Source organism: Pseudoalteromonas sp. SCSIO 43210, from assembly GCF_054133285.1.
Window position 1 is genome coordinate 2,595,218 of record NZ_CP087225.1, and the last position, 57,671, is coordinate 2,652,888.

57 protein-coding genes and 1 pseudogene (1 of these 58 cut by a window edge) are annotated in these 57,671 nt (G+C 38.8%); 37 read left to right on the plus strand and 21 right to left on the minus strand.

Annotated features, from left to right (window positions below; translation table 11 throughout):
- Positions 1–311: 311 nt before the first annotated feature.
- From rnm to LOS73_RS11155, 5 genes are all read left to right on the plus strand, one after another.
- Positions 312–1,166: an RNase RNM gene (rnm, locus tag LOS73_RS11135; protein WP_007375433.1), complete on the plus strand. Its 855-nt coding sequence runs from the start codon at positions 312–314 to the stop codon at positions 1,164–1,166.
- Entirely contained in the window at positions 1,163–1,783 is a 621-nt protein-coding gene (locus tag LOS73_RS11140) for an L-threonylcarbamoyladenylate synthase (protein ID WP_007375432.1), read from the plus strand. The genes rnm and LOS73_RS11140 overlap by 4 nt, the downstream gene beginning before the upstream one ends.
- A 6-nt stretch (positions 1,784–1,789) precedes the next feature.
- Positions 1,790–2,626 (plus strand): segregation and condensation protein A, encoded by an 837-nt coding sequence (locus LOS73_RS11145; protein WP_008138354.1) that lies wholly within the window; start codon positions 1,790–1,792, stop codon positions 2,624–2,626.
- Positions 2,627–2,771: 145 nt separating this feature from the next.
- Positions 2,772–3,323, plus strand: coding sequence for a cytochrome b (locus LOS73_RS11150; protein ID WP_002961572.1), 552 nt, complete (start codon positions 2,772–2,774; stop codon positions 3,321–3,323).
- A 1-nt stretch (position 3,324) separates the two neighbouring features.
- A complete protein-coding gene (locus LOS73_RS11155) occupies positions 3,325–3,900 on the plus strand; it encodes a YceI family protein (RefSeq protein ID WP_008138356.1) in 576 nt (191 codons plus the stop codon).
- 67 nt (positions 3,901–3,967) lie between these two features.
- Here the strand turns inward: LOS73_RS11155 and LOS73_RS11160 are convergent, their stop codons facing one another.
- Together LOS73_RS11160 and LOS73_RS11165 are read right to left on the minus strand one after the other, a co-directional pair.
- Positions 3,968–4,777 (minus strand): hypothetical protein, encoded by an 810-nt coding sequence (locus tag LOS73_RS11160; RefSeq protein ID WP_457933640.1) that lies wholly within the window; start codon positions 4,775–4,777, stop codon positions 3,968–3,970.
- Positions 4,778–4,937: 160 nt separating this feature from the next.
- The gene (locus LOS73_RS11165) at positions 4,938–5,105 is read right to left on the minus strand and encodes a hypothetical protein (protein WP_007375427.1); all 168 of its coding nucleotides are present in this window, start codon (positions 5,103–5,105) and stop codon (positions 4,938–4,940) included.
- Positions 5,106–5,471: 366 nt separating this feature from the next.
- Between LOS73_RS11165 and LOS73_RS11170 the strand changes: the two genes are divergently transcribed.
- Positions 5,472–6,020 (plus strand): hypothetical protein, encoded by a 549-nt coding sequence (locus tag LOS73_RS11170; protein WP_007375426.1) that lies wholly within the window; start codon positions 5,472–5,474, stop codon positions 6,018–6,020.
- Here the strand turns inward: LOS73_RS11170 and LOS73_RS11175 are convergent.
- Positions 6,015–6,818, minus strand: a complete 804-nt coding sequence (locus tag LOS73_RS11175) for a M61 family metallopeptidase (RefSeq protein WP_008138360.1) — start codon at positions 6,816–6,818, stop codon at positions 6,015–6,017. The two genes, LOS73_RS11170 and LOS73_RS11175, sit on opposite strands and share 6 nt — an antisense overlap.
- 187 nt (positions 6,819–7,005) lie before the next feature.
- Here LOS73_RS11175 and icd point away from each other — a divergent pair, with 187 nt between their 5' ends.
- Entirely contained in the window at positions 7,006–8,274 is a 1,269-nt protein-coding gene (gene icd, locus LOS73_RS11180) for an NADP-dependent isocitrate dehydrogenase (protein ID WP_457933641.1), read from the plus strand.
- A 12-nt stretch (positions 8,275–8,286) separates the two neighbouring features.
- On the opposite strand, the gene LOS73_RS11185 is transcribed toward icd, so the two are convergent.
- From LOS73_RS11185 to LOS73_RS11200, 4 genes are all read right to left on the minus strand, one after another.
- Positions 8,287–8,718, minus strand: coding sequence for a hypothetical protein (locus LOS73_RS11185; RefSeq protein WP_457933642.1), 432 nt, complete (start codon positions 8,716–8,718; stop codon positions 8,287–8,289).
- Positions 8,719–9,128: 410 nt separating this feature from the next.
- Positions 9,129–9,335: a hypothetical protein gene (locus LOS73_RS11190; RefSeq protein ID WP_007375422.1), complete on the minus strand. Its 207-nt coding sequence runs from the start codon at positions 9,333–9,335 to the stop codon at positions 9,129–9,131.
- A 29-nt stretch (positions 9,336–9,364) separates the two neighbouring features.
- Positions 9,365–9,814 carry a GNAT family N-acetyltransferase gene (locus LOS73_RS11195; RefSeq protein ID WP_457933643.1) on the minus strand — a complete coding sequence of 150 codons (450 nt, stop codon included), beginning with the start codon at positions 9,812–9,814 and terminating at the stop codon, positions 9,365–9,367.
- Positions 9,815–9,896: 82 nt separating this feature from the next.
- Positions 9,897–10,844 (minus strand): LysR family transcriptional regulator, encoded by a 948-nt coding sequence (locus LOS73_RS11200; RefSeq protein WP_008138369.1) that lies wholly within the window; start codon positions 10,842–10,844, stop codon positions 9,897–9,899.
- Positions 10,845–11,271: 427 nt separating this feature from the next.
- On the opposite strand from LOS73_RS11200, the gene aceK reads away from it, so the two are divergent.
- From aceK to lepB, 4 genes are all read left to right on the plus strand, one after another.
- Positions 11,272–13,044, plus strand: coding sequence for a bifunctional isocitrate dehydrogenase kinase/phosphatase (gene aceK / locus LOS73_RS11205; protein ID WP_457933644.1), 1,773 nt, complete (start codon positions 11,272–11,274; stop codon positions 13,042–13,044).
- A gap of 64 nt (positions 13,045–13,108) precedes the next feature.
- Positions 13,109–14,071, plus strand: coding sequence for a zinc-binding dehydrogenase (locus tag LOS73_RS11210; RefSeq protein ID WP_024595341.1), 963 nt, complete (start codon positions 13,109–13,111; stop codon positions 14,069–14,071).
- Between the two features lie 62 nt (positions 14,072–14,133).
- On the plus strand, positions 14,134–14,388 hold the full coding sequence (locus tag LOS73_RS11215) for a DUF2999 family protein (protein WP_002963210.1): 255 nt from the start codon (positions 14,134–14,136) through the stop codon (positions 14,386–14,388).
- Between the two features lie 152 nt (positions 14,389–14,540).
- Positions 14,541–15,191, plus strand: coding sequence for a signal peptidase I (gene lepB, locus LOS73_RS11220; RefSeq protein ID WP_007375417.1), 651 nt, complete (start codon positions 14,541–14,543; stop codon positions 15,189–15,191).
- 183 nt (positions 15,192–15,374) lie between these two features.
- Here the strand turns inward: lepB and metG are convergent, their stop codons facing one another.
- Positions 15,375–17,396 (minus strand): methionine--tRNA ligase, encoded by a 2,022-nt coding sequence (gene metG / locus LOS73_RS11225; protein WP_033028411.1) that lies wholly within the window; start codon positions 17,394–17,396, stop codon positions 15,375–15,377.
- Between the two features lie 187 nt (positions 17,397–17,583).
- On the opposite strand from metG, the gene apbC reads away from it, so the two are divergent.
- Together apbC and dcd are read left to right on the plus strand one after the other, a co-directional pair.
- Entirely contained in the window at positions 17,584–18,660 is a 1,077-nt protein-coding gene (gene apbC, locus LOS73_RS11230; RefSeq protein ID WP_457933645.1) for an iron-sulfur cluster carrier protein ApbC, read from the plus strand.
- 6 nt (positions 18,661–18,666) lie between these two features.
- The gene (dcd, locus tag LOS73_RS11235; RefSeq protein ID WP_007375413.1) at positions 18,667–19,251 is read left to right on the plus strand and encodes a dCTP deaminase; all 585 of its coding nucleotides are present in this window, start codon (positions 18,667–18,669) and stop codon (positions 19,249–19,251) included.
- A 16-nt stretch (positions 19,252–19,267) separates the two neighbouring features.
- Here dcd and LOS73_RS11240 read toward each other — a convergent pair whose 3' ends face one another.
- Entirely contained in the window at positions 19,268–20,053 is a 786-nt protein-coding gene (locus LOS73_RS11240) for a CLCA_X family protein (protein ID WP_033028409.1), read from the minus strand.
- Positions 20,054–20,073: 20 nt separating this feature from the next.
- Entirely contained in the window at positions 20,074–20,670 is a 597-nt protein-coding gene (locus LOS73_RS11245) for a tRNA-uridine aminocarboxypropyltransferase (RefSeq protein WP_008138384.1), read from the minus strand.
- A 137-nt stretch (positions 20,671–20,807) separates the two neighbouring features.
- On the opposite strand from LOS73_RS11245, the gene LOS73_RS11250 reads away from it, so the two are divergent.
- Both LOS73_RS11250 and LOS73_RS11255 read left to right on the plus strand, forming a co-directional pair.
- The gene (locus LOS73_RS11250) at positions 20,808–21,152 is read left to right on the plus strand and encodes an Hpt domain-containing protein (RefSeq protein ID WP_033028408.1); all 345 of its coding nucleotides are present in this window, start codon (positions 20,808–20,810) and stop codon (positions 21,150–21,152) included.
- Between the two features lie 367 nt (positions 21,153–21,519).
- Positions 21,520–22,737, plus strand: a complete 1,218-nt coding sequence (locus LOS73_RS11255) for a pyridoxal phosphate-dependent aminotransferase (RefSeq protein WP_033028407.1) — start codon at positions 21,520–21,522, stop codon at positions 22,735–22,737.
- A gap of 243 nt (positions 22,738–22,980) precedes the next feature.
- Here LOS73_RS11255 and LOS73_RS11260 read toward each other — a convergent pair.
- Positions 22,981–23,355 (minus strand): annotated as a pseudogene (locus tag LOS73_RS11260) (IS4 family transposase); the annotation flags it as partial.
- A gap of 63 nt (positions 23,356–23,418) precedes the next feature.
- Here LOS73_RS11260 and LOS73_RS11265 point away from each other — a divergent pair.
- A protein-coding gene (locus LOS73_RS11265; protein ID WP_457933646.1) for an IS3 family transposase occupies positions 23,419–24,587 on the plus strand; the annotation gives its coding sequence in 2 pieces (ribosomal slippage) (positions 23,419–23,665 and positions 23,665–24,587; 1,170 coding nt in all).
- A 90-nt stretch (positions 24,588–24,677) separates the two neighbouring features.
- On the opposite strand, the gene LOS73_RS11270 is transcribed toward LOS73_RS11265, so the two are convergent.
- Together LOS73_RS11270 and LOS73_RS11275 are read right to left on the minus strand one after the other, a co-directional pair.
- Complete coding sequence (locus LOS73_RS11270; protein WP_033032172.1) at positions 24,678–25,718, minus strand: IS481 family transposase; 1,041 nt, start codon at positions 25,716–25,718, stop codon at positions 24,678–24,680.
- A gap of 84 nt (positions 25,719–25,802) precedes the next feature.
- Positions 25,803–26,732: an IS4 family transposase gene (locus LOS73_RS11275; RefSeq protein ID WP_457933647.1), complete on the minus strand. Its 930-nt coding sequence runs from the start codon at positions 26,730–26,732 to the stop codon at positions 25,803–25,805.
- Positions 26,733–26,959: 227 nt separating this feature from the next.
- On the opposite strand from LOS73_RS11275, the gene LOS73_RS11280 reads away from it, so the two are divergent.
- From LOS73_RS11280 to LOS73_RS11310, 7 genes are all read left to right on the plus strand, one after another.
- The gene (locus LOS73_RS11280) at positions 26,960–28,138 is read left to right on the plus strand and encodes an IS4 family transposase (RefSeq protein ID WP_457933648.1); all 1,179 of its coding nucleotides are present in this window, start codon (positions 26,960–26,962) and stop codon (positions 28,136–28,138) included.
- A 416-nt stretch (positions 28,139–28,554) separates the two neighbouring features.
- Complete coding sequence (locus tag LOS73_RS11285) at positions 28,555–28,953, plus strand: type IV pilin protein (protein ID WP_007375195.1); 399 nt, start codon at positions 28,555–28,557, stop codon at positions 28,951–28,953.
- Positions 28,954–28,960: 7 nt separating this feature from the next.
- On the plus strand, positions 28,961–29,395 hold the full coding sequence (locus LOS73_RS11290; protein WP_457934960.1) for a GspH/FimT family pseudopilin: 435 nt from the start codon (positions 28,961–28,963) through the stop codon (positions 29,393–29,395).
- The gene (locus LOS73_RS11295; RefSeq protein ID WP_457933649.1) at positions 29,389–29,799 is read left to right on the plus strand and encodes a type IV pilus modification PilV family protein; all 411 of its coding nucleotides are present in this window, start codon (positions 29,389–29,391) and stop codon (positions 29,797–29,799) included. Before LOS73_RS11290 ends, LOS73_RS11295 begins: the two co-directional genes overlap by 7 nt.
- On the plus strand, positions 29,796–30,308 hold the full coding sequence (locus LOS73_RS11300) for a PilW family protein (protein WP_007375192.1): 513 nt from the start codon (positions 29,796–29,798) through the stop codon (positions 30,306–30,308). The genes LOS73_RS11295 and LOS73_RS11300 overlap by 4 nt, the downstream gene beginning before the upstream one ends.
- The gene (locus LOS73_RS11305; protein WP_457933650.1) at positions 30,309–31,046 is read left to right on the plus strand and encodes a PilX N-terminal domain-containing pilus assembly protein; all 738 of its coding nucleotides are present in this window, start codon (positions 30,309–30,311) and stop codon (positions 31,044–31,046) included.
- A 239-nt stretch (positions 31,047–31,285) separates the two neighbouring features.
- Positions 31,286–32,227, plus strand: coding sequence for a DUF7305 domain-containing protein (locus LOS73_RS11310; RefSeq protein ID WP_457933651.1), 942 nt, complete (start codon positions 31,286–31,288; stop codon positions 32,225–32,227).
- A gap of 90 nt (positions 32,228–32,317) precedes the next feature.
- Here the strand turns inward: LOS73_RS11310 and LOS73_RS11315 are convergent, their stop codons facing one another.
- Positions 32,318–33,046 (minus strand): NUDIX hydrolase, encoded by a 729-nt coding sequence (locus LOS73_RS11315; protein WP_457933652.1) that lies wholly within the window; start codon positions 33,044–33,046, stop codon positions 32,318–32,320.
- 364 nt (positions 33,047–33,410) lie between these two features.
- Between LOS73_RS11315 and LOS73_RS11320 the strand changes: the two genes are divergently transcribed.
- From LOS73_RS11320 to LOS73_RS11360, 9 genes are all read left to right on the plus strand, one after another.
- Entirely contained in the window at positions 33,411–34,766 is a 1,356-nt protein-coding gene (locus tag LOS73_RS11320; protein WP_457933653.1) for an MFS transporter, read from the plus strand.
- 63 nt (positions 34,767–34,829) lie between these two features.
- On the plus strand, positions 34,830–35,897 hold the full coding sequence (locus LOS73_RS11325; RefSeq protein WP_457933654.1) for a glycoside hydrolase family 43 protein: 1,068 nt from the start codon (positions 34,830–34,832) through the stop codon (positions 35,895–35,897).
- A gap of 386 nt (positions 35,898–36,283) precedes the next feature.
- Positions 36,284–39,313, plus strand: coding sequence for a TonB-dependent receptor (locus LOS73_RS11330; RefSeq protein ID WP_457934961.1), 3,030 nt, complete (start codon positions 36,284–36,286; stop codon positions 39,311–39,313).
- 177 nt (positions 39,314–39,490) lie between these two features.
- Positions 39,491–40,234, plus strand: coding sequence for a SapC family protein (locus tag LOS73_RS11335; RefSeq protein WP_457933655.1), 744 nt, complete (start codon positions 39,491–39,493; stop codon positions 40,232–40,234).
- Between the two features lie 10 nt (positions 40,235–40,244).
- A complete protein-coding gene (locus LOS73_RS11340; protein ID WP_457933656.1) occupies positions 40,245–41,255 on the plus strand; it encodes a cupin-like domain-containing protein in 1,011 nt (336 codons plus the stop codon).
- A gap of 21 nt (positions 41,256–41,276) precedes the next feature.
- Positions 41,277–42,761 carry a tryptophan halogenase family protein gene (locus tag LOS73_RS11345; RefSeq protein WP_457933657.1) on the plus strand — a complete coding sequence of 495 codons (1,485 nt, stop codon included), beginning with the start codon at positions 41,277–41,279 and terminating at the stop codon, positions 42,759–42,761.
- Between the two features lie 5 nt (positions 42,762–42,766).
- The gene (locus tag LOS73_RS11350; protein ID WP_033028791.1) at positions 42,767–43,489 is read left to right on the plus strand and encodes a DUF6445 family protein; all 723 of its coding nucleotides are present in this window, start codon (positions 42,767–42,769) and stop codon (positions 43,487–43,489) included.
- A 7-nt stretch (positions 43,490–43,496) separates the two neighbouring features.
- Complete coding sequence (locus LOS73_RS11355) at positions 43,497–44,339, plus strand: ThuA domain-containing protein (protein WP_457933658.1); 843 nt, start codon at positions 43,497–43,499, stop codon at positions 44,337–44,339.
- 199 nt (positions 44,340–44,538) lie between these two features.
- The gene (locus tag LOS73_RS11360) at positions 44,539–45,819 is read left to right on the plus strand and encodes a glycosyl hydrolase family 8 (protein WP_457933659.1); all 1,281 of its coding nucleotides are present in this window, start codon (positions 44,539–44,541) and stop codon (positions 45,817–45,819) included.
- A gap of 153 nt (positions 45,820–45,972) precedes the next feature.
- Here the strand turns inward: LOS73_RS11360 and LOS73_RS11365 are convergent, their stop codons facing one another.
- A complete protein-coding gene (locus LOS73_RS11365) occupies positions 45,973–46,947 on the minus strand; it encodes an SMP-30/gluconolactonase/LRE family protein (protein ID WP_457933660.1) in 975 nt (324 codons plus the stop codon).
- A 115-nt stretch (positions 46,948–47,062) separates the two neighbouring features.
- On the opposite strand from LOS73_RS11365, the gene LOS73_RS11370 reads away from it, so the two are divergent.
- The 3 genes from LOS73_RS11370 to LOS73_RS11380 all read left to right on the plus strand — a co-directional run bounded on the left by LOS73_RS11370 (position 47,063) and on the right by LOS73_RS11380 (position 50,991).
- A complete protein-coding gene (locus LOS73_RS11370; RefSeq protein WP_457933661.1) occupies positions 47,063–48,196 on the plus strand; it encodes an endo-1,4-beta-xylanase in 1,134 nt (377 codons plus the stop codon).
- 656 nt (positions 48,197–48,852) lie between these two features.
- Entirely contained in the window at positions 48,853–49,314 is a 462-nt protein-coding gene (locus tag LOS73_RS11375; protein WP_457933662.1) for a carbohydrate binding domain-containing protein, read from the plus strand.
- Positions 49,315–49,506: 192 nt separating this feature from the next.
- Positions 49,507–50,991: an endo-1,4-beta-xylanase gene (locus tag LOS73_RS11380; RefSeq protein ID WP_457933663.1), complete on the plus strand. Its 1,485-nt coding sequence runs from the start codon at positions 49,507–49,509 to the stop codon at positions 50,989–50,991.
- A gap of 199 nt (positions 50,992–51,190) precedes the next feature.
- Here the strand turns inward: LOS73_RS11380 and LOS73_RS11385 are convergent, their stop codons facing one another.
- Together LOS73_RS11385 and LOS73_RS11390 are read right to left on the minus strand one after the other, a co-directional pair.
- Complete coding sequence (locus LOS73_RS11385; RefSeq protein ID WP_007375177.1) at positions 51,191–52,144, minus strand: MBL fold metallo-hydrolase; 954 nt, start codon at positions 52,142–52,144, stop codon at positions 51,191–51,193.
- Positions 52,145–52,410: 266 nt separating this feature from the next.
- Positions 52,411–52,782 (minus strand): DoxX family protein, encoded by a 372-nt coding sequence (locus LOS73_RS11390; protein ID WP_007375176.1) that lies wholly within the window; start codon positions 52,780–52,782, stop codon positions 52,411–52,413.
- A 137-nt stretch (positions 52,783–52,919) separates the two neighbouring features.
- On the opposite strand from LOS73_RS11390, the gene LOS73_RS11395 reads away from it, so the two are divergent.
- Positions 52,920–53,807, plus strand: coding sequence for a LysR family transcriptional regulator (locus tag LOS73_RS11395; RefSeq protein WP_007375175.1), 888 nt, complete (start codon positions 52,920–52,922; stop codon positions 53,805–53,807).
- A gap of 58 nt (positions 53,808–53,865) precedes the next feature.
- Here the strand turns inward: LOS73_RS11395 and LOS73_RS11400 are convergent, their stop codons facing one another.
- The gene (locus tag LOS73_RS11400) at positions 53,866–54,288 is read right to left on the minus strand and encodes a cupin domain-containing protein (protein ID WP_193226563.1); all 423 of its coding nucleotides are present in this window, start codon (positions 54,286–54,288) and stop codon (positions 53,866–53,868) included.
- Between the two features lie 135 nt (positions 54,289–54,423).
- Here LOS73_RS11400 and LOS73_RS11405 point away from each other — a divergent pair, with 135 nt between their 5' ends.
- Positions 54,424–55,563, plus strand: coding sequence for an endo-1,4-beta-xylanase (locus LOS73_RS11405; protein ID WP_457933664.1), 1,140 nt, complete (start codon positions 54,424–54,426; stop codon positions 55,561–55,563).
- A gap of 57 nt (positions 55,564–55,620) precedes the next feature.
- Here LOS73_RS11405 and LOS73_RS11410 read toward each other — a convergent pair whose 3' ends face one another.
- The 3 genes from LOS73_RS11410 to tkt form a co-directional block, all read right to left on the minus strand.
- On the minus strand, positions 55,621–56,589 hold the full coding sequence (locus LOS73_RS11410; RefSeq protein ID WP_457933665.1) for an aldose epimerase family protein: 969 nt from the start codon (positions 56,587–56,589) through the stop codon (positions 55,621–55,623).
- 13 nt (positions 56,590–56,602) lie between these two features.
- Positions 56,603–56,986: a hypothetical protein gene (locus LOS73_RS11415; protein ID WP_007585159.1), complete on the minus strand. Its 384-nt coding sequence runs from the start codon at positions 56,984–56,986 to the stop codon at positions 56,603–56,605.
- Positions 56,987–57,093: 107 nt separating this feature from the next.
- Positions 57,094–57,671, minus strand: the 3' portion of a protein-coding gene (tkt, locus tag LOS73_RS11420) for a transketolase (RefSeq protein ID WP_457933666.1). Its footprint extends 1,441 nt past the window's final position; 578 of the gene's 2,019 nt are visible here — the last part of the coding sequence; its start codon lies beyond the right edge, outside the window; the stop codon is at positions 57,094–57,096.

A 57,671-nucleotide genomic window follows, 5' to 3' on the forward strand; every position in this document is an offset into this window, starting at 1 on the left:
TGCCTCAAAATTTATTAAATATTTTTAACGTATATGTTTCGTAAAATTTAGTTATAAAAAAACCCGCATAGTTGCGGGTTTTGAATTTTTGCTAGACACGACAATTCATCACCCGAAAATTACGAGTGCCACCACCAAATAGTGTTTAAGTTTGAATTGATCATTATTGTTAATTCTTAATGTGTCTGAAAGTGGCTACAGTAAAACGTATCTTATGCTTTTGTGTCAAGTGTTTATTTAAAACAATTTAGTCAAAAAAGTTGTTATACTTACATAAACACCAGTAACCCTTAATTTTAAGCAGTTTTCTTTTGATAAAATATGATTTACATAGCCATACCACACATTCAGACGGGCGTTTAACGGTTGAAGAATTATTGCATCGCGCTGTTGATAAAAATATTGATGTGTTTGCTATTACCGATCATGACACTGTGGCAGCTATTAAGCCTGCTCAGCAATTTATTAAAGCAGAAAACTTACCGCTTTCATTAATAACGGGTACCGAAGTGTCTACCAAATGGGAAAGCTTCGAAATTCATATTGTAGGTTTAAATATTGATATTAATAATATTGACCTTACCTCTTTATTATCAGCTCAGCAGCAAAAGCGAGAAGAGCGTGCGCTAGAAATTGGCGCACGCCTTGCAAAAAATGGATTTGATGGCATTTACGAGCAAGCTAAAGAGCTGGCAAAGGATGCGCAAATTACGCGCGCACATTTTGCACGCGCCCTTATTGAGCGCGGTGTAGCTAAAAATTTCCCGGGTGTTTTTAAAAAGTACTTAGGGCGTGGTAAAACAGGTTACGTGCCAAGTTGCTGGTGCACTATGCAAACCGCTATTGAAGCAATACATGCCGCTGGTGGTGTTGCTGTACTTGCGCACCCAAGTAGCTATCAAATGTCAAACAAGTGGCTACGCAAATTATTAGTAGAATTTAAAAGTGTAGGAGGAGACGCAATGGAAGTTGCACAACCTCAACAGGCGCCAAGCGAACGTCAATTTTTAGGTGAACTCAGCCGTGAGTACGAACTACTTTGCTCGCAAGGGTCTGATTTTCATTTTCCGACAAGCTATTTAGAGCTTGGCAAAAATTTATACTTACCGAAAGACTGCCAAGGTGTTTGGCAAGTTTGGGAAGGACAAGAAGGGGCATTAACATGAGTCAATTATTCCATATTCATCCTGATAACCCGCAACCAAGATTGATTAGTCAAGCCGTTGATATTATTAAACAAGGCGGTGTTGTTGTTTACCCAACAGATTCGGGCTATGCCATTGGCTGTAACATTGGTAATAAGCAAGCCAAAGAGCGGATAGAGCGTATTCGTGGTATTGAAAAAAACGATAATTTTACGCTAGTTTGCCGTGATTTATCGGAGCTATCTACTTATGCACGTGTAGATAACCAGCTATTTAGATTAATTAAAAATAATACGCCAGGGCCTTATACCTTTATTTTTAAAGGCACAAAAGAAGTCCCTAAGCGTTTATTAAACGACAAGAAAAAAACCATTGGCATGCGTGTAATTGAACACCCAATTGCTTGTGCGTTACTTGCCGAACTTGGCGAGCCGCTAATGTCGTGTTCTTTAATTTTACCAGGGCAACAATTTACAGAATCAGATCCTGATGAAATATTAGAGCGATTAGATAAGCACGTTGATTTAATTATTCACGGTGGTTACTTGCCAGAGCAAGCAACCACAGTAATCGATTTGTCAGAAGATGAAGTTCAAATATTACGTGTTGGCTGTGGTGATACAAGCCCGTTTGAGTAATAACAAGTGAGCGAAAATACTGCTGATACAAAAAGTAGTGAAAAGCCAGTGCAGCAAAAGCTGCCACTGGCTTTTTTGCATGGTAAAGCGGTTGTAGATAAACCAGAAGACTTATATATTCCGCCCGATGCGCTCGAAATAATATTAGAAACCTTTGAAGGCCCGCTCGATTTACTGCTTTATTTAATTAAAAAGCATAAGCTTGATGTGCTCGACCTTTCTATTTTTAGTATTACAGAGCAGTATGTAAGTTACGTTGAAATGATGACCGAGTTTCAACTCGAACTTGCCGGTGAATATTTAGTTATGGCCGCGTTACTTGCACAAATTAAGTCGCGCTTATTACTTCCTGTACACGAAGAGCTTGAAGAGGAAGAAGACCCTCGCGCTGAGCTTATTAAACGTCTACAAGAATATGAGTTATTTAAAAAAGCCGCCGAAAACCTCGATGATATCCCCCGTGTTGGGCGTGATATTTTTATAGCGCATGCCGCTATGCCAATAAATGAAGACACAAGTCAAAACCTCCCCGATATTGAACTTAAAGACTTAATGCTGGCGCTGAGTGATGTAATGGCGCGAGCAAAAACGTTTGAACATCATCAAATTACTGCCGAAGTACTCTCAACTCGAGAGAGAATGAGCCAAATATTACAACAGCTATCGAAAGCAAATTCAGCAGTGGTATTTAATGCGCTTTTTACGCCTGATGAAGGGCGTAGTGGTGTGGTAGTTAGTTTTATAGCCATGCTTGAACTCATTAAAGAAGGACTTGTTACTTGTTTGCAAGTAAGCCCAGAGAGCTTAATTTATGTCAGCTTGAGCGAGCAATCCACTCTATAAACTTATCTGTTTAATCCTCAACTTCTAAAACTGACTTTAATTATCAAAGTTCTGTGCGTATACGCACGTAAAGTGTTTGTAAATGTTATTTTCATTTAAGGCTATGCACTATATTGTAACGTCATAGCATTATAGGACGTTACACATGTTTAAAAATACACCTTCATCTTACGGACTTGTCGCCATTATTTTACATTGGCTCATGGCGTTGACTATTTTTGGCCTGTTTGGTTTAGGTTTATATATGGTTGAGCTTACTTATTACGATAGTTGGTATAAAGGCTCGCTCGATTTACATAAAAGCATTGGTATTACGCTTGTGGCCGTATTCTTATTTAGAATTTTATGGCGTGCTTTATCTACACAACCTAAACCATTAGGTGAAAGTAAAGGCATGAACCAATTAGCACATACTGCGCATATTGCTATGTATATTATTTTGGCTGTTATTGTTGTTGCAGGGTATTTAATATCAACCGCAGACGGGCGTCCAATAGAAGTATTTACTTTATTTAATGTATCAGCGCTTGATTTTGCCTTTGATGACCAAGCCGATATTGCAGGAAAAGTACATTATTACGGCGCGTGCACATTAATCGGGTTTGCAGTATTGCATGCACTAGGGGCGTTAAAACATCACTTTATCGATAAAGATAAAACCTTAATTAGAATGATAAAACCATTAAAGGATGATTAAAATGAAAAAATTATTAGTAAGCACAGCCGTTTCGGCTGCAATGATGTTATCGGTAACAACTGCTAATGCAGCCGACTACGTAATTGACACAAAGGGTGCGCATGCATTTGTAAACTTTAAAATTAAACATTTAGGTTACAGCTGGTTACATGGCCGTTTTAATACCTTTGATGGTAAATTTAACTACGATGCTAAAAACCCTAATGCGTCGCAAATTATGGTTAATATAGATACAACAAGCCTTGATTCTAATCATGCCGAGCGCGATAAACACCTTCGTGGTAAAGAGTTTTTAAATGTTGATAAATACCCAACAGCGACGTTTAAAAGCACCAGTATTAAATTTGAAGACGATTCAGGTCAAGTAACAGGTGATTTTACGCTGCATGGTGTAACCAAAACCATTACTTTTGAAATTGATAAAGTGGGTGAAGGTAAAGATCCATGGGGTGGTTACCGTGTAGGCTTTGAAGGTGAAACAAGTCTTAAGCTTACCGACTACGGTATTGATTACAATTTAGGGCCAGCCTCTACCCATGTAGATATAGGTTTATTTATTGAAGGTATTCGTCAGTAATATATAAAATACTTAATTATAAACAATAAACAGCGTCATTTTTAATGGCGTTTTTTTCTATAAATACTTATTTTTTTATACGCTCTTGCAATAAAGGCCTTAAATGCTCTGGCAACCAGCGCATTAGCACATCATTATAAGCTGGTGTTTTTTTTATTACTTTGAGCTGCTCATTAAGCATTGCTATATCTTTTGCACCTTGCTCATTTTTAGTGCAACCAATAAAGCCATAACTTAACGCAGGGGATTCGATTAACGGTCGTTGTGTTAAGTTTTTATCAAAATTCATTAATTTAGCTAAATAATAATGTTCGCTTGGGTAACCCAATAAAATATCAATCCGTTTTAAATTAAGCATATAAGTAAGGCTCGCTAAGCTGTCGCGAGTAGGTCTTATTACTAAATCTATATCGGGAGTTGTGTTTATAACCGAATCTATCTCTTTTCCATAAGAACGACTCATTGATATGCCGAGTGTTAGCTTTTTATCACGTATTAAATCTAATAATGACACTTCAGTCGCATCAGGCAATTCAAGTGCGTCTGCAAGCTTGCTATGCATAGCAACAGAAGGTGATAGTCCTGTAGTTGAGCTTTCGTCTGTAAAGTAAATATGCTTTTTTCGGTAATCATTTTTATAAAGAGATAATGCGCAAGTATTATTGGACGTATTTGATAGCTCTTGGATTACTTTTCCCGAAGGGATGATAATTTGATTAAAGGTAATAGCGGGTAGTTGTTTTTCAAGTAGGGATATAATGCTTTCATCGCGGCCTTGGTGTTGATATTGGCCATTTAAAATGTAGTACGGTGCAAAGTCGTGCGTTAACCAATTAATGGTTTTAGCATTACTTACAGGGCTTAAAAAACAAAACATTAAAAAAAGTATACATAAACGGAGCATTACAGCAGTTGCCAATAATTATTATTGTAAAACTATTGTAACCATTAAAGGGCTAAAAAGTAAAATGCCAGCAACGAGGCTGGCAAAATATATTTTCAATAATCGCAATAATAAAAAGCAATTAAAGTTTTGTTTAACTAGCTTTTAGCCATTTAACAAATTGGCGTGCATCACTCGCTTTTTGAAATAATGCATTTTTTAAACCTTGTGTATCACTAAAAATTACACGATGTTTGTTTACTGAAATTGATTGCACTGGATGTGCAATTTGGATCATAGACCCATTATATTTATAAGACATAATAAAACTCACTTTATTCTTGTTATTTATTCTGCGCTATATTTTATAGCTTCGTGCAGTCAATAAATAAACGATGTTGTGTTTAGCTTCATTACAGTGTTGACGATCTTTATGACACTTTTGCGATGATAATAAAATTCATCTCGGTATTATTTAAGGGGTTCTCGCCGTACAATAACTTAGCTTTCAAATATACGTTTTGCGGGGCTTACTGGATCAGGGTAAATGGTTAACCGCGGCGGTTTCTTTAAACCAGAGAGGGAAGGTAACTTATATGTATATTATGTGCAAGCTATTTTTTTATTTATTTATAATACATTTTATCAACTGCCTATGGCCTCCAATTTTATTTACTAAAGGATAAGTATGAATTACCTAATTGCGAGCGATATTTTTGGTTTAACACCTGCTTTTACGCAGTTTACAGAGGGGTTTGACACTAAGGTAACGGTTATTGATCCTTATGATAATGAGTTACAACCTATTGATAGTGAAGAATATAACTACAATAAATTCATACAGAAATGCGGGCATGATAAATACACCGACAAACTTCAAAAATGTTTTGCGCATTTGCAAGCACCAACAACTTGTATCGCATTTAGCGCAGGGGCAAGTGCAGCATGGCGCGCACAGTTATTAACAGGCAATACACACCTTAAAAAGTTAATAGGGTTCTACCCATCACAAATTCGTAATTATTTAGCATTAGATGCAAACGTACCCTGTGAGTTTATTTTTCCTAAACATGAGGTACATTTTAATGTTGATGAAGTGATAGCCATTTTAAATAATAAGTCCGCAGTAAAGTGTAATAAAACAAACTACCTACATGGTTTTATGAACGAGCACTCAGTCAATTTTAATGAGCAAGCGTATAACTATTTTAGCCATTACTTAAAAGTAGCGTTATAGCTGATTGATTTGCGCTTTTGTAATATTAGGAAAGTCAGTGCGGTTATTGTATTGTGCGTATAGAGTAGAAAAAACACTGCTTCTAGATTGTTTATCAAGCTCTTTTATAAACATTTTAGCGTTAGAGCGTGCTGGCCTACAGCATAATTGATACGCCTTTATAACACTTGCCAAAGTTTGCCCTTGTTTTTGCAATGCTAGATCTGCTTGGGCAAAAAAAGCTGCGCCTGTCCAGTAAACACGTTGCTGAGCACGTTGTTTCCACATATCGGCAGAGAGCTTATTAAGTGGCTGTGTTTTAGTTTTGGTTTGCAGGCGGGCACGATCAAACCCTGCATTTAAGCGTTGTACAAACTGCGGCTGGGTGATTATACCGCTGTCACGCATTATTACGTTTTGCATATAACTGGCAAAACCCTCGCTTAGCCAAAAACCGGAGTAGGGAAATAGCGGCAAATATAAATGTGAAAGTTCATGGTATAGCGTCCAATCTTTAGTGAATGCTTTTAAACTGGCGTAACGATCTATATGTAGTTCTAGCCCATCGGGATTATTTCGCTTTACAGTAGCCCAAGGTACTGGCTCAAAAGCAAAATATTGCGGTTTTAAATAAATAGGTAAGGTACTTTGTTTTAGAGGCCCTAACGTATTTTGTGTTTTTTCAACACTTTGATTCACCCAAGTAGACACCGTCCTTTGACCACTACTTGAGAGTGAATTGAGGTTGTGTATTACTACCTCAACGGCTAACGTTTTAAACGAGTTGATTGATAGTAGCAATATAAAAAAGAGTTTCATTAAAGTGTTCCACTGTAATTTAATAGCTAATACGATAAGGCTAATTAAACAAGACCAACTCATGACGTAAATAGTCACAGTTAATTTGCTATTTTTTTAAATGATAGTAACTATAAAAGTACAAATACAGACACGCCTTAATTAGCATGCTTTAATCATATTTATAGAACCTTTGTAGGTGTTAGCAATGCAGTACCAACATATAAATGTGCCAACGCAAGGTCAAAATATCACGATAGACCAATACGGTCAGTGGCAAATTCCGTTAGAACCTATCATTGCTCATATTGATGGCGATGGCGTGGGTTTAGATATCATGCCGGTAATGCGCCACGTTGTTGATAGTGCAATTGAACATTGTTACAAAAACGCTCGAAAAATACATTGGATGCAGGTTTATAACGGCGAGCAAGCCGCGAAACTGTATGACGGTGACTGGTTTCCACAAGAAACAATTAACGCAGTACGCGCCTGTAAAATTGCCATAAAAGGGCCGTTAACAACGCCGCTGGGTGGTGGCTTTCGCTCACTCAATGTAGCCCTCAGGCAAGAAATGGATTTGTTTGTAAATATGCGCACTATAAAAGGCTTTAGTGCACTCCCTTCTCCTTTAAAAAATCCTTTTTTAACAAACATAACCGTGCTGCGCGACAGCAGCGAGGATGTGTATTCAGGTATTGAATGGCAAGCAGGCAGTGTAGAAAGCGAAAAAATGCTCGACTTTTTATGCGAAGAAATGGGGGTAACGCGCTTAAGGTTTACACAAGAGTGCGGTATTGGCATTAAAAATATATCCAAAGAAGGCTCTGAACGACTAATGCGCTTTGCAATTAAGTATGCACTTAAAAACGATAGTGAATCCTTAACACTAGTGCACAAAGGCAATGTACTTAAATTTACCGACGGGGCATTCAAGCGTTGGGGGTTTGCACTTGCACAAAGCGAGTTTAATGCCACCGCACATGAAAATGGGCGTTGGCTGCAAATAGAGCGAGGACACCAAGCGCCCTTAATTATTAAAGAAGTCATAGCTGACAACATGCTGCAACAATGTTTAATGCATCCAGAGCAATTTGATGTAGTGGTGACGACTAACCAAAACGGCGACTTTTTAGCGGATATGCTAAGCGCACAAGTTGGCGGTGTTGGCATAATGCCCGCAGCTAATTTAAATAATGATGTTGCATTTTTTGAGCCCACACACGGCACGTTTGAACGTATAGCAGGGCAAAATAAAGCAAACCCCAGCAGTAGTATTTTAAGTGCGGTATTAATGCTTAAATTTATGGGATGGGAGGAGGCCGCATTACTGATAGAAAGTGCGTTAGAGCGAACATTTAAAAGTGGTGAAGTAACCTTTGATTTAGCGCAAGAGCAGCGCGATAACTCAAGTATTCATAACTCGACAACCTTAACTTGTACTGGCTTTGCAAAGAAGGTTATCGAGCACTTTTAAACACATTCATTATTAAGCTGCTGAGGCAGTTTTTAATCTGTGCATGCAAGGGCGGTTGGTTAACTGCGCTGCACGATGGTAAATCTCATGTGCTTGAGGTTCATCGCACTGCGTACCACTAAGCGTATCCATTAACGCAACAACAATAATTGCAGGAACCTGGCAGCAATATTCGTCTAAAACGGCTTCTGTCGTTTGTGCATCAACATGGCAAAGTGGGTGGTTTTTAAGTTGGTATGCGTTTAGCAATGTATCCACTTCTAATACATCATTTGGTTGGTGCTTTGTTTTACGGCATTTACAACCAAACTCATCAACTAAAGTAGCTAATGCTTGATAAGTCTCAGTGGTGTTAGCTTTAGTGCATAACTGCTCTTCAATAAACTGATGTAAATTAGCATCAATAAATAACCCGTCTTGTTGTGTGAAGCTTGATGTTGTCATAATAATTACTCTTAGTTTGTTGGCTTAACTTCACTCTAGCGCTAAGTGTATTATTAATGAAATTGTTGTTTTCAATAACTGATATTGATTTCATCAATAGTAAGTTTTAAAACTAAATAAAAAATAGAAAACATACCTAAATTATACTAATTAATTTGGTGCAGAGTGGTAAAAACGTGCACAAAACTGGAACAAGGGGAGTCATTGAGGAATAAAGATGGACTATTAGTTAATTGTTTTTATTGAATTTTAATTTTTTATGAAGTTGGTACTAAGCTTGCTAATCATACACTGTAGGTAGACTCCTATATCGACGATTTCCAAAAGCGCCATGGTATTTTCCCAAAGTTGAATACCACGGCGCTTTTTATTTTTCGCGTGTATTTTATTTAGTCGTAACAATAGTAATGTTAAATTTTAATGAAGTAGGGAATAGCCACTAAAATAGCGCCTACAATCAACAGCATGCTAACACTGCTCATAAAATACGGAAATACCAATAGCGATAAACCAATACAAAGTGGTACTACGGCTTTTTTTCTTCGCCCGTAAGTAAGGTAGCCAATACCAATGCCACCAAACAAAACACTCCACGCAATTATTGATGCACTATCCATTTGTAAATTACCTATTTTGAAATACTGATTTAAATTACGACCGACATAGCCAGCTTTTCAATACCATGTGAAGGAGTCCATCTTTTAAATTCCACGAAGCCATGCTTTTTATATAAATTTATTGCAGGAGTATTAGCAACCGCAGTCCCCACTATTGCATGAGAAAAATCATCCATTGCTAAAACATAACTTATTAACTTACTTGCGATACCTTTTTTAAAATGACTAGGATCAACGGTTAAACTACAAATATCTAAATACTCGTTGTTTGTATCTACTTCTATAACGGCTGCTAAACATTCATTTTCGCTGTAGCCATAAAAGGTTGTTTCTGATTTTTTTATACCTTTAATATTACGCGCTAAAGGAGGAAAGTTATGCGCGCCGATCAGTTTAGCCTCTATAGCGTAGGACTTTTGAAAGACAGCAAAAATTATATTTGCAGTATCGTTATTCTTATTATTAAGTTTGCTTATCATTATATTCTTCTAATGAAAGTAAAGCTTGGACATTATACGCGATAGTAAAATACCTGGTGCTTGATGTGATGAAAATAATAATTTATCTATCTGCAATCGTTTTAGCAAACGCTAATAACTCACGCCTTAACCATTGGTGCGCTGGCGCATGGTGCAGCAGTGGGCTCCATATCATTTTCACTTCAATAGGCACTATTTGAAATGGTACAGGGCTGATTACTAAATCAGTATGAGAGGTTAATAACTTAGCTTGCCTGCGCGGTAGGGTGGCAATAAGTTGCTCTGATTGGCAAAGCAGGCTTGCAACCATATAGTGGCGAGTAAAAACTCGTATTTTACGGGTTTGTTCTAGTTGCCAAAGTGCTTCGTCTACCCAGCCTAATTTTTGCTTTCCTGATTTATTAGTAACAGCGGCTTCAGGCCCCCAGCCGGCACGGTTTACCCAAATATGTTCTTTTTGTAAGTAGTCGTCTAACCCTGATTGCTGTAAAAATGTATTTTTAGGATGGGTTAAACAACAGTAATTATCGCGCCAAACACTGGCTTGATGAAACGAGCGTGGCAGGCCATTAAAGCGATTTATTGCTAAATCTATAGTGCCTTTTTCCATATCTTGTAGGTTTACGTCGCTTGGACTTAACACATCAAAATTAATACCGGGGTTTTTACTAAGCTGCGCCGTTATAAAAGGGGCTATTAGGGTCGACTCTATGTAGTCGTTTGCCATTATTCTAAACGTAACTTCAGCCGTTGTAGGGTTAAATTGCTCACTAGGCTGCGTAATTGCTTCGGCCATTTTTAATAGGGCCTCAACTTCAGGCTTTAATGCAAGTGCCTTTGCCGTTGGCGTCATAGAGCCTGCAGCACGCACAAGTAGCGGGTCGTCAAATAAATCGCGCAAACGTTTTAGCGCATTACTCATAGCCGGTTGCGTAAGCGCGAGTTTATTGGCAGCTTTCGACACACTTTTTTCATCGATGAGTACATTTAAGTAAACGAGAAGGTTAAGATCGACGTTTCTTATATTCATATGGGCGTGTTGGCCTTTCAGGGTTGAAATTTGTTCAATCTAGGGGCGATTTAATCGCGGCGCGAGGTTTGCCACCTAGTGGGCTAAGTAAAAATCGAGCAAAGCTTCCGCGTCCTGCTCACGCCCCTTACCTACATCCATGTAGGCAACAAAGAGTTAATCGTTCTAGAAAGAACCCTATGGGCAGTGTGTATTTGGCCTTTATGCAGCGTTAAAGTTCATTTATGGGGAGTCACCACACTACATGTACTTTGCCTTGCTTAAAAGCCAAATACACGGCTGCAAAATTAACCTCGAAAGGTCAATACGCCCAATAAATGCTATTTATATGCTGTATTAATTATCTAAATTAAAGCCTGCTTGCTAAGGTGTAAACAATTAATAAAAAATAACCGCCATAACTGGCATCAATATAAGTGCTGTATTTATGCAAAATAGGCTAACAAATCAATCTAATAATACGCTGCAAAACGTTATTGCCGGTAAGCTTGCACGATCTGTTTTTGCTGGATTTGAGGTGATGTTTTCGCAATTTTTAAATATTACACTGGGTGCACAAAGCCGTTTTGAACAACGACAGTACCATAGTGTGCAAAGTGCTATGCGTGAACGTTTGCAAGTGTATGAGCGCGAAGTGAAAAACGTGAGTGAAGCCGTGAGAGTTATTGCTTATGCTGAGCTTACTTGCCCGCAAACGTGGCAGTTAGCTAAAAATATTTACGGCGATATGGTACAAAATCACGAAAACAAACCTATTGCGCATACTTTTTTTAATTCAACGTTTGGCGCAATTTGGGACGATAAAAAAATTCGTACTGTGCATTTGTTTGTATTAAAAGCAAAGTATCGTAGTGAGCCGCGCTCTTATGAAAGCTTAGTAAGTAGAGTATCGCTACACAATGGGTTTAATAACGCCGTTAAAACGCTTATCACTAATCAAGTATTTAGAGTGCCATTTAGTAATTTAGAACGCGATGTAGCCACATTACAAAGTACGTTAATGCAAGGCGCTAAGCAGCAATGCAAACAGGTGTACGAACTTATAAATTTAAACGACGGGTATATTGAATACGCCAACTCATTATTTTTTAGAAACAAAGCCTGTTATTTAATTGGGCGCTGCATTGCTAAAAATGGCGACAATATGCCTTTTGCTATCGCTATTTTAAATACCGATGAGGGACTAAAGCTTGATGCTGTAATGATGGGCGCCGATCAATTAAGTTTATTATTTGGTTTTGCACGCACCTATTTTATGGTTGATACCGATAAACCCGCTCGTTATGTAGATTACTTAAGTGTGTTAATGCCACACAAACAACGCTTTGAGTTATTTAACGCCATTGGCTTTATAAAGCACGCCAAAACTGAGTTTTATCGGCATAAGGTCGATACGACTAAAAATAGCCCAGCCAACTTTAAGTATGTTAAAGCGCCAGGTACGCCGGGTATGGTAATGCTGGTATTTACTATTGAAGGGCTAGATTACGTTTATAAAGTAATTAAAGACAAATTTAGTGCGCCAAAAACAGCCACCAAAGCACAAGTCAAAGAAAAGTATAACTTTGTAAAACAAGCCGATAGGGTTGGTCGTTTGGTAGACACACACGAATTTAGATATTTAGCGTTTGATTTAAGCCGTTTTAGTGATGAACTTCTTGAGCAGATGAAAAGCCAAATTGGTAGCAGCATGGTTATATCTGGCAAGGCACTCATTTTAAAGCACGTTTATGTTGAGCGTAAAATGACCCCGCTTAATTTATATATTAACCAATGCGATAACAAAACCTTAGAGAGTGTGATGCATGACTACGGTAAAGCAATTAAAGAGTTAGCGGGCGCTAATATATTTCCGGGCGATATGCTAATGAAAAACTTTGGCGTAACGCGATGGGGGCGAGTGGTGTTTTACGACTTTGACGAAATTTGCCCGCTTACCGATTGCAACTTTAGAGAGGTGCCACAAACCCAAAATGCACTTGAAGAGCTAAGTAGTAACTCGTATTTTGATATAGCTGAAAACGATATATTTCCGAGCCAATTTAAGGTGTTTTTTAGTGCCAATGATATTGCGTTTAACTATTTTAATAATGAGCACAGTAACTTGTTTTTAGCGACATTTTGGCAAGAGTGTCAGCAACAAGTAAAAGCCGGTTATTTACCTGATGTTTACCCTTATAAACAAAGTTGGCGCTTTTGAGGTTGTTTGAATCTGTGTTCATCCCCATCTATATGTTATTACAGTTTTTAAACTTGGAGCAACAATGAAATATATTTCTCATGAAGATGGTAATCTTGCATTTAGTGAAACCGAAAAGCCGGTTTTAAAGAGCCATGAAGTACTTGTTAAAGTTGCAGCAATAGGTGTAAACCGTGCAGACAGTATGCAGCGCCAAGGTAAATACCCGGCTCCTGCGGGAGATAGTCCTATTTTAGGTTTAGAGTGTGCAGGTACAGTTACTGAGCTTGGAAAAGATGTAGATAAAAGCTGGCTAAACAAGCGTATTTTCACGTTGTGCTCAGGTGGTGCTTATAGCGAATATGTAGCCGTTGATGCAAAACAACTTATGGAATTACCCGATGATGTAACAATGGCAGAGGGCGCCGCAATAAGCGAAGTGTATTTAACGGCATTTGGCGCATTATTTGAGCTTGGTAAATTACAAAAAGGGCAAACAGCGCTTATTCATGCAGGTGCTAGTGGCGTAGGCGGTGCAGCAATTCAAATGGCTAAAAGCGCAGGTGCTACCGTGGTTATTACCGCTGGTACGGATGACAAATGCCAACACGCAAAAGAGCTCGGTGCCGATCATGCAATTAACTATAAAACCACCGACTTTGTAGAATATATGAAAGCAAATGAGTTAACAGCAAATGCAATTGTAGATCCTGTTTCGGGTAGTTACTTAAATAAAAATGCCGCTATTGCAGCCATGGATTGCCAAATTGTAATGCTTGCATTTTTAGATGGACGTTTTGCAGAAGTTGATTTTGCGGCGCTTTTACAAAAGCGTATTTCGTTTCATGCCTCAACGCTTAGAAATCGTAGTATTGAGTTTAAACGCCAGGTGCGCGACGACTTTGTAGCACGCTTTTACAATGATATTGCCACTAAAAAGTACGACTTTAACCTGTATAAAACATTGCCTTGGAGCGACGCAAACGAAGCCCATGCTATTTTAGAGCGTAATGAAAACGCAGGAAAAGTGGTTTTACTTGTAGAGTAACTCTTTAATTTTAGGGTTTAGCCCATATACTAAGCCCTATAAAAAATATTTAAGGTTTAATAATGAATCCAATACTAGCAATACTTAAAGAGCACAATGTAAGCGACGAAAAAGTAAAAGCATTGTTTGAAGCGTTTACTCAAAATCCAATGATGGCAATGGCGCTTGTTCAAGAGCTTGGTATTCCGCCAGAAAAGTTACAACAATTAATGGCAGTCGTGATGACTCAACCGCATCTTATTAAAGAAGCGACTGACGAACTTGGTTTAGATTTTGAAAAAGTAAAAGAAGCGAAAGAAAAACTAAATCAACAGTAATTGATAATCTAATTTTTAGATTGATCATATAGCAAGGTAAGCAACTACCTTGCTATACCCGCCGTAAAGCACACACTTTTTGTTACACTCTACATTGAACTGCTCAGCATTTAGTTAGTCATAATAATACTTAATTAACGCAGGGAAATAACATGAAACCGCTTTATAAGTTTTGGAAAAACAACCGCTCTCTTATCGTATTTATTGCACTAATGAGCGTATTTAGAAGCGCTGTAGCCGATTGGTACGAAGTGCCAACAGGCTCAATGAAACCTACAATTCAAGAAGGTGACAGAATACTTACCGATAAAATGGCCTATGATATTCGTGTCCCATTTACGCATATAAAACTACTTAAACTAGCGGACCCACAAACAGGTGATATTATTGTTTTTGACTCACAAGCTGCCGATAACCGTTTAATTAAACGTGTAATTGGTGTGCCAGGAGACACCGTTGCGCTTGAAAATAATGAGCTCATTATTAATGGTAAAAAACTTAATTATGCAGATCAGCAAAGCAACATAGACTCGCTTGATAAAATCGAAGATTTAAACGGATTAGCGCATTCGATAAGAGTGGCAAATATTCCTTCACGTTTATCGGGCTTTGACGCAATTACAATTCCTGATGATTATTATTTAGCAATGGGCGATAACCGCGACAATAGCGCTGACTCGCGTGTAATAGGTTTAATTCCGCGTAATGAGTTATTAGGAAAAGCAGAGCGCGTTATAGTGTCTCTTGATTACGATAACTATTACCTACCAAGAAAAGATCGCGTATTGAAAAAGCTCAATTAAATAAGATAATTAATTTTATAGTTAAAATATAACTGCCTATTTAGGCAGTTTACTTATATATTTTTTTACAAGCTTGGTAAGAACACTACGCTCTTGTTCGGTATTTAATATACGACTAAACATTACTTTAGCCCATAAAAAAACCGCCGACATATCAGCGGTTTTTTTATTGTATGAGTAATATTACATTACGCGCATACCAGGCTCTGAGCCGTCATCTGGGTTAAGAATATAAATTTCTTTTCCGCCAGGACCTGCTGCTAATACCATACCTTCAGACATACCAAAGCGCATTTTACGAGGCTTAAGGTTCGCAACCATAACGGTTAGCTTACCTTCGATATCCTCAGGTGCATAAGCCGATTTAATACCTGCAAACACTTGGCGAGTTTCGCCGCCTAAATCAAGTGTTAGCTTAAGTAGTTTATCTGCGCCTTCTACGTGCTCTGCTTTAGCAATCTTAGCTACGCGTAAGTCTACTTTTGCAAAATCATCGAACTCAATCTCGTCGCTAATTGGCTCTTTCGCAAGCGGGCTGTTAGGGTCAATTGTTACTTTTGGTGCTAAGCTTTCTTTAGATTCTTCAACCATTTTATTTACTTTATCCATTTCAACACGTTGCATTAACGGTTTAAATTTATTGATAGGGTGGCTTACTAGTGCATTTTGAACGCCGTCCCATGCAAGGTCGTCATTTAAAAACGCTTGTACGTTGTCTGCCATTCCTGGTAGCACGGGTTTTAAGTAAGTAATTAAAACGCGGAACAAGTTAAGACCAAGAGAACAGACCTCGTGTGCTTCTTGTTGCTTAGTTTCGTCTTTAATTAATACCCAAGGCGCTGCGCCATCAATAAATTGGTTTGCTTTGTCGGCAAGCGCCATTATTTCGCGAATTGCGCGGCTGTAATCGCGGTTCTCGTAGTGTGTTGTAATGCTCGGTGCAGCAGCTTGAAACTCTGCTAACAGCTCTGGTTGCATAATAGTGCTGCTTAGCTTGCCATCAAACTTTTTAGTAATAAAGCCAGCACAACGGCTCGCTATGTTGACTACTTTACCTACTAGGTCTGAATTTACGCGCTGCGCAAAGTCTTCTAGGTTTAAATCCAGATCAACAATACCGCTGCTTAATTTTGCTGCGTAGTAGTAACGTAAGTACTCTGGGTTTAAGTTATCTAAATAAGTACGCGCTTTAATAAACGTACCCTTTGATTTAGACATTTTTTCGCCATTCACAGTTACAAAACCATGAGCGAATACGTTAGTTGGCTTTCTAAAATTAGCGCCTTCTAGCATTGCTGGCCAAAATAAGCTGTGGAAGTAGATAATGTCTTTACCAATAAAGTGATAAAGCTCTGCGTCTGAACCTTCAGCCCAAAACGCATCAAAGTCGAGGCCTTTTTCGTCACATAGGTTTTTAAAGCTCGCCATGTAACCAATAGGTGCATCTAACCAAACGTAAAAATATTTGCCTGGTGCATTTGGAATTTCAAAACCAAAGTAAGGCGCATCACGGCTAATATCCCACTGTTGCAGGCCATCGGTAAACCATTCGTCTAGCTTGTTAGCCATTTCTTGTTGAATAGTGCCCGAGTGTAACCACTCCTTTAGCATGCCTTCAAATGCTGGCAGGTCAAAAAAGTAATGCTCAGAATCTTTAAGTACAGGCTCAGCGCCCGACATTACAGAACGCGGATTAATGAGTTCGGTAGGGCTGTATGTAGCACCACACGAATCACAGCTATCGCCGTTTTGGTTTTCAGACTTACACGTTGGGCAAGTACCTGTTACAAAACGGTCTGGTAAGAAAATACCTTTTTCTGGATCGAATAATTGCGAAATAATGTGCTTTTTAATATGACCGGCATCGTTTAGGCGGTTATAAATAAGTTCGCTTAATTCTTTGTTTTCTTGGCTGTGCGTGCTGTGGTAGTTATCAAATTTGATATTAAAGTCAGCAAAGTCGCGTTGGCGCTCTATGCTCACTTGTTTTACCATTTCTTCAGGCGTGATCCCTTGCTTTTGCGCATTAAGCATAATTGGCGTGCCGTGGGCATCGTCTGCGCAAACATAATAAGCTTCGTGGCCTTGTAGTTTTTGAAAACGTGACCAAATATCAGTTTGAATATATTCCAATAAATGACCTAGGTGAGTAGGGCCATTTGCATAAGGTAATGCGCTGGTAATCAGGATCTTTCGCTGCGTCATAATCATTCCGAATTGAGGATAAAGCGCCGTTTTTATTATACAAACGGCAATTATCATTAATTTATCTACAAGCTATCTGCTTAGAGTGCGCACAGCTTATGGATTTTTATTAATTGACTGGTGTTAATTCCCTGAATGTTACATAATTCCGTGGCACTTTTCATCAAAGAAACGCTATTTAATTGCTATGTTTGGACTGTCGAAACTATTCTCTTCTAAATCGGTGCAAAAACAACCGATTATAACTGCCTTAGCGGCATATCGTAGTGCGGCTTTTGCTGTCGGTATTGACGAAAGCTTTATCGATACTATTACTCAAAATGACGATAAATCACTACACATTAAATTAACTCTGCCATTTGCTGGGCAATCAGAAATGCCTTTAGTTGAGCAACACGTAAGTGAAAGCTTAAATGTGCCTATAACAATTAGCGCCAAGGTTATCATTAAAGAGGCGGCTAAGTTTAAAGCGATTAAACATATTGTACTTATTGCCTCAGGCAAAGGTGGGGTAGGTAAGTCGACTACTGCTGTTAACTTGGCAGGCGCGCTTAAAAATGAAGGCGCAAAGGTGGGTATTTTAGATGCTGACATTTATGGCCCATCTATCCCAATGCTTTTAGGATTAGTGGGCGCAGAGCCCGTCACTAAAGATAACAAACAGCTACAGCCTTTTGATGCAAATGGCATTAAAGCGCAGTCAATTGGCTTTTTAGTTCCAAGCGATGATGCCACGGTATGGCGCGGGCCAATGGCGTCAGGCGCGCTGAGCCAGTTACTTAACGAAACCGATTGGGGCGAGCTTGACTACTTAATTGTTGATATGCCACCTGGCACCGGTGATATTCAGCTTACAATGAGCCAAAAAGTACCCGCTAGCGGCACTGTTATTGTCACTACACCGCAAGATTTAGCGCTAGCCGATGCGCAAAAAGGCATTGCTATGTTTAATAAAGTAAACGTACCGGTGCTTGGCTTAATAGAAAATATGAGCCACTACATTTGCAGCCACTGCGGTGAGGCAAATCACGTATTTGGTAAAGACGGTGCACAAAAGTTGGCGCACAAGCACGGCGTGCCTGTACTTAGCCATATTCCACTTGCAATAGATATACGTGAGTATTCTGAGCAAGGTAAACTTATTGCAAACTATAACGACGCAACAATAAGCAAAACATACAGCGCAGCAGCGAGGCTTATAGCCAGCACGCTCTATTATCAACAGCATCACAATGCGATTGAAATTGTGATTACAGAAGATTAATAAATAATGAGACTTTCAGACACACATATTAAAGAATACCTAAGCGATGGCCGCATTGTTATTGAGCCTGCACCAACAAGTGATATGATTTCAGGCGTGACTGCCGATTTACGCTTGGGTAATAAATTTAGAACTTTTAATGCGCATAATGCCGCATATGTCGATTTAAGTGGTCCAAAAGATCAGTTAAATAAGGCCATGGAATCGATCATGAGTGAAGAAATAGTGCTTGATGAAGGTGAAGCATTCTTTTTACACCCAGGTGAACTTGCGCTGGCTATTACCCATGAAAAAGTAACGTTGCCAGCAGATATAGTAGGTTGGTTAGATGGACGCTCATCGCTTGCGCGTTTGGGTTTAATGGTGCATGTAACCGCGCACCGAATAGACCCAGGCTGGAGCGGTAATATTGTTTTAGAGTTTTACAACTCAGGTAAATTACCACTGGCGCTTCGCCCACTGATGAAAATTGGGGCTATGAGCTTTGAAATGTTATCGGGGCCGTGTGAAAACCCATACAATATTCGTAAAGATGCAAAATATAAAGATCAAAGCAGCGCAGTAGCAAGTCGTATTAGTGACGATAAATAATCACCAAATATAGACATCACTCGTCTATTTTATGAAGCGCATAGCCAAGTAACTCAAAATACTGGTTAAGCGCTTTATTTGCTTTATTAATATGCTCACTATTTGGGTATATTAAATTACTACTTTTTAAGCCTCCCACCAAGAAGCTATTTTTTATATATGTGTGGCCTTCAATACAGGCTTCAAAGCAGCGCGCTGCTAATTCTTCAGGCATACTCATATAATTCATATTGTGGGCTTTATCGTGTTCTATACACGTTTGTACAAAGTTATTTGCATCAATACCATCTTCATCTAGAAATACATGTTTATAAAAACTGTTCAAAGCGTTATTAAGTGGGTGGGATAAATTAGGCGTGTTTGAAAACCACAATTTTGAGGCAAAGCCAAAGCGTGGTTTTGCTGCAAATAAATGCTCGCTTATATGGTGGTCAAACGCATGGAACCATTCGTGAGCAAGTGCACCACCGCCTGCATTTTTTGCAAGAGCAAGTGTTTGAGAGGCTGCATTATAATGCGCTTGCACGCCTTTTTGACCACCATGACCAAATGCAAAGTTAAGCTTGCCGCGCAGGCCAATAGCTTTGGGCGGTAAATGCAGTATTTGCGCAAGATCCGCCAGTGCATCGTAAATTAAATTGGCGCTAATGTAGCGCTCTTCTTTGGTTACCCATTTACCAACGACCATTGACCTAAAGCCGAAGGTATCTCTTATATCGCTAAAGTCGACTTGGTCGTCAAAGCGATAGTCGGGGCCTTGGCGAGTAAAGCCTCGTTTTAATCTGTTGGGATAATTACGCATGAAAGTTTATGGCGCCAAATTTAATCTAAGTAACGTGCTTTTACGTGCTCAGGCATGTGTTGGGTTTGTTTTTGTATTAATTCATTAAGCGTATTATAAAGTGGTGCGGGATTTAGCTGCTCTATTAAAAACAAACTATGCGCTACAGCTTCAAGTGTGGATAGGCTGTCGGCCCGAGGGGCTTTACGAATAGCATAACGATTTTTAGGTAGCTGTTTAAAACTGACCGTTTTAAATTTATTAAGTAATGTGGTGAGTTGCAAAATTTTGTAGGCTTTTTTCCATGTACCATCAACCACGATTAAATGGGTGATGTTTTTTATACTAGGCTGCTCAGCGCTATCGTCTAAATTTATAGCGTGTTCGTTAGGGTAGAGTAAAACAGTTGAGCTTACTGGCAGTGTTTTTAGTATGGAAAAGTCATCATTATTTTCGCCTTTGATTATTTGGCAATCAGTTAGGCATAAATTGAGTAGTTTAGCGGTATTTTTTGCTATTTTTTCTTCACTCGGGTGCTGTAGAATAATAACCGTAACTTTGTTGTTTATATTTGTAATTGCGTTGCAAATACAGGTGTTTAGTGAAAAGTTACAATGATTACAAAGTGTGCGTGCCATTTAATAAACTTTTTGTTGCCAGTATGATCCTCGCAATTATACATTTATAAGGTAATTAAGTTGGTTTTTTTTACGCATCAATATAAAGTAGTACTATTAAACTGTAACTTACATGGATTGTTTTAAGGGCTTAAAATATGACAGAGATAAATATTGATACATCGGCGTTAGAGAGTATGGAATCGTTATTGGGTGAGCAGTTTGCTGACACGCTTGATTTTTGTTGCGCAGAGTTTGAACGTTTAGGCTCTGAAGTTTTAGCAACTATTGGTAAAGACAGAGAAGCGGCTATTCGTCACTCTCACAGTTTAAAATCGAACGCGGCGCAGTTTGGCGCTTCAAGCCTTGCTGAAGTATCGCGTGTTATTGAGCAAAATTTAAACGTAGATAACTTAGCTGAAGCTATCGACGCATCTAATAGCTTAATGGCTCAAGTAACAGGCTCTCAAGCTAAGCTAAATGAATGGTTAGCATCTCGCTAATTATCGAAGCTGAAACGTGAATTTATTTCAGTATTAAGTAATCAAATACACTGGCATTTTACGCCTTTACTAGGTTAGTCTAAAGATTCACTAGGGCGTGTTGATCTTTCGGGATTGAATTTGCAACGAGTGTCTGGTTTTTAGGTTAGGCAGAGCCTATACAGTGTGGTTTTTCCACATAAATAGGCGATAACAACACATAAAAACTAAACACGCATTGCCCAGAGGGTTCTTCCTAGGGGCTATTTTCTCTTTGTTACTCAATTATTACTTAGCCCACTAGGTTACAAATCTCGCGCCGCGATTAAATCGCCCCTAGGTTGAACAAATTTAATCCATAAAGTCAATACGCCCTAAAGAGGTAAAAATGTCTGATATTAAAAAGAGTCACAAATTAGAAGGTGTATGTTATGACATTCGTGGGCCGGTTTTAGCACAAGCTAAAAAAATGGAAGACGAAGGTCAAAAAGTATTAAAATTGAATATAGGTAATCCGGCTGCTTTTGGTTTTGATATGCCAGAAGATATGCACCGCGATATTATCCGCAACTTATATTCAGCCCAAGGTTACTGTGACTCTAAAGGCCTCTATTCAGCCCGCGTGGCTATTTATCAGCACTACCAACAACGTGGATTACATAATTTAGATGTAGATAACATTTATATTGGTAATGGCGTAAGCGAACTTATTCAAATGATCACCCAAGCGCTATTAAATAATGGCGATGAAGTGCTTATTCCAGCTCCAGATTATCCACTTTGGACTGCTTCTGTCACGTTATCGGGTGGTAATCCGGTGCATTATTTATGTGATGAAGAGCAAGATTGGTTTCCGGACATTGCAGATATAAAAAGCAAAATAACATCTAAAACTAAAGCGCTGGTATTAATCAATCCTAATAATCCGACAGGTGCGGTTTACAGTGACGATTTGCTAATGCAATTAATTGATATAGCGCGTGAACATAAACTACTGCTATTGAGCGATGAAATTTACGAAAAGATTTTATACGATGATATAACGCATACTTCAATCGGCTCACTTTGTGATGATGTACCAATCATTACTTTTAACGGTTTAGCTAAAACTTACCGTGCAGCGGGGCTGAGAATGGGGTGGATGGTGCTAAGCGGTCGTACCTCAGTTATGGATGATTTACGCAAAGGTCTTGAAATACTTTCATCTATGCGTTTGTGCGCAAATGTACCTGCGCAATATGCAATTCAACAAGCGTTGGGCGGCGTGCAATCAATTGATAATTTGATTAACCCAGGCGGGCGCTTATACGAGCAGCGCGATATAGCATGGCGCGGGTTAAACGCTATTGAAGGCATTAGTTGTAAAAAACCTAAAGGCGCGCTTTATGCGTTTGCCAAAGTAGATACAGCACTTTTTAACGTTAAAGATGATGAAAAGATGATGTACGATTTGCTAAAAGCCGAAAAAATATTACTTGTACATGGCAGGGCGTTTAATTGGCCCGAGCCGGATCATTTTAGGTTGGTATTTTTACCAAGCAAAGATGATTTATCCGATGCGATGTTAAAAATGAAGCGCTTTTTTAAAGACTATCGCCAAGTATAGCTATTAAAAAAATAAAAAAACGAGCCAAATTTGGCTCGTTTTTTACTTTAGTCATGAATATATTGGCAGGGCGTGTTGATCTTTGTGGATTGAAATTTGTTCAATCTAGGGGCGATTAAATCGCGACGCGAGGTTTGTAACCTGGGCTAAGTAAAAACCGAGCAAAGCTTCCGCGTCCTGCTCACGCCCCTTACCTACATCCATGTCATAGGTAGGTACTTAAGAAAAATATTAAGTACAGCCTTAAAAATTTGGCTCTACCCCATACTGAAATACTCCTGTTTTTCGATCGCGTTTGGGGTGCGCCCTAGCTGCATTTTTCCTCAGAAAGTCAAATGCTCCATTAACTGCATTTAACAATCCTTTCCTATGCTTCCTAATAATCGCTGTTAATATGCCAATCCACCAAACACCCGTTGTTTTTGCTACTGTCATTGTAGACATTTCAGTTTTGAATATCTTTTCAATACAGCCAGTTAAAAACCTTTTAAGCGTGGTTACTATTAAACTTACATAAATTAGCGTCTCTTGTAAGGTTGCGTTTGATGTTTGAAAGCCGCGTAAATTATTATAAGACTTACACTCCTTAAAAAGTAATTCAACCTGCCAGCGTAACCTGACGTGGTTTAATGGATTCGACTACCCCAGTTAAGAGATAATCAACTTAACTGGAGATCGATAATGACAAAACGTAAAAAGTATTCCAAAGAATTTAAACTTGATGCTATCGCATTAGTTGTTGAGCAAAACTACTCACAAGCAGAAGCCTCTAGAAATTTAGGGGTAAATCCCAACATGCTTGGTCGCTGGATAAAAGAAGCTGAAAATGATGATGGGCATGCTTTTAGAGGGAACGGTAATTTAACCCCTGAGCAAGAAGAGATCAGAGAGCTAAAAGCGCAAGTGAAACGCCTAGAAATGGAGCGTGAAATATTAAAAAAAGCGACGGTCTTCTTTGCCAAAGAAACGAAGTGAAATATTCGTTCATAACCCAATACAAGAAGACCTGGCCTGTGGCGACAATGTGCCGAATACTGGGTGTAAAAAGTAACAATTACTATAGTTATCAAAAGCGATTCTCAACTAAATCAGAGGATCCAACACATCAAGAAATGATTGATTGTGTCAAGGACATAGCGCACTTCAGTGATAATACTTACGGTGAAAGGCGTATTCAGAAAGTCTTAAATGCACTCGGTTTTCCGGTGAGTCGTCACAAAACAGCACAGCTAATGAAAGAGGCGAATGTCTGGGTGCGCTATAAAAAGAGATACAAAGTGACAACGAATAGTGAGCATAATAAGCCTATTTATCCCAATGTACTTGAGCAAAACTTCAACGTTGAAGCAGCTGATCAAGCCTGGGTACAAGATATCACTTATGTTTGGACTGCAGAAGGTTGGTTGTATCTGGCGGTAGTGATTGATTTATATTCGCGCAAAGTCGTTGGTTGGAGCATGGGCTCACGAATGAAAGCGCAGCTTGTCTGTGACGCACTGACTATGGCGATGTGGCAACGCCAACCCAAAACAGGGTTAATTATCCATTCAGATCAAGGGGTTCAATATGCAAGCCACCAATATCGTAAATTGCTCAAGTCAAATGACTTCATTGGTAGCATGAGTAAGAAAGGCTGTTGCTGGGATAATGCTGTTGCAGAAAGCTTCTTCGGTAGTTTGAAGCAAGAGCGCGTGCATTGGAAAAACTACCCAACGCGTTATGAGGCTCAACAGGATGTAATGAATTACATCTGTATGTGGTACAACAGTCGTCGCTTACATTCGTACTTAAATTATCAAAGCCCAAATGACTTTGAAGAACGAATCGAAACATTAGATATGGTTTCTTAACTAGGGTGACTGAATTTAGTTGACCATGTCAACTGTACTAGCTCAGACTTGATCTGACAGTTACCCATTTTTCTAATGGTGACTGTTAGTTTAGATTTGAGCTAAATTCTTTTCTGCCCAAACCGTTTTTCCATCCAGTAATGTTTCAAGTGGTGTTCGACCGCAACATACTTTTCCTTGATGAGTCCGATCATTGTTGTAGTAATCCATCCATTCGTCCAGATCTTTTTGTAGTTCTTCCATTGAATCGTACAACTTTTTGCGGAATGTGATTTGATAGAACTCGTTTAAAATCGTCTTATGGAAACGCTCACAGATACCATTTGTTTGCGGGGACATTGCTTTCGTTTTTGTATGGTCGATGTCGTTAATTGCCAAATATAGCTGATAATCATGATGCTCAACTCGCCCACAATACTCAGTTCCTCGGTCAGTTAATATTCGAAGCATAGGCAATTTGTGACCTTCGAAATAAGGCAATACTTTATCATTGAGCATGTCAGCCGCTGTAATTGGCGTTTTCGTTGTGTAGAGCTTCGCAAAGGCGACTTTACTGTAGGTATCCACAAAGGTTTGTTGATAGATACGACCAACACCTTTAAGGTTACCAACATAAAATGTGTCTTGTGAGCCAAGATAACCGGGATGCGCTGTTTCAATTTCACCACAGGCTTCATCGTCATGTTTTTTCTTTTCTAGCGCAGCAACTTGGGCGTCAGATAAAATAATGCCTTCATTAGCGACTTTGTTTTCCAATGCTTTCAATCGTTTTTTGAAGTTTTCTAAATCGTGACGCAACCAGATTGAACGAACACCACTACCTGAGACAAACACGCCTAACTTACGAAGCTCATTGCTGGTTCTATGTTGACCGTGAGCAGGATATTCAACTGCATAGTTAATGACGGCTTGCTCTGTTTCTTCGTCAACGCGATTCTTTATATTTGGTGTACGGCGGTTCTTTTCGATTAATGCATCGATACCACCTTCATTAACGAGTTCTTGATAACGATAAAATGTATCTCGTGATACGCCCATGACTTTACAGGCTCTTGATACATTGCCTAGTTCTTCGGCAAGGTTAAGTAAACCAGCTTTGTGTTTTATGATTGGATTGTTAGTATGCAACATGAGAGTTACCTTTTTGTTTGTTTTGATTTAAAGATTCGACACCTTTATCAAAACGGGTAACTCTCACTTTTTCAAGTTGAATTGTCAGATCTTGTCTGAACTAATACATGTCAACCTATATAATTTGCCTATTTCAGTCGCTGTAAATTCATCAATAGATAAATTAGTGACTAAAAATGTATATTGTTTTTCTTTTTTTGACCAATACCCAACGACTCTTGTTAGCTTGTTTTTTATGCTAACATTCATATCAATAAGATCATTTTTAGGTAATTCGGGGAGCAATTCACATAACTTTGGGGAATGACTTCCTGTTAATTCCTGTCCATTTTGCTTAAAAGCATTATGTACTCTGACTGCTTTTAACCCCTTCGCTCTTAATACGTAAAATCCTCCTGCTTTATCTAATTCATGAATATAACTACCTGAATAATACCCTCTATCAGCAAGTAACAACTGTCCTTTCAACTCTTTAAATGTTGGAAGTTCTTCACGTTCAGAGTAACTGTCTGGTGTTATGCCTGCTTTTTCAAAGCAACCTTGCGTTAAATTTAAAGTAGCATGCAATTCAATCGCTGCTGGACACGTATTTGAAAATCGCCCAGGAAAAACATCTTTTAAAGAACGATGAAGCATAATAGAGCTACCGTCCTGAATTAAAATATTCTCAAACTTGAACAAATCTTTTTTCGTGTACTTAAGCGCATCATTTATCCAACAATTAAAAACTCTATTTGTTACCTCTCGCATTAGTTCAGCTAGTTCAGGTTTAACTAACTGGTTATGAAAAGGCTTATACTTAATAGACTGCCCTGTTAGCTGATTATAAACTCTTAATATTTCGGATAAATAGATCGTTTTTTTATCCCCAAGCGCAGCAACAAGACTAACAACCATATGAAATGCGGTAATATTTCTTTCTCTTTTAGTAAATGCTACTTGTTTACCAAGTCGGTTCAGTTTTTTTTCACTTAGGATACTTTTTAACTTATTAATAAAAATGTTAGCATTCATTTGAAGCTCTTTTCTTGATTCTGTGGTTTGTGTGGTAACAACCATTTGATCATGAATTGAGCTTCAACTCAATTTCTTAAGATCTTACCTATGACATCCATGTAGGCAACAAAGAGTTAATTGCCGCTAGGCAGAACCCATCGGGCTGACGAATCCCCAAAACGTGACAGGCACAGCAATTTATGATCTTATGTAAATCACCACAACCCACATAAGTCACAACTGCTATGCCTGACACATCAGTTTGCCATAAGTACTTTAAACATGCATTAGCGCCATTCAATAATGCCAGAGTAAAAACATTACTAAGCTGCAGTAATGCATTAATTTCGGGCAATAAACTTACCTTAACTGAAATCGGCAGAAATTTGTCTGGCGCTGTGGATGTAAAACATAAAATAAAACGCGTTGATCGCTTCTTAAAAAATACTCACCTCTACAATGAAAGGGTCGCTATCTATAAAGCATTAGCTCATCCTATTATCGACTCTTTACCAATGCTTGCAATTGCCGTTGACTGGAGCGGTGCCTGTGGTCACGACTATCACTTACTGCGAGCAAGCTTACTTGTGGATGGGCGCTCTATCGTGATTTATAACATGATTGTTGAGCAGAAGAATTTTGATAGCCCAGCAACCAACAGCCTGTTTTTAGATGAACTTTATGAAGTACTTGGACGACATCCTAGTGTCTATATTGTAACAGACGGCGGCTTTCTTACGCCTTGGTATAGTAAAGTACGCGAACTTGGTTGGCATATGATAGGTCGATTAAGAGGCTCAATGAAGTGTAAACTAGCCATGCAATCACAATGGCATACATTAAAACAACTTAGGGCTGGTGCCAGCGATATACCAAAGGCGTTAGGTCAAGCAAGACTAACTCAGTCCAGCCCGACAGCATGCGATGCATTTTTACACGTATATCATGGAAAAAATAAAGGAAGAAAAGGAAAAAGCAGATTTACGAAAGATACAAAAATGTATCAAAACTTAGCGAAAGAGCCATGGTTACTCGCGACATCAGACAATACAATGACGAGTAAGCGAGTAGTTGGTTTATATAGTAAAAGAATGCAAATAGAGCAAAATTTCCGCGATGACAAAAGTTTGAGATATGGTTTTTCGTGGCGTTTTAGTAAAAGCACCGGCATAAATAGAATAGGAATATTATGCTTGATAGCCACAATAGCGAGCACTGCGTTATGGTTTATAGGGTGTGAAGCAGAAAAAAGAAAGTGGCATATAAACTTTCAAGCAAATAGTGTTAAGAATCGCCGAGTTCTTTCATTTTTAACCTTAGCCAAGCAAGTCATAAAGCTATGTAAGAGACGTATTACACAAAGCTATATAGAAAAAAGTTTAAAAAACTTTATTTTTAATTATCAAAAAGAGGCCGCTGGATAAAGTGGGGATCCCTCAGCCCTTCGGGCAGCGCATGTTTGGTATTTATGCTACGTTATCGCCTATTTATGGGGAATAACCGTACTGCATAGGCTCTGCCTTGCCTAAAGATTAAACATGTTGCTGCAAATATCAATAAGTGATGTATATTGTTAAATGATAACAATTTTCAGAAGCTTGTTAATATATAACAAGCTCAACGGGAGGTTTATATGTGGTAAGCTCTTTTGGGCTTCACACTAATTGGATGATTTTGTTGTTTCATTAAATAACGGCATGACTAAAGTTATCTTGAAGCTTCTAAAAAATTAAACTTATTATATAATTGACCAAATAAAAGTTACTAAGTATTAATAAATATACGCACATCTTTATTTTTAAGAACGGTATCCTGACTGTAAATTAATGGAATGAAATAATTGAAAACGCAGCGGCTAAAAAAAAATAGTGGGTTTACCCTTACTGAATTAATGATAGTAATTGTAATAATTGGGATTTTATACGCAGTTGCACTTCCAAGTTATACGAGCTATATACAACAAAGTCGCAGAGCCGATGTTCAACAGGTTTTATTACAGCAAACGGCTGTTTTAGAAAGACAGTACACTCGTGTTGGTGGCTATCCTGCTACCTTTACTTTTTCGGCTTCAGATTATTACTCATTTAAATATACAAGTGATGCAAGTAAAGGCGCTTCAAATGGTTCTGAATTCATAATAGAAGTTACACCTAAAGGCGCGCAAAGTGGTGATGAGTGTGGCAAGTTATCAGTAAACCAAAGCGGCACTAAATCAGCGAGTAAATCCCAATGTTGGTAAAAAAAACATTGGTTTTACTTTACTCGAAATTTTAATAACAATAACTATAATCGGCATTTTAGCAGCAGTTGCGACTCCTTCGTTTATTACATTTATAAAGCGAGATAGACTAGTTACAAACTCGAATCAACTGCACAGTGTTTTTAAATTTGCACGCAGTGAGGCAATCAAGAGAGACCAAACTACTTTCCTTAAAGTTGAGAATAATCAATGGCTGGCAAAAACGGCAATTAATTCGACGCAAACTACTTTAAATGTTTTTGAAATTACACACAGTAGTATTTCTGTAGATTTAAAAGATATTGAGGTTACAAACTCAGGTGAATTAGATAAAACGTATCAAATTTTGGTGAGCGATAGCGACAGTACAACTGCCGATTTTGTTCTATGTATTTTACAAAGTGGACAAAGTTGGTTAGCTGAGGACCCTGAAATATGCTAACAAACTACAGCAAAGGATTTTCTCTTTTAGAGGTTATGATTGCATTAATTGTTGCGACCATTGCTTTATTAGGATTAGCATCAGGGCAATTAAAATCATTGCAATATATTACAAATAGTTTTAATTATACGGTGTCCATCATTGAAGCTAATAATGTTTTAGAGCGCATTCGGCCTCACTTATGTGAGTTGCAACAAACCAATCCAGATTTATACAATGACGCTGGTTTTAGAAGCTATTTATCTCCGCAAATTGATGCATATACACTCACTTTACCTGCTAATTTTTCAAATGAGCTGTCGGTTGAAGTAACATGGCAAGATAAGCGCTTGACTGATAATTTAGAAAATCGCGTTGTAATTACGGGCAGTTTCCCAACATTACCCGCCGGATGTACTCCATGAAACAGTTAATTAATAAGCACAGGGGTTTTACTTTAATCGAACTTATGGTCGCGCTTGCTGCTGGTATGTTTTTATTAGGCGGTGTGAGTTTGGCTTATTCTTCAATTAACAATAGTACCACGACGGTGAAAGACTTAGAAAATTCGCTAGATGTGATCCGATTTAGCAGCAAGATATTTACACGAAGTTTAAAGCAAACCAACTCAATTCCTACTTATAGCAATAAAATTTTAAAAGTTACTCAAGAAGCGGGTGTACTTGCTTGCACAGGCTCTATAATTAATGCTGCATTTACCGAAGAATATAGCCACGAAAACGACTCATTATTTTGCGATATTGGCAACGGCAAGGTCAAAATATTAAAAGGCGTTAATACAATTAGCTATGCAATTGATAATAATATGGTGAGCATTTTTGTTGAGCCTATAAATCTACCAAGCCAATTTAATAAGCGTTTAGTTATTGATATATCTCTTTCACAGATAGTAATGAATAAGGCGTTTCAATAAATGAAAAACACATCCGGCTTTACGCTTGTTACTGTACTTATTTTAACATCAATGGCTTCAATTGTTGTACTGAGCACGATTAGGGATAGTGTTATTCAAGAGCGTTTGAGTGGTAACTTTCAAAAAAAACTAAACGCAAGATTAATGTCTGAAAAAGGGGTATTTTCAAGCATAGAGAAACTTGAAGCAGAAATACTTGCAGACCCTACTATAACTATTAATGATTTAATTGCTAACAATACCCAAGTTTCAGGCACTGGTTCACTTGAATCTAGTACTTATAACGCAACTATCAAAATTGATGGCAACGGTGATGTACTAATTTCAAGTGAAGGTACTCGCTTTGAAGGCGAGGATCAAATGCAAGCCATATTCGAATTTGTTGCAGGTCAAGGCGGAACCACCAGTGATTCTGTTTTCTCCCAAGGGGTTACAGGGTGCTCTGGTGTTGCAATTACTGGTAGTGGCTTAATTGATAGTTATGATTCGTCTTTAGGGGATTATAACGACACTCTAGATGATGGCAGTAAAAATACTTCAGAAGAGTCTTTCGTCAATACAGTTAACGATACTGGTGATATTACTCTAAATGGTAGCGGTACAATTGAAGGTGATGTTTTATCCTCTAGTAACTTATCAATTAGGCAAGGCGCAGATGTCACAGGCAATATTCATAGTAATGGAAATTTAATACTCTCTGGTGGCGTGGTCATTGGGGGGATGCATCAGCATATTTAAGCTTCACACAAAGTAGTGGTACTGTCTCGGGTAGTATTTCAGCAAACCAATCTATATCAGTAAAGCAAACTCAGGTTGGTGGTGATATTAGTTCATCAGGTCCAATTTCTATTACAGGTAATACCATTCAGGGAACTGTTCGCTCATATGATTTAGTCGCTCTTAATCAAACAACAATACGTAACGGCGTTTATACATCAGGTAATTATGAGCAAACAGGTGGCAGTGTCTACGGTGGAGTGCGTGTTCAAGGCAATGTGACGCTTAAACAGTGGGGCAGCACTATTGCAGGTAAAGATTTAAGGTATGCAGGTCGTGGCTCTTTTAAAGGTGATACTCCTGAATATGCTTTTTCACCTTACAGGGTATCAAGTACAGAAATATCAATGCCAACTATTGAGCCGGTTGAAAAAATAACACCAGAGAGTGAAAATAATAGAGGGTTAACTGCGTGTGATCCACTTGGTATTGCAACAGCAATTGATGGCGTGTCAGTTAATACAACAAGCCCTGACCTTTTTATAAATAACAATAGCAGAGCTGGTGACTTACTCGAGTTAGAAACTAACACGGCTAACTTTTTAGTAGATTTTGGTAGCACTCCAAATGGTGCCATCAATGCTAAAACTGCTACTTTTCTTGATTCAGCAACTCAAATATTTTATTTTGATGATGTGACAATTAAAGGGCGAATGCAGGTAAAAAGTAATCATAATGCAGTTATGTTTGTTGCTGGCGATTTTACAATGAGTGGCGCAAGTTCGCTAACGATCCCTGATAACAGTAGCTTAACTATCATAATTAAAGGAAAGCTTAAGATAGGAAATGGGGCACAAGTTTACGTACCTGACAATGGAGTTACAAATGAAGGCCGACCCGTTTTTAGTATTTATAGTTCATACAATGGAAATGACACTGGGATAGAGTTTTCAGGCGGTACACGAGAGCTTTACGCTGTTATATACGCACCACTTACAAAAGTAAAAGTTACTTCGGCTGTCGGTTTTAAAGGGTCTATCTTAGGAGACACCGTTATTGTAAGCGGCGCCGGTGGTATTCACTTTGACACGGCATTAAATGAAGCAAGCTTTGGTGGTTCTTCATCTGGTGGTAATGGATCTGCAAGTAAGTTAGTTTTCAAAGGGTGGCGCTTTACCCCTGTTGAACAAAGCAATGAATAACAAAGCTATTAGGTCGTTATTCAAAGCTCATTTCCCTAAGAGAATTTATCAAGATTGTTTAATTAATTGCTTTGACTAATATTTGCATACTTAAAACTCAAACGTAAAACCAAACTCTCTTAATTTTTCATACACGTTTATGTCAAAACGATACAAAGTCGCGGCTCTGTGAGCTACATTTGTTTGTTTTTCTTTGCAGTTTATTAGTAAGTTCATTTTTTGAAACTTACGTCTAAAGTTAGGTTTATCAAGTGATTTATTTAAAATCGACTCGTATATTTCTTGAAGCTCAAGCAGGGTAAATTTTTCTGGAAGTAAGCTAAAACCAATCGGCTCGTGCCTTACTTTATAGCGTAAGTAATCTAAGCCACTTTTTAAAATGTCGGCGTGGTCAAACATTAAAGGGGGGACGTTATTTACATCAAACCATTCACATTCTAAAGCATTGTCGCCGCTCACAAGATTGGTTTCTTCAAAGCGTACGAGCGAATAGTAAACAATGGTTATAATACGTCTAGCAGGGTAGCGGTCAACGTTACCAAACGCGCCTAACTGATCTAAATAAAGGTTTTCAACACCGGTCGTACTTTTAACAACACGTAAAGCTGCAAGGTCTAAGTTTTCATCTTTACGAACCCAATGACCAATTAAACCCCATTGGCTTGTTGCAAGGCCTCGATTATATTTAACCAGCAACACCTTTAACTTACCTTCATGAATAGCAAATACAATATTATCTACGGTTAGATTACTAATGCAGTCATCAGGAATCGATTCTTCGTCGATGTTGTTAGAAATGTTTGATGTTTTATAGTGCATAAATTACTCAGCCAAAGCTATACGGAGATATTGTTATAAAGACTATTAAGGGTATATAAAAGGTGGGTAAAGCGCAAATAAAAAGCTTTTATAATTCCTATTTAAAACAATCACATCTATTTAATTAATCACTTTATACACTGTACCTGTTTTTACGCGTTAACGCCGATATTCGACTTAGGTTTGGTATTGGTTTTTTATTGAACGAATAATGCCTTTGTATGTTAGTAAATTTAACGCTTAATTAGCGCCATGTATTAAATAAATTACCAGTAGATTAAAAATGTAACATAAATGTTTACATGCGCCAAAAATGCATATAGTATTTTTGACTATATCGATTTGCATTGAAAATTGAGCACACATGAACAACACAAAACACACACTCACAATTAAAGAAAAAATAGGGTACGGCCTTGGTGATACAGCCAGTAATATTGTATTTCAAATGGTCGCTAACTTTATGTTGATATTTTATACCGATGTTTACGGTTTATCTGCAGCCGCTGCGGGCACCTTATTATTAGCGGTTCGTTTATTTGATGGAATTACCGACCCAATAATGGGCAGTATTGCCGATAGAACGCGCAGCCGTTGGGGCTCTTACCGCCCATATATATTATTTTTAGCCGTGCCTTACGGTGTGTTTGCTTGCTTAGCATTTATAACCCCAGATTTTGATTCTACGGGCAAGCTTATATATGCCTACTTTACTTACGGGCTTTTAATGACGTGTTATACCGCCATTAATATACCGTACGGCGCACTTGGTGCAGTAATGACAAACGATCCTAAAGAGCGTGCATCGCTTCAGTCATACCGATTTGCAATGGCAATGGCAGCACTGCTTGTAATTGTATGGGCACTGCCTAAGCTGGTTGCTTTTTTTGGTGACGGCGACGATGTAGTAGGTTACCCGCTAGCCATGGTGTTTTTAGGCGGACTTGCAGCGGCTTGTTTTTTACTGTGTTTTAAAATGACCAAAGAAACCAAACAAGTTAAACCCGCGCAAAGTAAAAAGAATGCCTTTCTTGAGTTTTTAAGCTTATTTAAAAACGATCAATGGGTTGTAATAGCCGTTATAAGTCTAGCAACTTTAATATTAATTGGCGTTAGAGCCTCAGTAGCACCGCATTATATTAAGTACTACGTAGGAGAAGCCTCACTTACTTCTAACTTTTTAACACTTTCAGCAATTGGCTCAGTACTAGGCGCTGTGTCTACCAACTTTTTAACCAAATTTATTGAAAAGAAAACACTATTTATAGTCGCTTTAGTGGTCGTAATTATTTCTCACAGCATGTTTTACGTACTTGAGAGCGACGCCATAGTCACCATTTTTATCGTCTACTTTATTGCTAACTTTGCCCACATGATAATTACCCCAATTATGTTTTCGATGGTGGCAGATACGGTTGACTATGGCGCATTAAAAATTGGTCGCCGATTAACCGCTATTACGTTTTCGGGCCATTTATTAGCAATAAAATTAGGCTTTGCAATCGGCGGTGCTATTGCAGGGTGGATATTATCTGGCTATGCATACGTGCCTAATCAAGAGCAATCAGAATACACGTTATCAGGCATTTTACTCGCCTTTGCCGGCATTCCAGTAATTTGTACCGTGGCATGTTTAATTTTTATAACACGTTACAAACTTACCGAGCCTGAAGTAAAGCGCATTCAAACGCAGCTGGCTGATAACAAAACCATAAACTAATTTAGCAGCCCACTTTGCGCCTTTTTAAAAGCGCAAAGTGGGCAGGCAATACTAGGAGTAAAAATGCAAAATACAGCGCAAGTAGCACCCCCATCTAATGGGTTAAGTGACGCTGAACTTAAACAGTTAAAAGACCTACAACGAGCCAACTCGTTAATACAAAACCACAATGTGTTAGTTGATCACATGTATACCGCCGATCCGTCTGCGCATGTGTTTAACGGCAAAGTGTATATTTATCCTTCGCACGACATTGAATCAAAAAATGAAATTAATGATAACGGCGACCACTTTGCAATGCGCGACTACCATGTGTTTTCGCTTGACGAAAGCTCAGGCAAAGCCATAGACCATGGCGTAGCACTTTGTGTAGACGACGTAAAATGGGCAAGCAAGCAAATGTGGGCTCCCGATGCTGCGCATAAACTTGGTCAGTATTACCTTTATTTTCCGGCGCGTGATCAGCAAGGTATTTTTAGAATTGGCGTTGCAAAAAGTGACAGTCCAACAGGTCCATTTAAAGCAGAAGACGATTACATTCAAGGCACGTTTAGTATTGACCCTGCTGTATTTGAAGATGACGACTCAAGCCATTATTTATATTTTGGTGGCTTGTGGGGCGGCCAATTACAAAATTGGCAAACTAACGAATTTAATGAACAAAGCACGTATCCAAAAAATGGTGAACCTGCAATTCCTGCGCGCGTAGCAAAATTATCTGAAGATATGATAAGCCTAAGCGAAGACGTAAAAGAGGTTGTTGTATTAGATGAGAGCGGCTCGCCAATTACAGTATGCGATAACAACCGCCGATTTTTTGAAGGCCCTTGGGTACACAAACACAACGGTGTTTATTACTTTTCGTACTCAACGGGCGATACACACAAAATTGTATACGCTACGGGCGATAACCCTTACGGACCATTTACTTACCAGGGTGTTATTTTAAACCCTGTACTTGGTTGGACCACGCATCACTCAATTGTTAAGCACAATGGCGACTGGTTTTTATTTTATCACGACAGTACGTTATCGGGCGGGCAAACCCATTTACGCAGTATGAAAATGGCTAAGCTTGAGCACGACTCAAACGGAAAAATTCAAACAATAAGCCCATATGAACACGCTTAACAAAAATAGTTTTAAACAATGCAAATTATCTGCGTAAGCACCGCTTAAGCTTTTATTTGCACAAAAAAGATATAGTCAATGTGACCATTAATTTATTTTGTTAATGGTCTAAATAAGAGGAAGCTGAGGACATATGACAAAATGAAAATATTTTAAAGCAAAAATTAGCACAAAGAATTAGCATAAACGTGCTGTTATTTAATGGTTTTTAGTTAAGTAGCACATGTTTAAAACTGGTTGTGGTCTTTGTAAAACGTTTAAAACATACACACACAATAATTATTTATTGACCGTAAAATGAAACAAATAGTTTACAATTATGTTTCGAGTAATTCTTAAAGTCTTGCAGTACGTCAATAATAATTAAATAAGAAAAAGGCATCATGATGTTTAAGAAAAAGATAATTTCAACAGCCATACTCGCTGCAATGGGTACCGTTACGCTTCCTCACCAAAGCTACGCTGCCGAAACCGTTGTCGACGAAGATGTAGAAATAATACAAGTAACAGGCATTAGAGGTTCATTGCAGCGCTCTATGGATGTTAAACGCGACTCTTCTGGTATTGTCGATGCTATTTCGGCTGAGGATATGGGGAAATTTCCTGATACTAATCTTGCTGAATCGCTGCAACGTATTACCGGCGTATCAATTGATAGAGCGGGCGGTGAAGGTAGCCGCGTAACAGTACGTGGATTTGGACCTGCTAATAACTTAATTACTATTAATGGCCGCCAACTTCCAAATACAACAGGTGACCGTACATTTGATTTTGCTAATGTGGCATCTGAAAGCGTATCGGGCGTGCAAGTTTATAAAACATCAGACGCAAGTGTTACCTCAGGTGGCATTGGCGCAACTATAAACTTAACAACAAACAGGCCTTTAAATAGCCCAGGTATAAAAGCATCGTTTGGCGTAAAAGCTGTAGACGATCAATCAACTGATGAGGGCAGTATTACACCAGAGGTAAGTGGTTTATATTCGCAAACATTTGGTGACGATAAATTTGGTATATCTATTTCAGGTAGCTACCAAGACCGTGAAAGCGGTATGCAACAGTTTATTCAAGATCAAGGCTACAGAGCATCTGATTACACAAATACAGGGTGGGGCGGTGTACCTGCAGGCGCAGAGGGCGGAGCAAACAGACCTACATCAGGTATTTATTCAAACCCGCAACAACCACGTTATGTGTTTGAAGAACGCCAACGTGAACGTGTAAATGGCCAGCTAGTTTTTCAATATCAACCTGTTGAAAACATTACAGCAACTCTTGACTACACTACGTTTAGAACAACCGTTGAAGAGCAGCACACTGATGCGTCAGTTTGGTTTAACTACGCAGGCGATAGAAGTGAATCTGTTTGGGCGGGCGAGCCTAACGCGTATCCACTTATTTACTCAGAAATTTATGACATTCAAAGTGATGCCGATTACCGCGATACGTCGCTTACGGTAGGTTCTTGGGGTCGCGAAGAAAAAACAGATTCATTAGGCTTTAATCTAGAATGGGCGGTGTCTGATCAGCTTAACCTAGAGTTTGATCACCACAGTTCAAAAGCATCAATGAAAGCAACTGATCCACGCCACGGTACACGTAACAATATTCAGTTACCGTCGTACACACGTTCGCGCTCAGGGCTTGATTTAACAGGCGACTTACCAGGTATTGCAATTGGTAACATTGAAAACTTTAACCCAAGTACTATGCGTTTATCGGGTAGCTGGTTTGCAAACGATAAATACGATTCAGAAATCGATCAAACGCAAATTTCGGGCGACTACTACATTGACGACAACCTAAGCATTGACTTTGGTGTTGCGGTTAATAAAGTAAATAACCATTACCGTCATACGCAAGTACAGCGCCCAGATTGGGGTGGTGTTGGTGTTGAGGGTGACTTTGCTGATATTGATTGGCGCCAAGATACTATTTTAGATAAGTTTCAAGCTAAAGCGGGTAACTTTGAAGGCACTGCATCACAAGGCGAATACGATTTATTTAATACAATCTTTTTTGCCGACTTTGATGCGATTGTAAATGCAGCAGAGTACGCAGATCCTATTGCTAACGTAGATAACCTTTATGGTGATTGTAAAGCAGCCGACGGCGCAGCAGCAGGACCAAACGGCGAAGGACAATTTTGTGCCTCAACTGACTGGGATGCAGCAACAAACCGCTTTACTGAAGAAAAAACGCAGTCTGCTTTTGCACAAGTAAATTATAAAGGCGAATTGAGTGGCATGTTCTTCGACCTGCAAATTGGCTTACGCTACGAAAAAACAGACGTATTTTCTAAAGCAACCGCACCCGGTTACAGCCGTGTAGAGTGGAACGAAGATACAGCTACATCAGTAACCGGTGTTACCGGTATTGAAACGCTAAGCCAGTCGGCAGATTACAGCCAGTTCCTGCCAAATATTAATTTTAATATTGAAGTTGTTGAAGATGTAATGATTCGCGCAGCAGCGAGCAAAACTATTTCAAGAGCGGGTTATGGCCAGCTACAAGGCGGTACAACGATTAATACCGGTGGTAGCTTAAGTGGTTATTCGGGTGGCTCTGGTAACCCAGGACTTAAACCGCTTGAATCAATTAACTACGACTTATCTAGTGAATGGTATTACGGCGAAGGTAGCTATATTTCGTTTGGTTACTTTAAAAAAGACGTAACAAATTGGATCACTACAGGTACTATCGACTCAAATATATTTAACTTAGCTGATCCATTAAATGGTGAAAAGTTTAGAGCTGCTACAGCGGCACTTGGCGCTAATGCATCTAACGAAGATATCAGAACCTATATATTTGAAAACTTTGCTGATGATCCAAATGTACAACCTAAATTTGATGAAGATGGCGAGTTAGACGGCGGCACAATTGTTGGTGACCCAGACTCAGATGATCCAATTAACTTTAGAATAAACGTGCCTGTAAATGGCGACCAAGAATACACCATTGATGGCTTTGAATTTAATATTCAGCATTTATTTGGTGAGTCAGGCTTTGGCGGTATTTTTAACTACACCATGGTTGACTCGGGTCTTGAATACGACAACGACTCATTAGAGGATACAGAAGCACTTGTAGGGTTAAGTGATACTGCAAACGTGGTGTTCTTTTACGATAAAGAAGGCTTACAAGCACGAATTGCGTATAACTGGCGCGACTCGTTTTTAAATGAGCGTCGTGTAAATGGCGATTTAACCGCACCAATTTACACCGATGAGTATTACCAAATAGACTTTAACGTAAGTTACGAAGTACCCACAGTAGAGGGACTTACTGTATTTATTGAAGGTATAAACATTACCGACGAGTACGTAACATCGTACGGGCGTAAGCAAGAGCTGATTTATAACATCACTCAAACAGGCTCTCGTTACGGTTTAGGTGTTCGTTATAATTTTTAATAAATCACCCTTGTAGCAACCTTATAAAAGCCGCATTTTGCGGCTTTTATATTTGCCTAAATTAACCTAGTAATAATAATATCCAGCTGTTATAGTCAATATGAATTTAACTTATTTGTTACATTCTATGTGTAGAAGTAGTTAAAGGCACACAACAACAATTGGAGCACACAATCCATGGCCAATCATGCATTATTAAATAATGTTGAACATCAGCATTTAAAAATAAACCCTGCACGCAGCACACACCTAGGTGATGGGGTTTGGTATAGCGAAACATTTGTGAGCGAATTTAGAGTCGCTCAAGCACATTACCCAATATTTTTTACCAAAGACGATACAACAAATACATTTTCGCCGGTGTGTTTGTACGGCATAAATAAAGATGAAAACTTATTTTTAGCAAACCAGCAATGGCAAGCACACTATATTCCACTAAGTATGCAGCGATTGCCTTTTGCTATCGCGACTCAAAATACAATGCAAAACGGTGTGGCAACGCAAGAGCGCATGCTTAGCATTGATTTAGACTCGCCAAAAGTGTCAACAAAGCAGGGTATTAACTTATTTTTAGAACACGGCGGGAATAGCGATTACCTCGAAAACATAATAAATGTGCTCGACAACTTGCATCATGGTTTACAAGAAAATCAGCCATTTATTAAAACTTTGATTAAACATGGTTTGCTTGAATCAGTATCGCTAGAGCTTGATTTAGTAAACGGGCTTAAACATAACTTACTTGGTTTTTATACCATCAACGAAGACTCACTTAACCAGCTAAGTAGCGATGCAATTGCAGAGCTGCATTCACAAGGGTATTTAGCGTGTATATACATGATCATTGCATCGCAAGTACATGTGCGTGATTTAGTGGCGCTTAAAAACGAGCAACTTAAGCTACAAAAGCACGCGGTATAAGTGCTTAACAATGGAAAATTTAGCAAATAATATTCAAACGCTAAGTGGCTTAACTCCCAGCACGTTACCCAAGGAGCTTTTAAACTCACCTGTGCCTATTGTACTAAAAGGGTTTGTGAGCGATTGGCCTCTAGTTATTGCCGCTAAAAAATCTGATGCAACTGCAATTGATTATTTAACGCCGTTTTACAATGGTTTTTTAGTTAACAATTGCACAATACCTGCCAGCCAAAATGGGGTTGTTGGGTATAACAGCGATATGAGCGGTTTTAACTTTACTAATCAGCAAGCGGAATTTATCAATACGCTTGAGCAAATAACGCAAACTGCTAATAACCCACAAGCAGACACCTTATACATTGGCTCTACTAGCATTGCACAGTGCTTACCTGGTTTGGTTAATCACTGCCACGTTAACGCATTAAACGAAGGCTGTTTATTTAATGTATGGGCAGGCGGAAAGGTTACCGTACCAGCACATTACGACGTAGCGCAAAATTTAGCATGTTGCGTTGCAGGTAAAAGGCGTTTTACTTTATTTGCCCCCGATCAAATAGATAATTTATACATAGGTCCGCTTGATAAAGCACCCGGTGGTCAGCCAATAAGCTTAACCACCACAACTGCGCCCAACTTCACGCAATACCCTAAATTTGAGCAGGCAATAAAAGCGGCAATTACCGTTGATCTTGAAGCAGGCGATGCCCTTATATTACCCAGCATGTGGTGGCACCAAGTAGAGGGGCTTGGCAGTTTAAATATACTGTTTAATTATTGGTTTAAAAATACGCCAGCGGTGTATGGGCAGCCTACTAATGCGTTGCACCTTGCTATTTTAAACATACGTAATTTACCAAAGCATGAGCGCGCAGCATGGCAACGTTTGTTTAATTACTATGTATTTGCTGATAACGAATTTACCCACATACCAGAGCCCGCACAGGCAATTTTAACAAAGCCAATGAATGAGCTAACAGCGCGTAAATTAAGAGCCGAATTACAAAATAAATTAAGACGCTAGGCGACTTGTAAGGTTTGAATTATGAATCAAAATGCAATTAAAAAAATCGTAATAGCAGGTGGCGGTACCGCCGGTTGGATGTGCAGCGCTGCAATGGCAAAGCTACTAGGTAAAAATATTGAAATATGCTTGGTTGAATCCGATTTAATACCTACCGTAGGGGTCGGGGAATCTACTATTCCTACGCTGCATATATTTCATGATTTACTAAAAATTAGCGAATCAGAATTTATGGCAGCCACTAATGCCACGTTTAAATTAGGCATATCGTTTGAGGGCTGGAAACAAAACCAGCAAAGCTACTTTCACTCATTTGGTTATGTGGGGCAAGGTTGTTGGGCTGCAGGTTTTCAGCACTTTTGGCTAAAAGGTATGCAACAAGGTGTAGCTGCCGATATTGGTGATTATTGCACAGAGCACGTAGCAAGTCGCTTGGGTAAATTTGCCGTAGTGCCGAATCAAGACCGTAACCATGCTTATCAGTTAGATGCCGGTTTGTACGCTAAGTTTTTACGTAATTTTGCACAGCAAAACGGCGCTAAACGTATAGAAGGCATGATAAGTAAAGTTAATTTAGAGCCCACTAATGGCTTTATAAAATCGCTTACTTTAGGTGACGGGCAAATTATTGAGGGTGATTTATTTATAGATTGCACCGGCTTTAAAGGTTTATTAATAGAGCAAGCGCTACACACCGGATACGAAGATTGGAGCCATTGGCTCCCGTGCGACAGCGCAGTGGCAATACAAACCGAATTAGTAAGCCCAATAGTGCCATATACGCGTGCAATGGCACATAAATGTGGTTGGCAGTGGCAAATACCGCTGCAAAGCCGCCGTGGTAATGGCTTAGTGTTTTGTAGTAAATACATGAGCGATGATGAGGCAAAAACAGCGCTACTCAATAACGTAGAAGGCAAACCTATTAATGAGCCGCGCGTTATTAAATACCGCACCGGTACACGGCGTAAACATTGGAACAAAAACTGTGTTGCTATTGGCTTAGCAAGTGGTTTTATTGAGCCGCTTGAATCAACCAGTATTCATTTAATTCAGCAAAGCATTATAAGATTAATGCAAAACATGCCAACCAAAGCAATCGAGTCGTGCTATCAAGATGACTTTAACAACAAAATGCGCTTTGAAGCCGAAAACATTCGCGACTTTATTGTACTTCATTACCATGTAACACAGCGCACCGATAGCGACTTTTGGCGCTACTGTAAAAACATGCCAATTCCAGAGTCGCTTGCCAAACGCATTGAGCTATTTAAGCAAAGTGGGCATGTTTATAAAGCAGAGCAAGAGTTATTTGGTGAAGCCTCGTGGTTACAAGTGATGTTAGGGCAAGGGCTAGTGCCGCAAAATTATCATCCGATTGTTGATAGCATGAGCGATGATGAGTTAAAGCACTTTTTAGAGTCAATAAAAAATCATGTTGCTAAAAAAGCAGATAGCTTACCGAGTCACATTGATTTTATTAATCATTATTGCAAGGCTAAGTAAGCAATATGCTAACACTTGGCAATAATTTACAGCCGCAGTATGAGTTTATAGGGCAAGAGCAAACGCCAATTATTATAATTGACGACTACCTGAGTGAGCCGCAAAAACTTATAAACTTAGCGCAAAGTGCTGATGAAAATCATGCGCAAAATCAGGGAGAGTTTAAACCTGACGAACTCACTCAATACCCAGGTTTACGCATGCCGCTGCCAAAGCAATGTGTGGTTGATTACCTAAAGCCGCTTATACAGGGGTTTTATAACGTATTTAATATTGGGCAAACACTTACCCCATACCCAAAAGATAATACCTTATCGTTAATTACTAAAACGCAGAAGCAGCTATCACCTATACAAACCTTGCCACACTTTGATACCAACGATCCTAACCTAATTGCCATTATTCATTACCTTGGCGAAGGCGAGCATGGCGGCACTGGGTTTTTTAGGCATAAAAAAACAGGGTTTGAAACAATAAGCACAAAGCGCAAAAACACGTATTTAATGTATGCTCAACACATCCTTGAACACAGTAAGGTAAAGCCTAGTTACTGCACCACGCAGCACAGTGAGTTTGAGTGCTACAAGCACATAGAATATAAGCCAAATAGGCTTATTGTGTTTCCTGGGTATTTGCTGCACACCAGTTTACTTAACACGTCTACCGATATTTCGTCGTGTCCACAAACAGGGCGGCTAACGGCTAATATGTTTGTTCATTTTAAATAGGAATACTATGTCTTTTTCTTTATCTAGATTCGCATATAAAGGTTGGCTATTAAGCTTTGTTGTATTGGCGCTGAGTATGGCAACAGTGCAAAAAAGTCATGCTACAGGGTTTGATACCCTCCCTAAAAAGCAATTTAATGTGCTGCTATTTACAAAAACCGCAGGGTGGCACCATAAGTCGCAAACCGAAGGTGTTAAAGCGCTAGAAGGCTTAGCCGATAAGCACTTTTTCAACTTAATTTGGCACGAAGAGAGCCATTACTTTAACGACGATTACTTAAAAAATGTTGATGTAGTAGTGTTTTTATCAACCACAGGCGATATTTTAAACCCAAAAGAGCAAGCCGCGCTTGAGCGATTTATAAAAGCAGGTAAAGGCTTTGTTGGCATTCATAGCGCATCAGATACCGAATACGACTGGCCTTGGTACCAAAAGCTGGTGGGGCGCACCTTTAACATTCATCCTGTTATTCAAACTGGCGTACTACGTAAAGTGCCGAATACTGTCTTTATTGGCTTAAACCATATGCCGCAGGAAATGCTTTGGACCGACGAGTGGTACGAGTTTGGGCCCGAGCTAACTAAGTTAAACTACTTACTCACGGTTGATGAGCAAACTTACAACCCAAATGCCGATTGGGGTAATAACAAAACAGGCTCAGGTATGGGGGCGTTTCATCCTATTTCGTGGTATCACAATTACGATGGTGGTCGATCATTTTACACAGCCCTTGGGCATACTAATGCAGTGTATAAAAGTGAATTTTTAACCGAGCATATTTATGGCGGAATTTATTGGGCTGCAACGGGTAAAGGCTTAAAAAAGCAGCAATTAATAAATAACCAATAAATACGCTTTTAACATTATTTATGTCGATTTAGGCTGCTTTTTAAGCGGCCTTTTATATTTTTTAAGCACTTATTAAACACCTCACACATTTCACTTGGTTTATAAAATAAACAAATAGTTTTGAGAATCACTTGATCAAATGGTCAAAAGGACTATATTAAATTTGCACGCTGATATAATTCAAATAAAGAGGATAAACATGAAAGTATTTTTTAAAATAACAACTTTATTGTTAACACTAATAAGCTATCAATCACTTGCTGCATTTAATAATAACCCATCGAGTGTAGGCGCCGACAGTTCAGGGACTTACCGTAACCTCGCACAAGAAATGGGTAAAACAAATATACAGCAAAAGGTGAATAGTACTTTTGACAATATGTTTGGCTATAACAACACTCAACAACTTTACTACCCGTACACCGAAAACGGTGTTTATAAAGCACACTACATAAAAGCAATTAACCCAGACGAAGGTGATGATATAAGAACAGAAGGGCAATCGTGGGGAATGACCGCCGCTGTCATGCTTAATAAACAAGAAGAATTTGATAACCTATGGCGCTTTGCAAAAGCGTATCAAAAAAATCCAGACAATCACCCTGATGCTAAAAAACAAGGCGTTTACGCGTGGAAACTAAAGCTTAATCAAAACGGCTTTGTTTATAAAGTGGATGAGGGCCCCGCTCCTGATGGCGAAGAGTACTTTGCGTTTGCACTACTTAATGCCTCTGCTCGTTGGGGGAATTCGGGTGAGTTTAACTACTACAACGATGCCATTACCATGTTAAACACAATTAAAAATAAGCTGATGGAAAACCAAATAATCCGCTTTTCACCTTACATTGATAACCTAACAGACCCTTCTTACCATATACCTGCGTTTTACGACTACTTTGCAAATAACGTAACTAACCAAGCAGACAAAAATTACTGGCGACAAGTAGCCACAAAAAGTAGAACCTTACTTAAAAACCATTTTACAAAAGTAAGTGGTAGCCCGCATTGGAACTTACCTACATTTTTATCGCGCTTAGATGGCAGCCCTGTTATTGGCTACATTTTTAACGGCCAAGCAAACCCAGGTCAATGGTATGAATTTGATGCATGGCGCGTAATTATGAATGTGGGTTTAGACGCGCATTTAATGGGTGCTCAAGCGTGGCATAAAAGTGCAGTAAATAAAGCACTGGGCTTTTTAAGTTATGCAAAAACTAACAACAGCAATAACTGTTACGAGCAAGTGTATTCGTACGGTGGAGCGCAAAACAAAGGCTGTGCAGGCGAAGGTCAAAAAGCCGCGAATGCAGTAGCGTTACTTGCTTCAACAAACGCTGGGCAAGCAAATGAGTTTTTTAACGAATTTTGGTCTTTATCGCAACCAACGGGTGACTACCGTTACTATAATGGTTCGTTATATATGTTAGCTATGCTGCATGTATCGGGCAATTTTAAGTTTTATAACAACACGTTTAATTAAAATAACACTACCTAAGTAGCAAAAACCTAAGCGGCTAAAGCTTAGGTAGCAATAACTTAAATAATAAAAAACCGGTGTAACTAAGTTACACCGGTTTTTGTGCTTAACGAGTGAGCTTAACTTTCTCTTTAATACGTTGCTTAACTAATTTAGCTAATTAGCCAAACCCGCTACTTTTACATCAAGCGTAAACAATCCCTTAGCGGTAGTTATTAATAATGTTTTTCGGTTTTTACCACCAAACGCAAGGTTAGTTACATTAGGGCCCAGTTCAATTTTATCGATGAATGCACCTTCTGGCGTATAAATATTAATAACGCCTTTACTGTGGCTGCTAACGTAAATATTGCCAGCAGAATCTACTTTTATACCATCGGGGGAGGTTACTTTAATAAAGTCTTCGCGTGGTGAAATATCACCGTTTTCATCAATAGTGTATTTGCTTACGCGGTTACTAAAATCACCAATATAAAGGGTATGCTGATCTGGGGATAGTGCAACACCGTTGGGCTTTTCAAGCGTAGCGTCAATTAAACTAAGTACGCCCATATTACTTAACTTATACACACCGGTATAAGGTATTTGCTGAGTGCGTTCGCCTAGTTGCCAATTAGGATCGGTAAAAAATATATCGCCATTTTTATGCATAGTCATATCGTTTGGCGAGCTAAAGCTTAACCCATCAAACTTATTGACTATTACGGTATTGGTCTTACTTTTTATATTAATTTTAGAAAGCGATTGCGTACTATGGTTAAGCGTATAGAGGTTCTCTCCTTTGGCATACAAGCCGTTTGTACCACTGTGTTTTAAATAAGTGGTGAGGGTATTGGGCAGCACTAATTTATAAATGGTCGAATCAGGGCCAAGTGCTTGCGAGCTTGCAAAGTTCATTTCTGAAAAATAAAACGCATTGTCATGGCTTGACCACGTTGGGCCTTCTAAAAATAATAAATTGTCACTAACAAGTGTGGGTGTTACGCCCTTTATTAATGGCGACTGCTCATTGCTTTGGCTGTTTACAGTGTTTAACAAAGGTGTATTTTCAGGTTGTTGTGCCAGCGCTGCTTTATTAAAACAGAGCATTAATACAACTAAGCTTAGCGTTTTTTTGTGTGTTTTTAGCATAGACGTTTACTCAGGTTTGTTTAATTTATAATTAATGGTCATTTTGACTATATCATTTATTTTTTTCGTTGTATGATATTTATCGAAAATAATAACGATTCAACGGAGCACACACATGCATAAAAAACACACACTCAGCCTGCTTTTACTTGCAGGATCATTAAGCGTAAACGCAGCACAAGACCAAGGCCTTAAAAACACCTTTGTAGACTCATTTAAAATGGGGGTTGCTGTAAATCAAGATATAGTGACAGGCAAAAACGCAGCCGCGCAGTCAATTATTGCTAAGCAATTTAATACAGTCACCCTAGAAAACGCCATGAAAGCAGAAGTAATTTACCCACAGCAAGGTAAGGTCGATTTTAGTGGTGCAGATGCGTTTATAGATTTTGCCAAGCAAAATAACATGTTTACCGTAGCCCACACCTTAGTGTGGCATAACCAAACGCCCGACTGGTTTTTTACAAATAGCAAAAATGAGCCAAATACCCCAGCACAGCAGCTTGAGCAAATGCGCAAACACATAGAGCTGGTAGCAGGGCGCTATAAAAACAAAGTAGATGCATGGGATGTAGTAAACGAAGTAATTGCTGATGACGGCTCTTATCGCCCAACTGTGTGGGTTAACCGTGTAGGTGATGGCGATACCATGGTAAAAGCCGCATTTAAATACGCCCAGCAGTATTCACCTAATACCGAGCTTTACTACAACGACTTTAATGCATGGCGACCAGAAAAAAGAGACGGCATTATACGTATGATCAAAATGCTGCAAAAAGAAGGTATTCGAATCGATGGCATTGGCATACAAGCGCACTGGGGGCTTAACTTTCCTAAAATGCAATACATTGAACAAGCCATTGACGCCTACGCTGCGCTGGGTATAAAAGTGATGCTCACTGAGCTTGATATAGACGTGCTGCCTTTAACAAAAGAAGGGCAGATTACCGGCACCGATATGATGAAACCACAGTTTCAGTTAGAAGAGTTTGAAACCTACCTCGACCCTTACAAAAATGGCTTGCCGAGCGATGTAGAGGCGCAACTAAACGCCCGTTATAAAGCCTTGTTTGAATTGTTTTATGCAAAGCGCGACAAGATAGACCGCGTAACCTTTTGGGGATTACACGATGGTATGTCGTGGAAAAACGACTACCCAATCCCAAACAGAACAAACTACCCATTACTATGGGATCGTAATTTAAACCCTAAGCCAGTTATTAAAACAATTGCTGATGTAGTTCAGTAAACCGCATTGTGTAGTCAAAGCCGAGTATTTTTAAATACTCGGCTTTTTTTGTTTGCAAATTTCCACATAGGGGCTAATAAAAGTCATTTTACTAAGCGATGAGCTGGTAAACCTTGATCTTACCGAAGTAATACAAGCACAAGTATCACTTACACCTTCTATTTAATTATTTTTCTCAAACTCAAAGCATACTCAATATGCAACGGGTTAAATTTTAGCCTTGATACTTATTGTTGAATAGACTATAACAATGTTGGTTTTAGGTTAATTTAATAATTGTATATTCACACACACAATATAAAACAATAAATTTTAATTTAAACCTTAACTATAACTCGATGATTTTAATTTTATATTTGTGCTCTTGTACAAGGTAAATATTAACGTTTGAAGAGATATTAAAATAATAAATATAAATGACTGTTTGTTTTTATAATTAGTTATAGTCATATTGAATAATATAATTTATGGTGCAGTAGAAAGACTCTATCATATTTTATTCACTCAAATGGCTTTACTGCACCTAGTTCAAAAACGACTCATTTATTGCTTTAGTCTAAGGAATAAAAAATGAATAAATCGATTTTTCGTAACACCGGATTAGTGACCTTAGTATCACTATTAATGGCGTGCGGGGGGATAATAAAGATACACCAGTGCCTGAACCCATACCTGAAGTAGTAGCCCCTGATACTCCAGCGCCTGAAGCGCCAATAGCAGCTGAAATAACAAATGGTGGGTTTGAAGAAGACACTTCAGGGCAAACAACGCCCGTCGGGAATTGGGTATTTAGACCAGATCAAGAATCAAGCGCTACTTCTACTATAGAGGTAATTGAATCGCAAGAAGGCGTTAATACTTACAAAGGCACCAAAGCAGCTGAGGTTATTGTTAATACATTGGGTGACAACCCTTGGGGAATTGAAATAGCTTATGAAGACCTTCCTATCACTGGAGGTAAAAATTACGAGTTTAGTGTTTGGGCCAAAGGGGAAGAAGGAACCAGTGCCGATTTTTGGATTCAAACACCTGCGCCAGATTATGGTCAACTTAGCCTAGTAAAAGAAACACTCACAGGCGAGTGGCAAAAAATAACATTAACAGCCGCAACAGCTTAAGCTGACTCCTTAGTTAGGCTGGCAATTCACTTTTCAAAAAAAGAGAACATTAACAAGCCTATATACCTAGACGAATTTTCAGGCTTTATTTTAGACGATGTCCCAGCAGAAGAAATACCCGATGTTCAATACAGCGAAGTAACTGCACAAAGTTTAAAAGCATTAGCACCTAATTTTAATATTGGTGTGGCTGTGCCAGCGGGTGGTTTTGGTAACAGCATAATAGACAGACCAGAGATTAAAGCGATTATTGAACAACACTTTAATCAGCTCTCTGCTGAAAACATTATGAAGCCTACCTATTTACAACCAACCCAAGGCGAATTTTTTTACGATGATTCTGATGAGCTAGTTAACTACGCCAAAGACAACTCACTTACTGTACATGGCCATGTTTTTGTTTGGCACTCGCAAATTGCGCCTTGGATGCAAAGTTTTCAAGGTGATAAAGCCGCGTGGATAACCATGATGGAAAATCACATCACTCAAGTTGCCACTCATTTTGAAGAAGAAGGCGATAACGATACCGTAGTTAGCTGGGATGTAGTTAACGAAGCGTTTATGGAAAATGGTAAATATCGTGGTGAAAAAACCACAAACGACAGCGCCGATGAATCTGTATGGTTTGAAAATATAGGAGCCGAATTTTTACCGTTAGCCTATAAAGCAGCAAGAGCGGCCGACCCTGATGCTGATTTATATTACAACGATTATAACCTGATTTGGAACGCCGATAAATTAGATGCCGTTATATCTATGGTTAACGATTTTCACAACAACGGCGTGCCTATTGATGGCATAGGGTTTCAATCTCATATTTCACTTAACAGCCCTGACATTTCAACCATTCAGGCACACCTTCAAAAAGTGGTCGATATTCGCCCTAAAATAAAAGTGAAAATTACCGAGCTAGATGTTCGTATGAACAACGAAGGCGGCATTCCTCTAACTTACTTAACAAGTGAAAGAGCGGATGAACAAAAGCAGTACTATTACGATATTGTTAAAACCTACCTAGAAACGGTACCTGAAGATCAGCGCGGTGGTATTACTATTTGGGGTGTAATTGATGGTGATAGTTGGTTACAAACTTGGCCAGAACCGACAACTGAATGGCCACTGTTATTCTTTAATGACTATACACCAAAACCGGCTTTGCAAGGTGTTGCCGATGCGCTGCAAGAGCTAATTGAAGTAGCAGAGCCAGAGCCTTCAGCAGAGCTGCTAACTAATGGTGACTTTGAAGCCGGTCTTGATTCATGGCAATCACGAGGCAGTGCTACTATTTCACTTGAAACAACCCAAGCTCACAGCGGAAATAATAGTGCTTTAGTACAAGGGCGAACTGAAACGTGGAATGGGTTACAAAAAGATGCAAAAGGCTTATTTACAGCAGGTAAAACCTATAATGTATCTGCGTGGGTTAAGTTATCTGACGATAACGCAGCGGTATCGCCAGGAGTTAAGCTCACACTGCAAATTGAGCATGCGAGCACTGAATACCTCGAGCTAACCACTGTTAAAAACGTAGTTGCAGGCGATTGGGTACAGCTTTCGGGCACTTATACCCATTCAATAACAACCGAGGAAAGCGCCGCTTTACTTTATGTTGAGTCAAACGAACTGACTGCTGATTTTTATGTAGACGACGTATCGGTCACTTTGGTAGAACAATAAACCAAACTAAAAGTAATTAACCCCACATTTGATAGTCTGTATTTTTATACAGACTATTTTTTTGAGGGCTTTCATAAAAAGAAGTGCACTATGCTTTTATATTAGTAATGAGTATCGCTTTAAAGCGACATATACCGTCATTATAAATACATTAGCACGATAACGCCGGTGCGATAACGCCGGTGCGTGAAAAGCTATATTAGTTTGACTCAAATGACGAAAGTTTCTTTTGAACGTTATTTCGTAATACATCGTCTATGTACTCATTAAATGCCTTATTACCGGTTACCACGGGGTTTCGTTGATCAGATTTACGATTTTTTAATGTATTAATTTGATTAATTAGATCATGTGAAAACGGGTGGTTTGAGATACTTCCATCAACATCGTTTTTGTTTGCAATTTTTTGAAAATAATTTAAAGAGTGCAAATAAGTTTGATTTGCTTCTTTAGTATCCGGTAAACCGGTACCTCCCCAAAGTGCAACTGTATGAGGTATGCCATTATCTGTAACAGGTATTATCAAAGACAACCCACCAGGCGTATGCCCTGGTGTAGCAAGTACCGTCAAATTAGTTTTACCTAAACTTATTTTTTCGCCATCGATAACTTGGGTGTAAGTGCTAGGTAATGGTATTTCGGTAGAAAAGTTACCGAAAGGATCAGTTAATACAGGTGCATTTGGATTATGGATGTAGTCCCATTCATTTTTTCTCATTAAAATTTTAGCGCCATAATGTGATTCAAAGTAGTGAGCGCCACCATAATGGTCGCTGTGGCCGTGAGTAACTATAACGTATTTAATATCTTCAGGATTTAAGCCTAACTCTTTTAGTCCAGGAACAATCACATGTTTGGCATCGTGCGGGGTCCACATGGTATCGATTAAAATAATGCCCTCAGTTGTAGTGATAACAAAAGTGCCTACGCTGATATATCCTACAAAATAAAGGTTATCAAATAGCTGAGTGGGTTCAACAACAGTGGTATTGAACAAATCACTAGAGGTTAGCGAGGAAGGTAATTTATTTAATCTAGTACTTATTTTATCTTCACTCAATTTTGTAATATTACCGTTATTTGACGTTGTGCAGCCGCTCAGTAAGTAAGTTATTACTGTAATCGAGAAAATGCCTAAAAATGTTTTTTTCATATTTTACACCTTAGTTAATTAGGCATATTAAAAGCCCAAGTAATAAACTTTAGTACGTCGTCTATTTAATTATTAAATACAGGGTATGAACTCAAAATTAAAATTTAATGAATAAAACAACCTTAGCCTTTGTTTGTTTAGAGATCGAGTTTGTTATCTTTAGGCTAAATTAGAGATGTGAAAGCATTTGTCATTTTGTAAATGAGGGTTTGAATAACGATAGAAGCGAATATATCGTTATTCATTGTATTGAAAATAGCTCTAGGTTACTTACTATCCAAGGCGTTTATATCATTGACTCGGTTAATTATGATATTAATTAAAAAAGCACATAAAATAACGGCAGGTATTGCATTGGCAACACTGTCGTAAACTACATGAAAAAATGTTGCACCAGCCATAATAACTAACAAACCACTTGCAGCTAAAATGCTTAGTTTTTTTATCCAAATAGCAATAGCACCTGCTAGTTCACTTGCACCAATAAAATAGCCAAACCAAGCAGGTAAACCCATGAGTGCAAAAGATAAGTGCATTTGCTCAACTCCTGCTAGTTTTGCAGAGCCTGCAGCTATAAAGGCAAGTGTTGTTAATCCTAGTGATGTATACATAAAAATTATTTTTACTTTTGTGCTCATGTTATTCCCAATTTTAATAAGAGTGATTTAAGCAGATGCTTAGCTTTTGACGTTAGAATAATCACAGTTCTTATTAATTAATATTGAATGTTTTTTTATAAGATATAAACTTTAGCTTTACATGTTTGGCGTAAATTATGAAATTAGAACAGCTTAGTATGTTTGTTACTGTTGCTCAGGTTGGATCATTGAGTGAAGCAAGTGCTCTTTTACACAAAACTCAACCAGCTATAAGCCAAGGTATTAAGCAACTAGAAAATACCCTTAACTTTGCCTTATTTAGTCGTAATGGTTATCGGTTAGAGCTTACTAGTGCAGGAAAAACTATGTTTCATAAGGCTATGAAATTGCTAGATGATGCAGCACAACTTAAACAAGTTGCACACCACATAGCACAGGGGAACGAGGTAAGTATAACGATTGCAATTGAAGCATCATTTAATTTAAAAGGTATTTTACCATTACTAAAAAATATGCAAAATCAGTTCCCTGAAACTCAAATAATAATCAGGCAAGAGTACATAACAGGTGCAATTGAAGCCTTACTTGATGGCGGTGCCGATCTGTGTATAACACCAACAATGGAATTTTCTGTACAAGAAGAGAAAATTGAAAAGCATTTGTTAAATAGCGGCTCATTAATCAATGTAGCTTCCCCTTTGTTATTAAAGCGAAATCCAAACCTAAGGCAAGCCACTGATTTGTTGAACGAATACCAAATAATTGTGCAGGACTCAGGCACTGGTTCAAAAAACATAGAGTGGGGTGTACAGCAAGGTCAGCGACGATGGTATGTAAATGACTTTCCAACTAAAAAAATGCTTATCGAAAGTGCAATGGGTTGGGGCAAATTACCAGGTTATTTAGCTGATGAAGGTATTGCAAATAATACTCTGAAAATGCTGTCACTTAGTGATGTGCAAAATATAACGCCTCTAAAATATTACATTATTAAGAAAAGGGGAGAAGTGTTGGGACCTGTAGGAGAGGCCGTGTGGGAGCAATTTAAAAACTATCAGATATAACAATTACATATATGTGAAAAACGTATTTAAATTACTTCCCTAAAAAAGCCACTAAAACCTACTTAGTTTGATATCTTACTACCACAAACTTAAGCGGCACATCGCCGTTATTATAAATGCCGTGTACGTCGTTAGGGGCTGCAAATAAGATATCTCCAGTATGAGCAGGCTGGCTTTTGCCATTAAGCGTCCAGGTACCTGAACCCTCTAAAATCATTAAGTATTCTTCATCAGGATGCTGGTGGGCGGGGTGTATTTCGTTATTAGGTTTAATAACCGCAACGCCTGTAATAGCGCCCTTGGTGAGTGGTGTATCGCCGTAAAAGTAAGTATGAAAATCGCCGCCTTCGTAGTGAGTAATGTGCGCATCTTTTTGACTCACAATAGCTGATGTAAGTTGAGTGGGTTTATCAGCTGCGTTTACAGTTAATGCAAAGATGGCTACTGCTATTAATGATAAGGTGGTTGTTATATTTTTCATGTGTGTCCTTGCTAATTTTCGTGCTAGTTAAAAGTGTTATTTTTGTTCAGTCTATTTTAATAAAACGTTGTTGTCAAAAAGACCATATGGTGTTAAGTTTACGTTGCACACTAAAAAACACACAACAGGTACATCATGCATAAAAATAAATTTACGATTGCTATTTTATTAGGAATGTCGAGCCTTGCACTTGGCTGTAATGGCTCAGCAGAGCAAAGTAAACCAACATTAAAAGCGCCGGAGCAATTAACGCTAAAAGCGCAATTTAAAGGCCACTTTAAAATTGGTACAGCGATTAGCCGTGACCAAATATTAGGGGCTTTGCCTGAAGATTTAAACGTAGCTAAAGCGCAATTTAATACCTTTACGCCAGAAAACTCAATGAAATGGGAGCGTATACACCCAGAGCTAGAAACCTATGATTTTGAAGCCGCTGATGCGTTAGTTCAGTACGCACAAGAGAACAACCAAGAATTAGTTGGGCATACATTAGTGTGGCACTCGCAAACGCCTGACTGGGTTTTTGAAGACGAACAAGGCGAGCCGCTAACCCGCGATGCATTACTTATGCGCATGCAAAACCATATTAATGCTGTTGCAGGGCGTTATAAAAACCGCATTTTTGCATGGGACGTGGTAAACGAAGCACTTAACGAAGACGGCACACTGCGTGAATCTAAATGGAGCACCATTATTGGTGACGACTTTATAGAATATGCTTTTAAATACGCTAAGCAGGCAGCGCCTAATGCCAAGCTATACTACAACGATTACAACTTATATAAGCCAGAAAAAAGAGCCGGTGCAATTGCGCTTATTAAAAATTTACAAAGCAAAGGCATTGAAATAGATGGTATTGGTATGCAAGCGCATTATTCGCTTGATAACCCAGAGCTTTCGTTAATGGAAGACTCTATTGTGGCATACGCAGCCACAGGTATTGATGTGATGATAACCGAGCTTGATATTTCGGTATTACCGTTCCCTGAAGGTGAAGAGCAAGGCGCTGATATTTCGTTAGATATTGCGCTGCAAGAGCGATTTAACCGATACCCGAATGGTTTACCTAGTGAAGTAAACACCCAGTTAGGCGAGCGCTACAAAGCTGTGTTTGACATACTTAAAAATCATGACGATAAAGTAAGCCGTGTTACTTTTTGGGGTATAAGCGATGCACGTACTTGGCGCAACGATTGGCCAATGCAAGGGCGCACCGATTACCCATTATTAATTGACCGTGAGCTAAAACTTAAAAGCTTTGTAAGCGATTTATAATCGCACTAAACATTTAACCTCCCGCAAAGGATCGCTTAATAGCGATCCGTTTTTGGTTTACATAGTAGTTAAACAATAACTTATGTGTGTTTGTAAAGGCACTTGTGGTGTTAAATAGCTAAATGGGAAGTGTGGGTTATTAGGGCTGTCGGGGCAAAATTGCGGCTCTAGGCAAATACCGTCAAATTGGTTAAACGGATTTTTTAAGTGCTGCCCCGTGTACACTTGAATAGCAGGGTAGTTAGAAAGCACACTCAGCATTACTTTTTCATCGGCGCTTGTAAGCTCTGCGTGTTGCTTATTGGCTTGCAGATTAAGTACTTGCTCGGTTAAAAAGTTATGATCGAGTTTATCGGTTTTATTAAGCACCCGCGCATTTGTGTAGTCAAAAGTTGTATTTGTTACAGGGGCTATTAAACCTGTGGGAATGACGTTTGTATCTACGGGGGTATAATGCGCGGCGGCCAGTTTTAATGTATGCCCTTGTGCGCTGTTAGTAATGCCATTTAAATTAAAATATGGGTGCGCTGTTGGCCCTGCAATGGTTTTTTTATTACTGGTAATCGTAAATTTAATATCAAGATTACTTTGGTTTTTACTGTTAGTGGTAAAGGTATACAGCACGTTAAATATAGTTTTACCGGGGTAGCCGTTGTATCCATCGGGTAGAGTAATACTTAAACTTAGCGCATTTTTTTGATGATAATCGAGCTGCCAAAATAAGTCGCTTAATGCTTTTTGGCCGCCGTGAAGTTGGTTTACGCCTTCGTTTTTATTAAGTGCATAGGCTTTATCATCAATGTTTATTTGGGCGTTACTTAGCCTGTTTGCATAAGGACCGGCTACAGCACCTAAGTAAAACGTGTCGTTTAAATAGTCATTAATATTAGAATAGCCAAGTATAATATTTCGTTTTTTATTATCAACATGGGTAATCCAGCTGGTAAGCCGGGCACCGTAGTTAATAATAGAAATAGTGTCGTTTGCTTCATTACTTAGTGTGTATTGAACAATTGAAGTTGTCATGTTGGTTACTCTTTTAATTGTTCGTTCTAGCTTTTTTAATTTCTTCTTTTACGATTGGGTACAAATCGTATGTTGGATAAAACTCAGTGCTGTAAGCTTTCCAACCATAACGTTCAATCGATAAATTTACTTTTGGTAATAACGCTGCTGGAAAGCGCAAGGTAACAACTTGCCCTATGCCCATCATTACTTTCCAAGATTCTACTGTAGCGCCCTCTGGTGGGAAGTGTTTGTAAAAGTTAGCGTTGTTTAGTATTTCTTTTATTTCAGAGAGGTTTTTTGATTGGTCGTGCTTTAAAAAAATCGTTAGCATTAGTTCATCATTTTGCTCGTCACTTGCCCATGCGTTAAAACTAGTACTTGCACTAAAAAGCATAATTAATAGTAAATATTTCATAGTTCACCTTTGTTAGTTAATTATAAAAATGCGCCGAGCTTTGAAAGGCTTAGCGCATTAATTGGATAAAGTTTGGATTATTTAGCGCATTACGCGTACAAAATGTATTAGGCGTTGGCTTTAATTAACGCCTGCGCGGTGCTCACTACATTTTTGGTGGTAAAGCCAAAATGCTCTAATAACACGTTACCTGGCGCCGACTCACCAAAAGTGCTCATACCAATTACTTTGCCTTGTAAGCCAACATATTTAAGCCAGTAATCTTGGTGTGATGTTTCAATTGCAATACGGTTTGCTACCGAGTTTGGCAATACACTTTGCTTGTAATCGTCTGATTGTAGATCAAACAATGTGGTGCTTGGCATTGATACCACACGCACTGCAACGCCTTGTGCTGTAAGCTCTTTTGCGGCTTGCATTGCTAAATCAACTTCAGAACCCGTTGCAATTAAAATAAGCTCAGGCACTTTATTGCTATCGCTAAGAATATAGCCGCCTTTTTCTATGTCGCTAATTTGCTGAGCGGTACGTGGCTGGTGGTTGAGCCCTTGGCGACTAAAAATAAGCGCCGTAGGTTGCTGCTGATTTTGTATCGCGTTTTTCCACGATACTGCAGTTTCTACCGCGTCACACGGGCGCCATGTGACTAGGTTTGGCGTCATACGTAGGTTGGCTAGTTGCTCAA

Bases quoted from the DNA above. Each gene is read 5' to 3' on its own strand.
- LOS73_RS11140 (WP_007375432.1), top strand. From the start codon at position 1,163: ATGAGTCAATTATTCCATATTCATCCTGATAACCCGCAACCAAGATTG.
- LOS73_RS11150 (WP_002961572.1), top strand. From the start codon at position 2,772: ATGTTTAAAAATACACCTTCATCTTACGGACTTGTCGCCATTATTTTA.
- LOS73_RS11155 (WP_008138356.1), top strand. From the start codon at position 3,325: ATGAAAAAATTATTAGTAAGCACAGCCGTTTCGGCTGCAATGATGTTA.
- LOS73_RS11160 (WP_457933640.1), bottom strand. From the start codon at position 4,777: ATGTTTTGTTTTTTAAGCCCTGTAAGTAATGCTAAAACCATTAATTGG.
- LOS73_RS11165 (WP_007375427.1), bottom strand. From the start codon at position 5,105: ATGTCTTATAAATATAATGGGTCTATGATCCAAATTGCACATCCAGTG.
- LOS73_RS11170 (WP_007375426.1), top strand. From the start codon at position 5,472: ATGAATTACCTAATTGCGAGCGATATTTTTGGTTTAACACCTGCTTTT.
- LOS73_RS11175 (WP_008138360.1), bottom strand. From the start codon at position 6,818: ATGAAACTCTTTTTTATATTGCTACTATCAATCAACTCGTTTAAAACG.
- icd (WP_457933641.1), top strand. From the start codon at position 7,006: ATGCAGTACCAACATATAAATGTGCCAACGCAAGGTCAAAATATCACG.
- LOS73_RS11185 (WP_457933642.1), bottom strand. From the start codon at position 8,718: ATGACAACATCAAGCTTCACACAACAAGACGGGTTATTTATTGATGCT.
- LOS73_RS11190 (WP_007375422.1), bottom strand. From the start codon at position 9,335: ATGGATAGTGCATCAATAATTGCGTGGAGTGTTTTGTTTGGTGGCATT.
- LOS73_RS11195 (WP_457933643.1), bottom strand. From the start codon at position 9,814: ATGATAAGCAAACTTAATAATAAGAATAACGATACTGCAAATATAATT.
- LOS73_RS11200 (WP_008138369.1), bottom strand. From the start codon at position 10,844: ATGAATATAAGAAACGTCGATCTTAACCTTCTCGTTTACTTAAATGTA.
- aceK (WP_457933644.1), top strand. From the start codon at position 11,272: ATGCAAAATAGGCTAACAAATCAATCTAATAATACGCTGCAAAACGTT.
- LOS73_RS11210 (WP_024595341.1), top strand. From the start codon at position 13,109: ATGAAATATATTTCTCATGAAGATGGTAATCTTGCATTTAGTGAAACC.
- LOS73_RS11215 (WP_002963210.1), top strand. From the start codon at position 14,134: ATGAATCCAATACTAGCAATACTTAAAGAGCACAATGTAAGCGACGAA.
- lepB (WP_007375417.1), top strand. From the start codon at position 14,541: ATGAAACCGCTTTATAAGTTTTGGAAAAACAACCGCTCTCTTATCGTA.
- metG (WP_033028411.1), bottom strand. From the start codon at position 17,396: ATGACGCAGCGAAAGATCCTGATTACCAGCGCATTACCTTATGCAAAT.
- apbC (WP_457933645.1), top strand. From the start codon at position 17,584: ATGTTTGGACTGTCGAAACTATTCTCTTCTAAATCGGTGCAAAAACAA.
- dcd (WP_007375413.1), top strand. From the start codon at position 18,667: ATGAGACTTTCAGACACACATATTAAAGAATACCTAAGCGATGGCCGC.
- LOS73_RS11240 (WP_033028409.1), bottom strand. From the start codon at position 20,053: ATGCGTAATTATCCCAACAGATTAAAACGAGGCTTTACTCGCCAAGGC.
- LOS73_RS11245 (WP_008138384.1), bottom strand. From the start codon at position 20,670: ATGGCACGCACACTTTGTAATCATTGTAACTTTTCACTAAACACCTGT.
- LOS73_RS11250 (WP_033028408.1), top strand. From the start codon at position 20,808: ATGACAGAGATAAATATTGATACATCGGCGTTAGAGAGTATGGAATCG.
- LOS73_RS11255 (WP_033028407.1), top strand. From the start codon at position 21,520: ATGTCTGATATTAAAAAGAGTCACAAATTAGAAGGTGTATGTTATGAC.
- LOS73_RS11270 (WP_033032172.1), bottom strand. From the start codon at position 25,718: ATGTTGCATACTAACAATCCAATCATAAAACACAAAGCTGGTTTACTT.
- LOS73_RS11275 (WP_457933647.1), bottom strand. From the start codon at position 26,732: ATGAATGCTAACATTTTTATTAATAAGTTAAAAAGTATCCTAAGTGAA.
- LOS73_RS11280 (WP_457933648.1), top strand. From the start codon at position 26,960: ATGCCTGACACATCAGTTTGCCATAAGTACTTTAAACATGCATTAGCG.
- LOS73_RS11295 (WP_457933649.1), top strand. From the start codon at position 29,389: ATGCTAACAAACTACAGCAAAGGATTTTCTCTTTTAGAGGTTATGATT.
- LOS73_RS11300 (WP_007375192.1), top strand. From the start codon at position 29,796: ATGAAACAGTTAATTAATAAGCACAGGGGTTTTACTTTAATCGAACTT.
- LOS73_RS11305 (WP_457933650.1), top strand. From the start codon at position 30,309: ATGAAAAACACATCCGGCTTTACGCTTGTTACTGTACTTATTTTAACA.
- LOS73_RS11315 (WP_457933652.1), bottom strand. From the start codon at position 33,046: ATGCACTATAAAACATCAAACATTTCTAACAACATCGACGAAGAATCG.
- LOS73_RS11320 (WP_457933653.1), top strand. From the start codon at position 33,411: ATGAACAACACAAAACACACACTCACAATTAAAGAAAAAATAGGGTAC.
- LOS73_RS11325 (WP_457933654.1), top strand. From the start codon at position 34,830: ATGCAAAATACAGCGCAAGTAGCACCCCCATCTAATGGGTTAAGTGAC.
- LOS73_RS11330 (WP_457934961.1), top strand. From the start codon at position 36,284: ATGTTTAAGAAAAAGATAATTTCAACAGCCATACTCGCTGCAATGGGT.
- LOS73_RS11335 (WP_457933655.1), top strand. From the start codon at position 39,491: ATGGCCAATCATGCATTATTAAATAATGTTGAACATCAGCATTTAAAA.
- LOS73_RS11340 (WP_457933656.1), top strand. From the start codon at position 40,245: ATGGAAAATTTAGCAAATAATATTCAAACGCTAAGTGGCTTAACTCCC.
- LOS73_RS11345 (WP_457933657.1), top strand. From the start codon at position 41,277: ATGAATCAAAATGCAATTAAAAAAATCGTAATAGCAGGTGGCGGTACC.
- LOS73_RS11350 (WP_033028791.1), top strand. From the start codon at position 42,767: ATGCTAACACTTGGCAATAATTTACAGCCGCAGTATGAGTTTATAGGG.
- LOS73_RS11355 (WP_457933658.1), top strand. From the start codon at position 43,497: ATGTCTTTTTCTTTATCTAGATTCGCATATAAAGGTTGGCTATTAAGC.
- LOS73_RS11360 (WP_457933659.1), top strand. From the start codon at position 44,539: ATGAAAGTATTTTTTAAAATAACAACTTTATTGTTAACACTAATAAGC.
- LOS73_RS11365 (WP_457933660.1), bottom strand. From the start codon at position 46,947: ATGCTAAAAACACACAAAAAAACGCTAAGCTTAGTTGTATTAATGCTC.
- LOS73_RS11370 (WP_457933661.1), top strand. From the start codon at position 47,063: ATGCATAAAAAACACACACTCAGCCTGCTTTTACTTGCAGGATCATTA.
- LOS73_RS11385 (WP_007375177.1), bottom strand. From the start codon at position 52,144: ATGAAAAAAACATTTTTAGGCATTTTCTCGATTACAGTAATAACTTAC.
- LOS73_RS11390 (WP_007375176.1), bottom strand. From the start codon at position 52,782: ATGAGCACAAAAGTAAAAATAATTTTTATGTATACATCACTAGGATTA.
- LOS73_RS11395 (WP_007375175.1), top strand. From the start codon at position 52,920: ATGAAATTAGAACAGCTTAGTATGTTTGTTACTGTTGCTCAGGTTGGA.
- LOS73_RS11400 (WP_193226563.1), bottom strand. From the start codon at position 54,288: ATGAAAAATATAACAACCACCTTATCATTAATAGCAGTAGCCATCTTT.
- LOS73_RS11405 (WP_457933664.1), top strand. From the start codon at position 54,424: ATGCATAAAAATAAATTTACGATTGCTATTTTATTAGGAATGTCGAGC.
- LOS73_RS11410 (WP_457933665.1), bottom strand. From the start codon at position 56,589: ATGACAACTTCAATTGTTCAATACACACTAAGTAATGAAGCAAACGAC.
- LOS73_RS11415 (WP_007585159.1), bottom strand. From the start codon at position 56,986: ATGAAATATTTACTATTAATTATGCTTTTTAGTGCAAGTACTAGTTTT.